General features: G+C 38.7%; 51 protein-coding genes and 6 pseudogenes (2 of these 57 cut by a window edge). 15 read left to right on the top strand and 42 right to left on the bottom strand.

Features of this window, described 5'->3' with window-relative positions:
* From RDY04_RS01540 to RDY04_RS01515, 6 genes are all read right to left on the bottom strand, one after another.
* A protein-coding gene (locus tag RDY04_RS01540; protein ID WP_003093565.1) for an ABC transporter ATP-binding protein crosses the window boundary here: on the bottom strand, window positions 1–629 show its 5' end (the start). Its footprint begins 910 nt before the window's first position; 629 of the gene's 1,539 nt are visible here — the first part of the coding sequence; the start codon lies at window positions 627–629; its stop codon lies beyond the left edge, outside the window.
* A gap of 113 nt (window positions 630–742) precedes the next feature.
* Complete coding sequence (locus RDY04_RS01535) at window positions 743–1,807, bottom strand: BMP family protein (RefSeq protein WP_303953230.1); 1,065 nt, start codon at window positions 1,805–1,807, stop codon at window positions 743–745.
* Between the two features lie 67 nt (window positions 1,808–1,874).
* Window positions 1,875–2,273: a cytidine deaminase gene (locus tag RDY04_RS01530; RefSeq protein ID WP_303953142.1), complete on the bottom strand. Its 399-nt coding sequence runs from the start codon at window positions 2,271–2,273 to the stop codon at window positions 1,875–1,877.
* Complete coding sequence (gene deoC, locus RDY04_RS01525) at window positions 2,260–2,922, bottom strand: deoxyribose-phosphate aldolase (protein WP_154864771.1); 663 nt, start codon at window positions 2,920–2,922, stop codon at window positions 2,260–2,262. The genes RDY04_RS01530 and deoC overlap by 14 nt, the downstream gene beginning before the upstream one ends.
* Window positions 2,923–2,955: 33 nt before the next feature.
* A complete protein-coding gene (locus RDY04_RS01520; protein ID WP_303953139.1) occupies window positions 2,956–4,233 on the bottom strand; it encodes a pyrimidine-nucleoside phosphorylase in 1,278 nt (425 codons plus the stop codon).
* The gene (locus RDY04_RS01515; protein WP_303953136.1) at window positions 4,230–4,820 is read right to left on the bottom strand and encodes a class I SAM-dependent methyltransferase; all 591 of its coding nucleotides are present in this window, start codon (window positions 4,818–4,820) and stop codon (window positions 4,230–4,232) included. Before RDY04_RS01515 ends, RDY04_RS01520 begins: the two co-directional genes overlap by 4 nt.
* 110 nt (window positions 4,821–4,930) lie before the next feature.
* Between RDY04_RS01515 and coaA the strand changes: the two genes are divergently transcribed.
* Both coaA and rpsT read left to right on the top strand, forming a co-directional pair.
* Complete coding sequence (coaA, locus tag RDY04_RS01510) at window positions 4,931–5,851, top strand: type I pantothenate kinase (protein ID WP_295494009.1); 921 nt, start codon at window positions 4,931–4,933, stop codon at window positions 5,849–5,851.
* Between the two features lie 68 nt (window positions 5,852–5,919).
* The gene (gene rpsT, locus RDY04_RS01505) at window positions 5,920–6,156 is read left to right on the top strand and encodes a 30S ribosomal protein S20 (RefSeq protein ID WP_303953132.1); all 237 of its coding nucleotides are present in this window, start codon (window positions 5,920–5,922) and stop codon (window positions 6,154–6,156) included.
* Window positions 6,157–6,242: 86 nt separating this feature from the next.
* Here the strand turns inward: rpsT and RDY04_RS01500 are convergent, their stop codons facing one another.
* From RDY04_RS01500 to RDY04_RS01490, 3 genes are all read right to left on the bottom strand, one after another.
* Window positions 6,243–7,658, bottom strand: coding sequence for a cell wall metabolism sensor histidine kinase WalK (locus tag RDY04_RS01500; RefSeq protein WP_303953129.1), 1,416 nt, complete (start codon window positions 7,656–7,658; stop codon window positions 6,243–6,245).
* Window positions 7,648–8,322, bottom strand: a complete 675-nt coding sequence (locus tag RDY04_RS01495; RefSeq protein ID WP_303953126.1) for a response regulator transcription factor — start codon at window positions 8,320–8,322, stop codon at window positions 7,648–7,650. Before RDY04_RS01495 ends, RDY04_RS01500 begins: the two co-directional genes overlap by 11 nt.
* A gap of 194 nt (window positions 8,323–8,516) precedes the next feature.
* On the bottom strand, window positions 8,517–10,187 hold the full coding sequence (locus RDY04_RS01490; protein ID WP_303953122.1) for a formate--tetrahydrofolate ligase: 1,671 nt from the start codon (window positions 10,185–10,187) through the stop codon (window positions 8,517–8,519).
* A 194-nt stretch (window positions 10,188–10,381) separates the two neighbouring features.
* Between RDY04_RS01490 and RDY04_RS01485 the strand changes: the two genes are divergently transcribed.
* The 4 genes from RDY04_RS01485 to RDY04_RS01470 all read left to right on the top strand — a co-directional run bounded on the left by RDY04_RS01485 (window position 10,382) and on the right by RDY04_RS01470 (window position 13,985).
* The gene (locus tag RDY04_RS01485; RefSeq protein ID WP_295494016.1) at window positions 10,382–11,065 is read left to right on the top strand and encodes a phosphopantothenate--cysteine ligase; all 684 of its coding nucleotides are present in this window, start codon (window positions 10,382–10,384) and stop codon (window positions 11,063–11,065) included.
* Window positions 11,058–11,621 carry a phosphopantothenoylcysteine decarboxylase gene (gene coaC, locus RDY04_RS01480; RefSeq protein ID WP_303953117.1) on the top strand — a complete coding sequence of 188 codons (564 nt, stop codon included), beginning with the start codon at window positions 11,058–11,060 and terminating at the stop codon, window positions 11,619–11,621. The genes RDY04_RS01485 and coaC overlap by 8 nt, the downstream gene beginning before the upstream one ends.
* Complete coding sequence (locus RDY04_RS01475) at window positions 11,614–12,186, top strand: ECF transporter S component (protein WP_126429352.1); 573 nt, start codon at window positions 11,614–11,616, stop codon at window positions 12,184–12,186. Before coaC ends, RDY04_RS01475 begins: the two co-directional genes overlap by 8 nt.
* An 80-nt stretch (window positions 12,187–12,266) precedes the next feature.
* Complete coding sequence (locus tag RDY04_RS01470) at window positions 12,267–13,985, top strand: phospho-sugar mutase (RefSeq protein WP_303953114.1); 1,719 nt, start codon at window positions 12,267–12,269, stop codon at window positions 13,983–13,985.
* 138 nt (window positions 13,986–14,123) lie between these two features.
* Here RDY04_RS01470 and metF read toward each other — a convergent pair whose 3' ends face one another.
* The 3 genes from metF to RDY04_RS01455 all read right to left on the bottom strand — a co-directional run bounded on the left by metF (window position 14,124) and on the right by RDY04_RS01455 (window position 18,051).
* Window positions 14,124–14,999: a methylenetetrahydrofolate reductase [NAD(P)H] gene (gene metF, locus RDY04_RS01465; protein WP_295494025.1), complete on the bottom strand. Its 876-nt coding sequence runs from the start codon at window positions 14,997–14,999 to the stop codon at window positions 14,124–14,126.
* 183 nt (window positions 15,000–15,182) lie between these two features.
* Window positions 15,183–17,432, bottom strand: a complete 2,250-nt coding sequence (gene metE / locus RDY04_RS01460; RefSeq protein ID WP_303953110.1) for a 5-methyltetrahydropteroyltriglutamate--homocysteine S-methyltransferase — start codon at window positions 17,430–17,432, stop codon at window positions 15,183–15,185.
* A gap of 319 nt (window positions 17,433–17,751) precedes the next feature.
* Complete coding sequence (locus tag RDY04_RS01455; protein WP_308000817.1) at window positions 17,752–18,051, bottom strand: hypothetical protein; 300 nt, start codon at window positions 18,049–18,051, stop codon at window positions 17,752–17,754.
* A gap of 202 nt (window positions 18,052–18,253) precedes the next feature.
* Between RDY04_RS01455 and pabB the strand changes: the two genes are divergently transcribed.
* The 4 genes and pseudogenes from pabB to RDY04_RS09525 form a co-directional block, all read left to right on the top strand.
* The gene (pabB, locus tag RDY04_RS01450) at window positions 18,254–19,972 is read left to right on the top strand and encodes an aminodeoxychorismate synthase component I (protein ID WP_303953104.1); all 1,719 of its coding nucleotides are present in this window, start codon (window positions 18,254–18,256) and stop codon (window positions 19,970–19,972) included.
* A gap of 173 nt (window positions 19,973–20,145) precedes the next feature.
* Window positions 20,146–22,782, top strand: coding sequence for a calcium-translocating P-type ATPase, PMCA-type (locus RDY04_RS01445; protein WP_303953101.1), 2,637 nt, complete (start codon window positions 20,146–20,148; stop codon window positions 22,780–22,782).
* Between the two features lie 152 nt (window positions 22,783–22,934).
* Window positions 22,935–23,069, top strand: a pseudogene (locus RDY04_RS09530) (IS3 family transposase); the annotation flags it as partial.
* Window positions 23,046–23,144: pseudogene (locus RDY04_RS09525) on the top strand (IS3 family transposase); the annotation flags it as partial. The pseudogenes RDY04_RS09530 and RDY04_RS09525, both read left to right, overlap by 24 nt.
* Window positions 23,145–23,196: 52 nt before the next feature.
* On the opposite strand, the gene dltD reads toward RDY04_RS09525, so the two are convergent.
* The 16 genes from dltD to add all read right to left on the bottom strand — a co-directional run bounded on the left by dltD (window position 23,197) and on the right by add (window position 39,090).
* A complete protein-coding gene (gene dltD, locus RDY04_RS01435) occupies window positions 23,197–24,465 on the bottom strand; it encodes a D-alanyl-lipoteichoic acid biosynthesis protein DltD (RefSeq protein ID WP_303953098.1) in 1,269 nt (422 codons plus the stop codon).
* Entirely contained in the window at window positions 24,458–24,697 is a 240-nt protein-coding gene (dltC, locus tag RDY04_RS01430; RefSeq protein ID WP_002891149.1) for a D-alanine--poly(phosphoribitol) ligase subunit DltC, read from the bottom strand. Before dltC ends, dltD begins: the two co-directional genes overlap by 8 nt.
* A 17-nt stretch (window positions 24,698–24,714) precedes the next feature.
* A complete protein-coding gene (gene dltB / locus RDY04_RS01425; protein WP_303953094.1) occupies window positions 24,715–25,962 on the bottom strand; it encodes a D-alanyl-lipoteichoic acid biosynthesis protein DltB in 1,248 nt (415 codons plus the stop codon).
* Entirely contained in the window at window positions 25,959–27,509 is a 1,551-nt protein-coding gene (dltA, locus tag RDY04_RS01420) for a D-alanine--poly(phosphoribitol) ligase subunit DltA (RefSeq protein ID WP_303953092.1), read from the bottom strand. The genes dltB and dltA overlap by 4 nt, the downstream gene beginning before the upstream one ends.
* An 8-nt stretch (window positions 27,510–27,517) precedes the next feature.
* Entirely contained in the window at window positions 27,518–27,649 is a 132-nt protein-coding gene (locus RDY04_RS01415) for a teichoic acid D-Ala incorporation-associated protein DltX (protein ID WP_002885174.1), read from the bottom strand.
* Between the two features lie 176 nt (window positions 27,650–27,825).
* Window positions 27,826–29,574, bottom strand: coding sequence for an ABC transporter ATP-binding protein (locus RDY04_RS01410; protein WP_303953072.1), 1,749 nt, complete (start codon window positions 29,572–29,574; stop codon window positions 27,826–27,828).
* Window positions 29,564–31,303 (bottom strand): ABC transporter ATP-binding protein, encoded by a 1,740-nt coding sequence (locus tag RDY04_RS01405; protein WP_303953071.1) that lies wholly within the window; start codon window positions 31,301–31,303, stop codon window positions 29,564–29,566. The genes RDY04_RS01410 and RDY04_RS01405 overlap by 11 nt, the downstream gene beginning before the upstream one ends.
* A 31-nt stretch (window positions 31,304–31,334) precedes the next feature.
* The gene (locus tag RDY04_RS01400; RefSeq protein WP_303953069.1) at window positions 31,335–31,946 is read right to left on the bottom strand and encodes a lysozyme family protein; all 612 of its coding nucleotides are present in this window, start codon (window positions 31,944–31,946) and stop codon (window positions 31,335–31,337) included.
* 1 nt (window position 31,947) lies between these two features.
* Window positions 31,948–32,925, bottom strand: coding sequence for a nucleoid-associated protein (locus tag RDY04_RS01395; protein ID WP_303953067.1), 978 nt, complete (start codon window positions 32,923–32,925; stop codon window positions 31,948–31,950).
* Between the two features lie 6 nt (window positions 32,926–32,931).
* A complete protein-coding gene (gene glyA, locus RDY04_RS01390; protein WP_295495280.1) occupies window positions 32,932–34,182 on the bottom strand; it encodes a serine hydroxymethyltransferase in 1,251 nt (416 codons plus the stop codon).
* Between the two features lie 133 nt (window positions 34,183–34,315).
* Window positions 34,316–34,753, bottom strand: a complete 438-nt coding sequence (locus RDY04_RS01385) for a GNAT family N-acetyltransferase (protein WP_303953063.1) — start codon at window positions 34,751–34,753, stop codon at window positions 34,316–34,318.
* Between the two features lies 1 nt (window position 34,754).
* Window positions 34,755–35,366 carry an L-threonylcarbamoyladenylate synthase gene (locus tag RDY04_RS01380; RefSeq protein ID WP_303953060.1) on the bottom strand — a complete coding sequence of 204 codons (612 nt, stop codon included), beginning with the start codon at window positions 35,364–35,366 and terminating at the stop codon, window positions 34,755–34,757.
* Window positions 35,353–36,186 (bottom strand): peptide chain release factor N(5)-glutamine methyltransferase, encoded by an 834-nt coding sequence (prmC, locus tag RDY04_RS01375; protein ID WP_303953057.1) that lies wholly within the window; start codon window positions 36,184–36,186, stop codon window positions 35,353–35,355. The genes RDY04_RS01380 and prmC overlap by 14 nt, the downstream gene beginning before the upstream one ends.
* The gene (prfA, locus tag RDY04_RS01370) at window positions 36,183–37,262 is read right to left on the bottom strand and encodes a peptide chain release factor 1 (RefSeq protein ID WP_004182370.1); all 1,080 of its coding nucleotides are present in this window, start codon (window positions 37,260–37,262) and stop codon (window positions 36,183–36,185) included. Before prfA ends, prmC begins: the two co-directional genes overlap by 4 nt.
* A gap of 37 nt (window positions 37,263–37,299) precedes the next feature.
* On the bottom strand, window positions 37,300–37,896 hold the full coding sequence (locus RDY04_RS01365; RefSeq protein WP_303953052.1) for a thymidine kinase: 597 nt from the start codon (window positions 37,894–37,896) through the stop codon (window positions 37,300–37,302).
* Between the two features lie 183 nt (window positions 37,897–38,079).
* Window positions 38,080–39,090 carry an adenosine deaminase gene (add, locus tag RDY04_RS01360; RefSeq protein ID WP_303953050.1) on the bottom strand — a complete coding sequence of 337 codons (1,011 nt, stop codon included), beginning with the start codon at window positions 39,088–39,090 and terminating at the stop codon, window positions 38,080–38,082.
* 174 nt (window positions 39,091–39,264) lie between these two features.
* Here add and yghU point away from each other — a divergent pair, with 174 nt between their 5' ends.
* The 4 genes from yghU (at window position 39,265) to RDY04_RS01340 (ending at window position 42,344) form a co-directional block, all read left to right on the top strand.
* On the top strand, window positions 39,265–40,053 hold the full coding sequence (yghU, locus tag RDY04_RS01355) for a glutathione-dependent disulfide-bond oxidoreductase (protein ID WP_303953048.1): 789 nt from the start codon (window positions 39,265–39,267) through the stop codon (window positions 40,051–40,053).
* A gap of 79 nt (window positions 40,054–40,132) precedes the next feature.
* Window positions 40,133–41,077 carry a bifunctional oligoribonuclease/PAP phosphatase NrnA gene (locus RDY04_RS01350; RefSeq protein WP_303953047.1) on the top strand — a complete coding sequence of 315 codons (945 nt, stop codon included), beginning with the start codon at window positions 40,133–40,135 and terminating at the stop codon, window positions 41,075–41,077.
* Window positions 41,064–41,996 carry an FAD:protein FMN transferase gene (locus RDY04_RS01345; protein ID WP_303953046.1) on the top strand — a complete coding sequence of 311 codons (933 nt, stop codon included), beginning with the start codon at window positions 41,064–41,066 and terminating at the stop codon, window positions 41,994–41,996. The genes RDY04_RS01350 and RDY04_RS01345 overlap by 14 nt, the downstream gene beginning before the upstream one ends.
* 105 nt (window positions 41,997–42,101) lie before the next feature.
* Complete coding sequence (locus RDY04_RS01340) at window positions 42,102–42,344, top strand: type B 50S ribosomal protein L31 (protein ID WP_003093591.1); 243 nt, start codon at window positions 42,102–42,104, stop codon at window positions 42,342–42,344.
* 126 nt (window positions 42,345–42,470) lie between these two features.
* Here the strand turns inward: RDY04_RS01340 and RDY04_RS01335 are convergent, their stop codons facing one another.
* On the bottom strand, window positions 42,471–43,733 hold the full coding sequence (locus tag RDY04_RS01335) for an NRAMP family divalent metal transporter (protein WP_278919101.1): 1,263 nt from the start codon (window positions 43,731–43,733) through the stop codon (window positions 42,471–42,473).
* A 230-nt stretch (window positions 43,734–43,963) separates the two neighbouring features.
* On the opposite strand from RDY04_RS01335, the pseudogene RDY04_RS01330 reads away from it, so the two are divergent.
* Window positions 43,964–44,817 (top strand): annotated as a pseudogene (locus RDY04_RS01330) (ISL3 family transposase); the annotation flags it as partial.
* A 115-nt stretch (window positions 44,818–44,932) separates the two neighbouring features.
* Here the strand turns inward: RDY04_RS01330 and ileS are convergent.
* The 13 genes and pseudogenes from ileS to murD all read right to left on the bottom strand — a co-directional run.
* Entirely contained in the window at window positions 44,933–47,731 is a 2,799-nt protein-coding gene (gene ileS, locus RDY04_RS01325) for an isoleucine--tRNA ligase (RefSeq protein WP_303953030.1), read from the bottom strand.
* Between the two features lie 247 nt (window positions 47,732–47,978).
* Window positions 47,979–48,854, bottom strand: coding sequence for a DivIVA domain-containing protein (locus RDY04_RS01320; RefSeq protein ID WP_303953028.1), 876 nt, complete (start codon window positions 48,852–48,854; stop codon window positions 47,979–47,981).
* A gap of 12 nt (window positions 48,855–48,866) precedes the next feature.
* A pseudogene (locus tag RDY04_RS01315) lies at window positions 48,867–48,998 on the bottom strand (DivIVA domain-containing protein); the annotation flags it as partial.
* A 100-nt stretch (window positions 48,999–49,098) separates the two neighbouring features.
* On the bottom strand, window positions 49,099–49,899 hold the full coding sequence (locus RDY04_RS01310; RefSeq protein ID WP_303953223.1) for an RNA-binding protein: 801 nt from the start codon (window positions 49,897–49,899) through the stop codon (window positions 49,099–49,101).
* Window positions 49,899–50,156, bottom strand: coding sequence for a YggT family protein (locus RDY04_RS01305; protein ID WP_303953025.1), 258 nt, complete (start codon window positions 50,154–50,156; stop codon window positions 49,899–49,901). Before RDY04_RS01305 ends, RDY04_RS01310 begins: the two co-directional genes overlap by 1 nt.
* A 3-nt stretch (window positions 50,157–50,159) precedes the next feature.
* Window positions 50,160–50,741: a cell division protein SepF gene (locus tag RDY04_RS01300; protein WP_303953023.1), complete on the bottom strand. Its 582-nt coding sequence runs from the start codon at window positions 50,739–50,741 to the stop codon at window positions 50,160–50,162.
* 4 nt (window positions 50,742–50,745) lie between these two features.
* Complete coding sequence (locus RDY04_RS01295; protein ID WP_303953220.1) at window positions 50,746–51,429, bottom strand: YggS family pyridoxal phosphate-dependent enzyme; 684 nt, start codon at window positions 51,427–51,429, stop codon at window positions 50,746–50,748.
* A 2-nt stretch (window positions 51,430–51,431) separates the two neighbouring features.
* A pseudogene (locus RDY04_RS09520) lies at window positions 51,432–51,587 on the bottom strand (cell division protein FtsZ); the annotation flags it as partial.
* Between the two features lie 161 nt (window positions 51,588–51,748).
* A pseudogene (gene ftsZ, locus RDY04_RS01290) lies at window positions 51,749–52,754 on the bottom strand (cell division protein FtsZ); the annotation flags it as partial.
* A gap of 28 nt (window positions 52,755–52,782) precedes the next feature.
* On the bottom strand, window positions 52,783–54,159 hold the full coding sequence (gene ftsA / locus RDY04_RS01285; protein ID WP_303953019.1) for a cell division protein FtsA: 1,377 nt from the start codon (window positions 54,157–54,159) through the stop codon (window positions 52,783–52,785).
* Between the two features lie 125 nt (window positions 54,160–54,284).
* Entirely contained in the window at window positions 54,285–55,409 is a 1,125-nt protein-coding gene (locus tag RDY04_RS01280) for a cell division protein FtsQ/DivIB (protein WP_303953016.1), read from the bottom strand.
* A 9-nt stretch (window positions 55,410–55,418) separates the two neighbouring features.
* The gene (locus RDY04_RS01275) at window positions 55,419–56,489 is read right to left on the bottom strand and encodes a UDP-N-acetylglucosamine--N-acetylmuramyl-(pentapeptide) pyrophosphoryl-undecaprenol N-acetylglucosamine transferase (RefSeq protein WP_303953014.1); all 1,071 of its coding nucleotides are present in this window, start codon (window positions 56,487–56,489) and stop codon (window positions 55,419–55,421) included.
* 3 nt (window positions 56,490–56,492) lie between these two features.
* Window positions 56,493–57,671, bottom strand: partial view of a UDP-N-acetylmuramoyl-L-alanine--D-glutamate ligase gene (gene murD / locus RDY04_RS01270; protein WP_303953012.1) — the 3' portion only. It continues 174 nt past the right edge of the window; only the last 1,179 of its 1,353 coding nucleotides appear in the window; its start codon lies off the right edge, out of view; the stop codon is at window positions 56,493–56,495.

The raw sequence follows: 57,671 nt of genomic DNA, 5'->3' as shown, positions 1-57,671 counted from the left end.
GAAACCGTACGAATTTCATCCAACTTATGGGTGATAAGGATAATAGACTTACCTTCCTTAACCAAAGTTCTCATGATGTTTAAAAGTTCCGTAATTTCAGAAGGTGTCAAAACGGCTGTGGGCTCATCGAAAATCAAAATATCAGCACCACGGTACAAGGTTTTAAGGATTTCAACACGTTGTTGGGCACCGACAGAGATGTCTGCAATCTTAGCTGATGGATCAACCGCCAGGCCGTATCGTTGAGACAATTCTGTAATTTCCTTTACAGCCTTCTTCATATCAAGAACACCACCAGATTTGGTCACTTCACTACCTAAAATGATGTTTTCAGCAACTGTAAAAGCTTCAACCAACATAAAGTGCTGGTGGACCATCCCAATACCCAATTTTGTTGCTTTAGACGGTGAATCAATCGTCACAGCTTGCCCATTTACCTTAATTGTTCCACTTGTAGGCTGTAAAAGACCTGCAAGCATATTCATCAAGGTTGACTTACCTGCACCATTTTCACCGAGGAGGGCATGGATTTCTCCTGGTCTCACATCGAGATTGATGTGATCGTTTGCAACAAATTCACCAAATTTTTTGGTAATGTCGTGCATTTCAATGACATTTGGCTTCGTCATACAATCTCCTATAAAAAATAATTATTATATCAGCAAAGGAAATCATAAACTGCTTCCCTTTGCTGAGACAAAAATTGTCCCAGTTTAAAGTCTAAGTGTGTGTACTTAACCCATTATTTGCTAAGACCATCAGTTGGTTTCAATTCACCATTCTTGATTTGATCTTTAGCTTTTACGACTGCATCCTTAATATCTGAAGGGAGACTAGATGTTACGATGTCAACACCGCCATCTTTGATACCGTAAGTCTTAGTTTTACCACCTTCAAATTTTTTGCCTTTAACTTGATCGTTAGCAATGTCTTTAACGACTGTACCAACTTGTTTGATTGTTGAAGTCAATACAAAGTTAGATTTTTTATTATCTGAAGATGTATAGTTTCCTTCTGCTGATTGGTCACGGTCAACACCGATTACCCAAACCTTTTTATCGCTATCAGCGCTAAGTTTTTCATTAACCTCTTTAGCGGCTGTGAAGACACCTGTACCAGTTCCACCAGCTGCTTGATAGATAATATCTGCGCCTGAAGCATACATTGTTGAAGCAATCGTTGAACCTTTGGCAGCATCAGAGAATGACTCAGCATATTGAACTTGAACATCAATATCAGGTTTTACAGATTTAGCACCTGCAGTGAAACCAGCTTCGAAACGTGTAATTGTGTCTGATTTTTGACCACCGATGAAACCAACTTTGTTTGTTTTTGATTGCATTGCTGCGGCAATACCTGCAAGGTAAGCTCCTTCATTATCAGCAAACAATACGCTTTCAACGTTCTTTTGGTTTTTAACTACGTCATCAATGATAACGTAATTAATTTTCTCGTTATCTTTAGCTGATTCTGAAACAGCATCGTGAAGTGCAAAACCAACACCAAAGATAAGATTATAATTTTGGTCTACAGCTGATGACATGTTTGTTGCAAAATCAGATTCTGAGTTTGATTGGAAATATGTGAAACCTGAATCTTTTTCAAGTTTGTTAGCTTTACCCCAAGCTTGAAGGCCTTCCCATGCTGATTGGTTAAATGATTTATCATCAACACCACCAGTATCTGTAACAATTGCAGCTTTAACTTTCGAATCAGCTGCTGAACCACCTCGTCCACCACGAGCACAGGCCGCAAGACCAAGTGCTGCTACAGCAACAAGGCCAATTCCAATAATTTTCTTGTTCAATTTCATCTTGAACACTCCTCCTATAACTTGCAAGAAAACTTGCTTAATAAAGAATAAAACAACTAGACTATTGTAAGTCTGTAAAAGAGTATGGTAACAACTCTCCGACTGTCATCTCGACTGTCGATTTATCTTTAGCGATAAGAATCACTTTAGAATCGGATTTGAAAAATTCAACCATCACTTGGCGACATGCACCACATGGTGATATAGGCTCTTTGGTATCACCGTAAACAGCGAGACACTCAAAATCACAGTGTCCTTCAGATACCGCTTTAAAAATAGCCGTTCTTTCTGCACAATTGGTCAATCCAAAAGAGGCATTTTCTATATTGCAGCCTTGAAAGATCTCTCCATCTTTTGTAATCAAAGCCGCACCTACTCTAAACTTAGAGTAGGGAACATAGGCATTTTCTGCTGCCAATCGAGCTGCTTCTATCACTTTATCTTTGTTAGTAACTGTCATGGCTTTCTTGACCTTTCATAATGGCAACTCCAGACGAAGTACCAATACGGGTTGCCCCAGCTTTGATAAAGGCTTGAGCAGCCTCAAGTGTACGAGCACCACCTGATGCTTTCACTCCCATAGTTGGGCCAACGGTCTCACGCATGAGTTCAATATCCTCAATGGTAGCCCCACCAGTAGAGAATCCTGTAGATGTCTTCACAAAATCTGCACCTGCTAGTTTTGCTAATTGGCAAGCTTGGACTTTTTCTTCATCAGTTAAGAGACAAGTTTCAATGATTACCTTTACAAGCCTTCTTCCACTAGCTTCAACAACAGCTTTAATGTCGTCTTCAACTAATCTAAGATTCCTAGATTTAAGAGCACCAATATTGATAACCATATCAATTTCATCAGCTCCATTAGCAATAGCATCCTTAGCTTCAAAAGCCTTGACAGCTGATGTAGAAGCCCCTAAAGGAAAGCCAATTACTGTACAGACATTAACAGAACTGTCTTTCAAAAGTTCTGCCGCAGTCTTTACCCAAGTTGGATTAACACAAACACTCGCAAATTGATATTTCTTAGCCTCGTCAATTAAGGCATAAATCTGCTCTTCATTAGCGTCAGCTTTTAATAAAGTATGATCAATATAGCTATTAACAGACATAAAAAAACTCCTTAATTAGATTGAGATTAAGTCCTAAGAAATAATTTTCAATATTTCATTTGGCTTTTTACACACTCTACCAATAATAACATTTTTTTTGAATTCAGTCAGCATTTTTTCAGATAAAATTTCTTGGCTATAGACCTTAGCGATAAGGTCTCCTTGAGCTACAGAGTCGCCAACTTTCTTTTCAAAAACAATTCCGGTTTCATAATTAAGACTGTCAGTCTTTGTAGCACGACCTCCTCCTAATTGCATGGCAAACTTTCCAAAAGCCATAGCTGGAAGCTCCTCTATGTAACCAGCTACATCTGCATGAATTTCTGTCATAATAGGCGCATTACTACGACGATAAAGATCCTCTATATCACCACCCTGAGCTAGAATGAGCTCTTCAAACTTGGCAAGTGCTTTTCCACCAACTAGATGCTGACGAATTTCTTCTGGGCTAACCTCAACCTGTGCTAAATCCAATAAAATTTCGGCTAGCTCGCAGATAAAGTCAGTGATATCCTCACGACCCTTACCCTGCATAATTTCAATTGCCTCAGTGATTTCTAGACGGTTACCAATAGCTTTACCTAGTGGTTGACTCATATCTGTAATTACAGCGATTGTTTGACGATTTACTTCGCGGCCTAGTGCAACCATAGTCTCAGACAACTTCTCAGCATCTGTCATGTTTTTCATGAAAGCCCCTTGACCAACGGTAACATCCAGCAAAATCTTATCAGCACCTGCTGCAATTTTTTTAGACATGACAGAGCTTGCAATTAGAGGAATAGAATCTACTGTTGCAGTCACATCACGTAGAGCATACAAGAGTTTGTCAGCCTTAACCAAATGTTCCGACTGACCAATAAGCGAAATCCCAATTTCTTTAACCTGGTCAATAAACTCTTCCTTGCTACGTTCAACCTGATAGCCTTTAATAGACTCAAGTTTATCAATAGTTCCACCTGTATGACCAAGACCACGTCCACTCATTTTAGCTACTGGCACTCCAAAACTAGCTACAAGTGGCATGAGAATAATGGTTACTTTATCACCAACACCTCCGGTCGAATGTTTATCCACCTTAACACCTGGGATTTCTGACAGGTCATATTGTTCGCCCGAAGCAACCATTTCTGTCGTTAAATCATGGATTTCACGAATAGACATACCTTGATAGTAAATAGCCATTGCCAAAGCAGCTATCTGATAATCAGGTATTGCTCCAGAAACGTAGCCATTAATGAGATAAGTAATTTCTTCTGTGGTTAATTCTCCACCATCTCTTTTCTTTTCAATTAAATCAACTGTTCTCATACCTTTTCACTTCTTAGGATATAATATCCCTTGTCCTTCTTTACAACTTCAGCATTTCCAAACACTTCCTCCATCTTAGCCTTAGCTGACGGAGCTCCTTGTTTTTTCTGAATCACTATAGTTAAAGTGCCACCTAGATTGAGATGGTCGTAGGCTTCCTCAATAACTTGATGAACCACTTTCTTACCAGCACGAATGGGGGGATTAGAAATCACATAATCAAAGCTTCCTGTGACATTCTCATAGATGTTGGATTGAAAAATAGTAGCCTCGACCTTATTGCGTTCGGCATTCTGTTTAGCCAAATCTATAGCCCTACTATTGATATCAATCATAGTGACTTTGACTCCTTGAACCTTGGCTAAACTGATACCAAGAGGGCCATAACCACAACCTACATCAAGAACTGTCTTTCCAGCCTCTAAATCTAAAGCGTTCAGAAGTGCTTGACTTCCAAAATCAATCATTTTCTTAGAGAATACTCCAGCATCCGTATAAAACTGGAAACTTTCTCCTAATAGATTTACTTTTAAATCATGAATATCGTGAGCCGCATCTGGCGTCTCAGCATAGTACATTTTTGACATAATTTTCCTTCTAAATAGTCCTTTTCTTTTATTCTAACAGAAATATAAAACTAAGGCTAGTGAAATGATAAGGCTTACATTTCGAGTCCTTTTTTGCTATAATGGAACTTATGTTAAATGAATTTATCAATTTTGAAACTATATCTCGGAGCGATTGGCAAAAATTCTGTCAAGAAGATCAAGTATCATTAACCTCAGAAGAACTAGAATCCATTAGGAGTTTAAATGACAAGATTGACGTTCAGGAAGTGAGGGACATCTATCTTCCTTTAATCAATTTGATTCGTATCTATCAGCGAGCTGCAGAGGACCTCACCTTTTCAAAAGGGATTTTTTTACAAAAAGCACAGGCTAGCAGACCTTTTGTTATTGGTATCTCAGGTTCTGTTGCAGTCGGAAAATCAACAACCAGTCGCCTTCTGCAACTGCTTCTTCAAAGAACCTTCCCTAAGACGAAGGTTGATATGGTGACAACAGATGGTTTTTTATTCCCAAACCAGGTCCTCATAGATAAGGGAATACTTAATCGTAAAGGCTTCCCCGAATCCTACGACATGCCACTACTTCTCAATTTTCTAGATACCATAAAAAATAGTGGGGACGTCAACATTCCTGTTTACTCACATGAAATTTATGATATTGTACCAGGACTTACTCAGGAAATTAGTCAACCAAATTTCCTAATTGTTGAAGGTATTAATGTTTTTCAGAATCCCATTAACCAACGTCTCTATATGAGTGACTATTTTGATTTTTCTATCTATATTGATGCTGACGTAAAAAATATCAAAACTTGGTATCTTGAACGTTTTCAAACTCTTCTTGAACTTGCCAGGAAAGATGAAAACAACTATTACCATCGTTTTACCAAATTTACAAAAGAAGAAGCACTTTCCTTAGCGCAAAAAACTTGGAAAGAAATCAACTTGGTAAATCTAGAAAATTATATCGAGCCTACACGAAATCGTGCAGAGCTTATTCTTCATAAAGGTGATAATCATAAAATCGACCTCATTCATTTAAAAAAATAGAAAAAGCTTGCCAAGGGACCTAAAATAACGTATAATGACATAGTTAGATAAATTTGGAGGTGAAAACATTGGCAAATATTAAATCAGCTATCAAACGCGCTGAACTTAACGTTAAACAAAACGAAAAAAACTCAGCTCAAAAATCAGCTTTGCGTACTGCTATTAAGGTATTCAACGCTAACCCAACTGAAGAAGCTTTCCGAGCTGCATCAGCAAGCATCGATAAAGCCGCTTCAAAAGGTTTGATTCATAAAAACAAAGCAAGCCGCGATAAATCACGTCTTGCAGCTAAATTGGCTAACTAATTGAAAACTCCAATAGGAGTTTTTTTCTTGTCATAATATCATAAAAATCCTGCTAACAATAGGCTAGCAGGATTTTTATTTATTCATTAGACTCCGGTAATTTTAACTTCAAAAATAGTCCCCTTCGGCTGATTGTCCTTGACAATTATTGTTCCTTTAAGAGCAAGAACAATCTGTTGTGCCAAAGATAAGCCCAACCCAAAACCACCTTTTTGTCTAGTTCTAGCTTTGTCTACTCGGTAGAAACGATCAAAGATTTTTTTCTTATCTTCATCTGCAATACCAGGGCCATTGTCTGCCACTGTAATATAAAGATGGCGATCATTAGTACGTACGGTGAAAGTCACCTGGCCATCATCTTCTGTATATTTGATAGCATTATCGAATAAAATTGTCATAAGCTGCTTTAATAGAGTCTTATCAGTTTGGATTGAGCGTCCAACCTGATTTTGAGCAGTAAACCCCTTTTCACTTTCTTCAGCAATCATAGCATAATTGGTAAAGACTTTATCAAAGAAAGAAGAATCTAAGGTTTCAATTTCTGGTTTAATACCATCATCACGACGAGCCAAATTCAAGAGATTGGTCGTCAAAAGACGCATATTTCGGACTTCATCTAGACTATAAGCAATGCTCTCTGAATTATCTAAAATGGTACTCTCAGGCTTGCGGAAAAGAACTTCTAACCTGTTTTGAATCACAGCAAGCGGCGTCCGTAACTCGTGACTGGCATTTTCAACAAAAGCCTTCTGCTTCTCCAAGCTTTCCTGGATAGGACGTCTTGACCACTTGGCCAAATACATACTAGCTGCAACTGATAAGAGCCAGAAGAAACTCATCATAATGACAATTAGCTTAACATAACGTTCAGTGGCTTCTTCCAATTGAGTTGTATTAATCGCAATAACAAGATACTTAGCATCAGGATAGAAACTATTGTTCACTTTCTCAGTAATCAGGCGATACTTTTCCGTTTGATCGAAATAATTCTGAGCACTTCCTTTACTGATAACATCAATGTTATTTTTATCTATTGGTAGATTGGATAAGCTTGAAAATTTGTCAACGACATTGAGGACTTTCCCATTCTTATCAAGCACTAAGACACTGGTATTTGCCGCAACTGATAAATCGTGAGGGGCATCTTCCATCTTTGATTTCTTCTTAGTTTCTTTCTTAGAGTCACTTGAGTCAGGTGTTTCATCTGTCGACCCTTTAGTATCATAGGCTTGGTAAATGGTTGTTGTATTATTTTGATCCACCTCAGAAGTCAGAAAAAGTTCCCGTTTTAGCATTTCCATTTCTAAATAAGAATTGGTCTTAGTTGCTGCCATTTTCAGACTAGAGTCCACATTGGAATAAACACCGTAACTGAGAATCTGCAAAATCATGACAGTCATGATAAGGAAAATACCAGAAAAAGTGGCAAAGAAATGAATGAACGACTTAAATCCGTCTGACTTGATTCTCCTAAAGAGATAATTGAAAAACTTAGTCAGCATTCTTCAAAATATACCCCACACTTCTCAAGGTTTGGAGGTTGGCAGCAAAGTCTGTTCCTTTAAGTTTCTTACGAATTTTAGAAACATAAACCTCAACAACTGATACTGTGGTATCACTATCAAATCCCCAAAGACGATCAAAAATTTGCGGCTTGGGCAAAATAACATTTTGATTTTGTAGGAAGTAGACCAATAAATCAAATTCTTTACCAAGAAGTTCTACTTCTTTATCGCCCACATAGGTTGAATTTGTAGAAAGGTTGACACAAACATCTCCAAAAGAAAAAGTATTTTGATCAAATTTACCAGAACGTTTCAACAGTGCTTGAATACGCATCTTCAATTCTTCTAAATAGAAAGGCTTGGTTAGATAATCATCAGCTCCGAGTTCGAAGCCATGCCCCTTATCGTCTAGACTTTCCTTAGCCGTCATGATAAGAACAGGAGTCGTTATTCCTTGCTCTCGCAATTCTTTAAGAACTGTAAAACCATCTTTTTCAGGTAACATTAAGTCCAAAAGAATCAAATCATAAACACCACTTTCAGCTTCGTAAAGACCTTCATCTCCATCAAATACTTGCATCACATCCGCAAAGTCATCTAAAAAATCAAAAACTGAGTTCGACAAACTCAAATCATCTTCTACTAGTAAAATTTTAATCATAGTTATCCCTCTTGCTAGGTGTAAAACCTAGTCATATATCTCTCTAAGTCATCTTATTATATCGAAAATACACTTAATCTTCTAGTGCATTAATTTCTTTCATTTAGGCTCAGTTTACCTTATTTTCCTTAAGGTTTTCATAAATGGAGCAAAAAACAGCACCTACAGGCACTGCTTTAAAAAAATATTCGTTATTAGAACAAACCAACTGCTGTTCCATCTTCAGCAACATCCATCTTGAGGGCTGCTGGGGCTTTTGGAAGACCTGGCATAGTCATAACATCACCTGTGAGAGCCACGATGAATCCAGCACCTGTTTTAGGAACAAACTCACGAATAGTGATATCAAAACCTTCTGGTGCTCCAAGTAAGAATTGGTTATCTGAGAAACTATATTGTGTTTTAGCCATACATACTGGCAATTTATCCCAACCAAATTCTGCAAACTGTTTGAGCTGGTTCTTAGCTTTTTTCTCGAAGACAACCGATTTACCACCATAGATTTCAGTAACAATTTTAGTGATTTTTGCTTCCAAGCTATCATCATCAGAATAAAGACGTTTATAATCGGCATTACCATTTTCAACAGCATCAACTACTGCGTTGGCAAGGTCAATACCACCATCAGCACCATTAGCCCAAACGCTAGCCAATTCAACAGGAACATCGATTTCTGCACAAAGTTCTTTAAGGGCTGCAATTTCAGCTTCTGTATCAGCAACAAACTCGTTAATAGCAACGACTGCTGGAAGACCGAATTTACGAACATTTTCCACATGACGTTTCAAGTTTGCAAAACCATCACGAACGGCCTGAACATTTTCTTCAGAGAGGTCAGTTTTGGCTACCCCACCATGCATTTTAAGGGCACGAAGTGTCGCAACAATAACAACAGCATCTGGAGTTGTTGGGAGGTTTGGAGTCTTGATATCAAGGAATTTTTCAGCACCAAGGTCAGCACCGAAACCTGCTTCAGTAATCGTATAATCAGCCAAACGAAGAGCTGTAGCTGTAGCTAGAACTGAGTTACATCCGTGAGCGATGTTGGCAAATGGACCACCGTGTACCAAGGCTGGTGTCCCATAAATTGTCTGTACCAAGTTAGGTTTGATGGCATCTTTAAGAATAAGGGTAAGTGCGCCTTCAATTTCGAGATCACGTACATAAACAGGTGTACGGTCATAACGGTAAGCAACGACAATGTTAGCCAAGCGTTCTTTAAGGTCATTGATATCAGTAGCCAAGCAAAGAATTGCCATGATTTCAGAGGCTACGGTAATATCAAAACCATCTTCACGTGGAATACCATTGAGTGGACCACCAAGACCAACTGTCACATGACGAAGCGCACGGTCATTAAGGTCAACGACACGTTTCCAAATAATACGACGTTGATCAATACCTAGGGCGTTTCCTTGATGAATATGGTTGTCAAGAAGGGCTGACAAGGCATTATTCGCTGTAGTAATAGCATGCATATCACCTGTGAAGTGGAGGTTGATATCTTCCATTGGAAGCACTTGAGCGTAACCACCACCTGCAGCACCACCTTTAATCCCCATAACTGGACCAAGAGATGGTTCACGAAGAGCAATCATTGTTTTCTTACCAATTTTGTTAAGAGCGTCTGCAAGACCAATTGACATGGTTGATTTACCTTCACCTGCTGGTGTTGGGTTGATCGCTGTTACCAAAATCAATTTTCCTGGTTTATTGTCTTTGACTGCATTGATTTTATCAAATGATAATTTTGCCTTATATTTTCCGTAGAGTTCCAAATCGTCAAAGCCGATTCCAACTTTTTCAACTACTTCTGTGATTGGTTTTAATTCTACACTTTGAGCAATTTCGATATCTGTTTTCATGAGACACTCCTCTATATCTTTCTATGTACTATTATAACAAATATTAATAAAAAACGCACTATTTTTAACAAATTACTTTTCAATGTTCGGTTTTTGTTTAGCTATGGAAAGTTATAACTTTATTTTATAAGGGGCACGTCTCAAAAAAACTTACTATTATTTACTAAAATCTCAATTTTTAGTACAATACTACTATGAAAATTTTGATTACATCAGGTGGTACCACTGAAAAGATTGATGCTGTTCGTGGAATCACAAATCATTCAACAGGTTATCTAGGTAAGGAAATCGCTGAACTTTTCTTGGCCAAGGGTCACCAAGTTACCTTAGTAACTGTAAAGACTGCCGTTAAACCTGAACCAAAAGAAAATCTAAAGATTACAGAAATTACCAACGTAGACAGTCTCCTAAAAAGTATGGAGCCACTTGTCAAGGAGCACGATGTCCTCATCCATAGTATGGCTATCTCTGACTATACTCCAATTTATATGACTGATTTCGCTGAGTTGGAAGATACGGAAAACCTCAGCCAACTTTTACATAAGTCTAACACTGAGAGCAAGATATCTTCGGCTTCGGATTTTCAGGTTCTTTTCCTTAAAAAGACACCAAAGATTATTAGCCTGGTTAAACAATGGAATCCCAATATTCAGTTGGTTGGCTTCAAACTTCTCGTAAATGTCAGCAAAGAGGATCTTTTCGAGGCTGCTCGTACCAGTCTTAAACGCAATCAAGCAAACATTATTGTGGCAAATGATTTGGGTGAGATTACTCCAAATCAACATATTGCTTATCTAGTTGACGAAAAGGGTGAAGAGAGGGTTACAACTAAGTCTGCAATTGCTCAAGCTTTATATGAAAGGATATGCCATGACTAAACGTATCATCCTTGCTGTTTCCGGCTCAATTTCCGCCTATAAGTCAGCAGACCTGACAAGTAAACTAAATAAAAAGGGGTATGACATCCACGTCATTATGACTGAGGCTGCTCAAGCCTTTATTCCACCTCTAACTCTTCAAGTTCTTTCTAAGAATCCAGTTCACACCGATGTTATGGAAGAAAAATTGGCTGAACGTATTAACCATATTGACTTAGCTAAGGAAACCGATCTCTTTATTGTTGCCCCAGCTTCAGCAAATACGATTGCCAAATTAGCACACGGCATGGCTGATAACATGCTAACTGCTACGGCTTTAGCTTTACCTAGCACCACTCCAAAATTAATTGCACCAGCTATGAATACGAAAATGTATGAAAATCCATTGACTAAGAAGAACTTAAAGACCTTACAAGAGGTTGGCTACCAAGAAATTCGTCCAAAATCTGGCTTACTTGCATGCGGAGATACAGGTCGAGGCGCTCTAGCTGATATTGATGCCATTATTGAGGCAATCGATAGTGCTTTAACAAGAAAAGGAGTTTATGATGAATAAAAAAAATAAAGCAAACCAAACGGCACAATTGGCTCTATTAATAGCCACAATGGTCGTCATTGAAGTACTCAGTCAAACTATCTTTGCTGCTTTTGTACTTCCAATCAAACCAACCCTAACTCATATCCCAGTCATTATTGCTAGTATCGTCTATGGTCCTAAAATTGGAGCATATTTAGGCGGTTTTATGGGAATTATGAGTATTATTCGTAACACTATCATCTATTCAGTAAGCAGTTATCTTTTTAGTCCTTTTGTCGAAGGGGGAACCTGGGTATCTGCTGTCATTGCAATTGTTCCTCGTATTTTAATCGGTATTTTCCCTTACTTTGTCTACAAGTTAGTTCAAAATCGTATAGGGTTGACGCTATCTGGTATTTTAGGGGCTTTTACAAATACATTTTTTGTACTTCTTGGTATCTACTTTCTAATCCCTAATTTCTACTCAGCAGGTGGAAAAACTCTAATGGCAACTATTTTCACTACAAACTCTGTTGCCGAAATGGTTATTGCTGGCCTATTAACGCTTAGTATTACACCTGTGCTACTTCGATTGAAAAAATAAAGAAAAACATGGTAATTACCATGTTTTTTTCCTTTAATTGTGATATAATGTAAGCGTTTATAAATATAAAGGAGATTGATATGTCTTACACTGAAAATTATCAAAAATGGCTCGATTTCGCTAAATTGCCTGCTTATCTTCGTGATGAGTTGGTTTCTATGGATGAAAAAACTAAAGAAGATGCCTTCTATACTAACCTTGAATTCGGTACAGCTGGTATGCGTGGTTTAATCGGCGCTGGTACCAACCGTATTAACATTTATGTTGTTCGTCAAGCAACTGAAGGTTTGGCGCAATTGATCGACTCAAAAGGTGAGGAAGCTAAAAAACGTGGTGTTGCTATCGCTTATGACAGCCGTCATTTCTCTCCTGAGTTTGCTTTTGAATCTGCTCAAGTTTTAGCAGCTCATGGTATTAAATCTTATGTGTTTGAGAGCCTTCGTCCAACTCCTGAATTATCATTCGCAGTACGTCATCTCCACACATTTGCTGGTATCATGGTAACTGCTAGCCACAACCCAGCTCCATTTAACGGATACAAAGTTTATGGTGAAGATGGTGGACAAATGCCACCTGCAGATGCCGATGCATTGACAGATTACATCCGTGCGATTGATAATCCTTTCACTGTCAAATTAGCTGACCTCGAAGACAGCAAGGCTAGCGGTCTCATCGAAGTCATCGGTGAAAATGTTGATGCTGAATACCTAAAAGAAGTTAAAGACGTTAACATCAACCAAGACTTGATTAATGAGTACGGTCGTGACATGAAGATTGTATATACTCCACTTCATGGTACTGGTGAAATGTTGGCTCGCCGTGCCCTTGCTCAAGCTGGGTTTGATGCTGTTCAAGTCGTTGAAGCTCAAGCGGTTCCTGATGCTGACTTCTCAACTGTTAAATCTCCTAACCCAGAAAACCAAGCTGCCTTTGCTCTTGCTGAAGAACTCGGTCGTAAAGTAGATGCCGACGTATTGGTTGCAACTGACCCTGACGCAGACCGTCTTGGCGTTGAAATTCGCCAACCAGATGGTTCATACCTCAACCTTTCTGGTAACCAAATTGGTGCTATCATCGCCAAATATATCCTTGAAGCTCACAAAACAGCTGGTACTCTCCCTGCTAATGCTGCTCTTTGTAAATCAATCGTATCAACTGAATTGGTTACTAAGATTGCAGAAAGCTACGGCGCAACAATGTTTAACGTCTTGACTGGCTTCAAATTTATCGGTGAAAAGATTCATGAATTTGAAACACAACACAATTACACTTACATGCTTGGTTTCGAAGAAAGCTTCGGTTACCTCATCAAACCATTCGTACGTGACAAAGACGCTATCCAAGCTGTTCTTATCGTTGCTGAAATCGCAGCTTACTACCGCTCACGTGGTATGACTTTGGCAGATGGTATCGAAGAAATCTACAAACAATATGGTTACTTCGCAGAAAAGACAATTTCAGTTACGCTTTCAGGTGTTGATGGCGCTGCAGAAATCAAGAAAATCATGGATAAATTCCGTGGCAATGCTCCTAAACAATTCAACAACACTGATATTGCTAAAACAGAAGACTTCTTGGAACAAACAGCTACTACTGCTGACTGCGTAGAAAAATTGACAACTCCTCCAAGTAACGTTTTGAAATACGTCTTGGCTGATGATTCATGGTTTGCAGTTCGTCCTTCAGGTACAGAACCCAAAATCAAATTCTACATCGCTACAGTTGGTGAATCTGAAGCAGATTCTAAAGAAAAAATTTCGAATATCGAAGCAGAAATCAATGCCTTCGTAGGTGAATAATATTTAAGACTTAGAGTCAAGCTCTAAGTCTTTTTTATACCGACAAAACTTGGATTACGGAGGCAAGCTATCTTTTTTACTACTAGAACCAAGAAACCACCTATAGATTAAACTATGGGTGGTAGTTTTATGATTCAATTATAGAGCGCTAACTTGTGAATGATGCTTAAACAAGGAATGAGTAGCTTCGTGAATATGACGAGCAGTTTCTGCATTATTCATGGTGTAGAGGTGAACGCCTGCAACATCTTGCGTAACAAGATCGACAATTTGGTCAATCGCATAAGCAAGACCGGCTGCTCTTAATGACTCAGGATCATGCTCATACTTATCCAAAATGGCACGAAACTTACGTGGCAAATGGATATTTTCACAAGTTTTAAGCAAACGTAGAGCTTGGTTACGATTCAGAATAGGCATAATACCCGCATGAATTGGTACGTCAATTCCAGCCAAGGTACATTTATCTTGAAAATCATAGAAACGTTCATTGTCAAAGAAGAGTTGGGTTACAAGACTTGAACAACCTGCATCAACCTTTTTCTTAAGGTTTTGGATATCAGAGATTTGATTTGGCGAATCTGGATGCCCTTCAGGATAGCAAGCACCGATGATATCAAATTGAGGAGCTTCTTCCTTAATAAACTCAATCAAATCAGTGGCATATCTAAAGTCTTTAAGAGGTTCCACACCAGGAATGATATCGCCACGTAGGGCTAAGATACGGTGTACACCAACAGCATCCAAGTCACGTAAGGTATCAGCAACCTTTTCTTTACTCAAATAAATAGCTGGAAGGTGGGCAATCGTTGGGATGTCTAGATCATTTTGAATATGATCTGCCAAAGGAACCGTCGTCTCTTTGATATTATATTTGTTATTACTAGCTGTCACACTGATAAAGTGTGGAGCCAATCCTTGCATATCCTCAAGGGCACGTAGGATCTTTTCGTTACCTATGGCTGGATTAGGTGGAAAGACTTCAAAAGAGAGTGATGGTGTTTGGCTTGTCATATTTTATACCTTCTTCTTTTTAGATTTTTGTTAAGACAAAAGCTGTTTTAAGTGCCTACTGACTTCATAAGTAGAGTACACTTGTTAATCATAGCCTGCTTGCAAAAATCTTTAGAAAATTATTCGCTATTGAAAACCTTCTACACATAGGAAAGAAGGTTTTCAAGGTATTATAACTTCTACTTACAAGTTTTCGCGAGCCGCTTTTGCTGCTTCTACAAGCTTGATCAAGCTTTCTTTAGTTTCTTTGATTCCGCGAGTCTTCAAACCACAGTCAGGGTTGATCCATACTTTACCGCTTGGTACTTTAGCCAAGATTGCTTCGATAGTGTGGTCAATTTCACCGTCTTGTGGGACACGTGGTGAGTGGATATCGTAAACCCCAGGTCCAACTTCTGTTTGGAAGTTTTGAGCTTTAAGTTCATCCAAAATTTCAAGATTTGAACGACTAGCTTCAAATGAGATGACGTCTGCGTCCAAGTTATCGATAGCTGGGATGATATCTGTAAATTCTGAGTAACACATATGAGTGTGGATTTGTGTGTCTGGTGCTACAGTTGAGTGTACCAAACGGAAGGCTGGAATTGCCCAGTCGAGGTAATCTTCATACCAGTCACTACGACGGAGTGGCAATTTTTCACGAAGAGCAGCTTCGTCAATTTGGATAATTTTAACACCTGCAGCTTCAAGATCAAGCACTTCATCTTTGATTGCAAGAGCAATTTGAAGAGTTGAATCCTTGATAGAGATGTCTTCACGTGGGAATGACCAGTTAAGGATAGTAACAGGTCCGGTCAACATACCCTTAACAGGCTTGTCTGTACGGCTTTGTGCGTAGCTAGACCATTTCACAGTGATTGGGTTAAGACGAGTCACATCACCCCAAATGATTGGTGGTTTAACCCCACGCATACCGTATGATTGAACCCAACCATTTTTAGAGAAGAGGTAACCTGACAAGTTTTGACCGAAGTATTCAACCATATCGTTACGTTCGAATTCACCGTGTACAAGCACGTCAAATCCAACTTCTTCTTGCCATTTAATCCATTCATCAGTGATTTCAGCAAGGAAAGCATCGTATTCTTCTTGTGACAATTCATTCTTACGGAAAGCCAAACGTTTAGCACGAACTTCCTTAGTTTGAGGGAATGAACCGATAGTTGTTGTTGGAAGCAATGGAAGTTTGAAAGCATCTTTTTGAATCGCTTCACGTTCTGCAAATGCCGGCAAACGAGTGTAATCAGATTCAGTCAAGCCTGCAATACGGGCACGAAGTTCAGCATTTTCGCCAACACGCTCAGTCGCGAAGAGTTCTTTGTTAGCAGCAAGGGCTTCTTCACCTTGACCATTGCGGATAGCATCCAAATCACGCAATTCGTCCAATTTTTCAACCGCAAAAGCAAAATGGTTCAAGATAGCTGGTTCAAATTCTTCATTAGCGGTTGTAAATGGTACATGAAGAAGTGAGCAAGATGTTGTCAAAACAACATTTTCAGCTGGAACTTGTTCAAGAATTGCAAGACTCTTCTCGTAGTTGTTACGCCAGATATTTTTACCATTGACGATACCGGCATAGAGAGTCTTATCAGCTGGGAAACTACCTTTAACCAATTCAAGTGTTTTCTTACCTTCAACAAAGTCAAGACCAATACCATCAACTGGCAAGTTCACAAGGTCATTGTAGACATCACGAACGTCACCAAAGTAAGTTTGGATCAAGACTTCAAGACCTTTTTTATCAGACAAGAGTTTGTTGTAGAGGTTCAAGAAGAGAGCTTTTTCTTCAGCTGTCAAATCTTTAACAAGAGCTGGCTCATCGAGTTGAATACGAGTAGCTCCAAGCTCTGCCAATTTTGCAAAGACTTCTTGGTAAGCTGCCACAAAGCTGTCTACAAAGTCTTCTGCTTTCACACCATCTTCAAAGTCAGATAATTGAAGGAAAGTAAATGGTCCAACGACAACTGGACGTGTGTTAAGACCCAATTCTTTAGCTTCTTGGAACTCATCAAAAATCTTGTGACCAGCAAGTTTAACTTCTGTTGTTTTTTCAAATTTAGGAACGATGTAATGGTAGTTAGTGTTAAACCATTTTTTCATAGGAAGGGCACGTACATCCCCTTTTTCACCTTGGTAACCACGCGCCAAAGCAAAGTAACGTTCAAGATCTGTCAAATCCAAGTTTTGAACTGAAGCAGGCACGACGTTGAAAAGGAAGGCCGCATCAAGGAAGTTATCGTAATGAGAAAAGTCATTTGAAGGAATTTCAGTAATACCTTTTTCTTTAACAATATTCCAGTGTTTTGCACGCAAATCTTTAGCAGCTGCTAAAAGTTCGTCTGCAGTAATTTCATTTCTAAAATATTTTTCTGTAGTAAATTTTAATTCTCGGAATTCACCCAAACGTGGGAAACCAATGATAGTAGTTGACATCTTGTGTCCTCCTCTTTGTTGTTGAATTAATCTTACCAAAGAAATAAATGTCTGTATAATTGTTATTAGTTTCCTATTTATATAGTTTTAAACTATACCCTATAAAATAAAGGCTTTCTGGTCTTGTTGTCTTATTTTAATTAGATATTGGTATAGCTAATAACTATATAAAAAGATTATAAGGTCATTTTTATCAAAAAAATCCCTAGACTTTTGTCTAGAGATATATCTTACTTTTTCTTCTTTAATATTTAGTGATCAACTCATCTATGTTCACTATTGCGCAGTAAAGTCATAAAATAAGGCGTTTTAATCAAAACTAAATCTTAACAATGCTAATTACTCGTTTTTGAATCCAAGAAGACGTATAGGACATGCTCTCACTGTTGTAGCTATTCCAAATAAAATAGCTAAAAATCATCAAGACAACCAAGGAACATATTCCCAACACTGCTAACCAAATGATTTGCTTCTTTAAACTATTATACTCACTCATATAACCATTATGAAGTTTTATAAGCTCGTCTCTCTTTTTATTGCTTGACTCTTTTGCAATGCCAATCTCAAGCTCGTACATTTGATGTTTCCAAGAATTCCGCTTGGAAGTCACTTTTTTCAATTTTTTATTTTAAAGACTACTGTTACCTTTCTCAAATTTACTTTTTTTTAGTCATGTTTCCCTCTAAAATCTTCTTTTAGTTCATATCATTATAATATATGTAAAACTATCTGAAAAGTTCATTTTTTGGTTAAAATTTTAAGAAAGAGAATTAAATCGTGAAAAAGAACCAGAGGCTATCTTCTTATGTTATACTCTATGTATGCATAAGAAAACTGTTATTGATTTTAAGGAACTTGGTGTCAGACAAATCTTTACAGACACCATTAAAGAACTAAAAACAAAGGACATTAAGGAAGTTAAGCATCTCTTAGCTGAAGTCGAAGCCTATCAAAATCAAGGCTATTATGCAGTAGGTTATGTTTCCTATGAAGCTGCCCCTGCCTTCGAGACAAAATTTGAGGTTATTGATGGTCCATTAATGTCTGAGTATCTCCTCTACTTCACTATTCATGAAACTGTTCAAACAGAGCCTATTCCACTTACTTATAAGCCAATTGACTTACCAAAATCTTGGCAAGAGCTAACTTCTGCAGAGGAATACAAGGCTGCTATTGAGCAAATACACCACTACATTCGACAAGGTGATACCTATCAGGTCAATTATACTGTTCAACTTCAACAGAATCTGACAGCTGATCCCTTTGACATCTACAATCGATTGGTTGTTGAGCAAAATGCTCATTACAATGCCTTTATTCAGCACGATGATGTTTCTATCATTTCCATAAGCCCAGAACTCTTCTTTAAAAAAGATGGTGATAGATTGACCACACGTCCTATGAAAGGGACAACAAATCGTGGCTTGACAACTGAAACTGACCTCAAACAAGCCCAATGGCTAGCTCAGGATCAGAAAAATCGCTCTGAAAATATGATGATTGTCGATCTTCTTAGAAATGACATGAATCGTATTTCAAAAATAGGAAGTGAAGATGTCAAGAGCCTTTGCCAAGTTGAACAATACTCTACGGTTTGGCAAATGACTTCAACTATTGAGACGCAACTCCTACCAAATAGTAGTTTAAGTGATGTCTTCCAAGCTCTTTTTCCATGCGGATCGATTACAGGTGCCCCAAAAATAGCAACCATGGAGATTATTAAGAAGGTGGAAAAACAGTCTCGAGGTGTCTATTGTGGAGCTATTGGTATATTGGTGCCACAGGGACCTAGTATTTTCAACGTGGCTATTCGGACACTACAAATGGAAGAAACCAAGGCTATCTATGGTGTAGGAGGGGGGATTACCTGGGACAGTAACTGGAAATCCGAATACGAAGAAACTAAGCAAAAAGCTGCTGTTCTATACCGTCAGAATCCCAAATTCGATCTCATTTCTACTGGTCGTATTCATCAAGGAAAACTGCTCTTTCTGGAGGAGCATATAAAACGCCTGCAAGAGAGCAGTCGCTACTTTGACTATCCTTTCAATAAAGAAGAAGTTAAAAAACAAGTCGAAGATTTGTGCCAGTCACTTGATTTTGACACAGACTATCGTCTTAAAATGTCCCTTGCCAAAGATGGTGAACTTACATTTGAACATAACCAATTAACAGGTTTAGCTGATAATTTTTGTCAAGCAAGATTAGTTGAGCAAATATATCCTTTGGATAGCCCCTATACCTACTTTAAAACAAGTTATCGACCACACATTAGTCTAGGACCTCATGAGCAAATCTACTATAATCAGAAGAAAGAACTTTTAGAAACTTCTATTGGTAACCTCGTTCTTAAAATCGAGGACCAACTCTACACTCCACCTGTTCGCCTCGGACTCTTAAATGGTATTTACAGACAAAACCTCATTGCTAATAATCAAGTCACAGAGAGAGTTTTGACTCTAGATAATCTAAAACAGGCTCAAGCCATCTATGGCTGTAATGCTGTGAGAGGATTGTATGAGTTGAAGGTAGATATCTAAATATGGACTTAAAAATAAAAATTTCATTTTCTAGAAATCAATCACTGCTTCCCTTGGTAAAAAATCAACAATTTAATAGTAAAATAAAGTATAATACTTACTGACAGTTATTAACATTATTGCTTCTATTAGATTTTAAATTCTTAACAATCTAGAAAGGAAAAATACGTTTAATGAAAAAATTTCAAGGCTTGACTTCTGCAGAAGTTCAAGCAAGTAAAAACGCTCATGGCGATAATAGGCTATCTAGTAAAGAGGCTAACTCGCTCCTCTCAATCTTTATCGAAGCCTTCCAGGATCAATGGATTCTCATCCTCTTGGCTGCCTTAGGATTAAAAATCATCTTCAACTTTGTTGGAATGATTTTCCCTGCTATTGGTGAAGCCAACTGGTATGAGGCTATCTCACTAATTTTCGCCATTTTGATGTCTACAGGATTCTCAGCAGTCTCACAATACCGAAATGAGCAAAAATTCAACACTCTTCAAGAAGAGGCGTCAAAAACTAACGCTAAGGTTTATCGTGATGGTAAACTTAAAGAAGTTCTTGTTGATGATATTGTAAAAGGTGATCAAATTCTCCTTCAATCAGGGGACAAGATTCCAGTTGACGGTATCATCTTGGAAGGGGAGTTAAAAGTAAATCAAGCTGTCCTTAATGGTGAAAGTGAAGATGCTAAAAAACTTCCTCTTGGTGATCAAGTAGAGCCAGATTCTTCAGACCTCTTTACAGAGCTCAAAGTTTTCCGAGGTACAGTTGTTACTTCAGGTGAAGCCGTTATGGAAGCTACACAAATTGGTGACAACACCGTTCTAGGAAGCATCAACACTTCTCTCCAAGAAGATAGTAAAGATTCACCATCTAAAGAAAAACTCAATAAGCTTGCTGGAAACATCGGTGTCCTTGGTTATAGTGCGGGTGCTGGATATTCAGTAATCAACCTTGTATTAGGCTTTATCGCCCTTAATAAGGCTAATAACCTCAATGGTGGTTCAATCTTTCTTCTTATCATTGAAACAATTCTCTTTGCGGTTACCATCATCATCATGGCCGTTCCAGAAGGTCTTCCAATGATGTTGGCACTCGTTTCTTCAATGAACTCAGGTCGACTTTTAGCACAAAATATCTTGGTTCGCCATCCTGATACTATTGAAACAGCTGGATACATGAATATTCTCTTCAGTGATAAGACTGGTACCATCACAGAAGGTAAACTATCTGTAGTTGACTTCTTCCTTGCTGATGGAACACTTTATGCGGCTACTGGTGAAACCGATGCTCCAGATTTCGATACAATGTCAGATAGCCTTAAAGCTGAAATGATTAATGGTATCGGTCTTAATAACGATGCCATGGTAGCTGATGGCAATGCTGTTGGTAGTAATGCCACTGACCGTGCACTTCTTGATTTCCTTATTGGTCGTTCTCAACTTGACTTCGATACGAATACAATTACTGAGAAGCAACAATTCAACTCAGCAACAAAATTCGCAAGTGTAACGACTAAGGACGGAAAAACTTACATCAAAGGTGCTCCAGAATTCATCCTAAATGACTGTTACTACTATCTTGATAAAGATGGTAATAAACAAAACTTTACAGATGAAATTAAAGCTCGTTTCCAAGAATTATCATTGGAACAAGCTAACCGTTCAATGCGTTTGCTTGCTATCCTAAATATAGATGGTAATGATAAAGTCTTGATTGGTATTGTATGTATCCGTGATAACGTTCGTTCTTCAATCAAACAAACTGTTGAAACAATGAACCGTGCGGGTGTTCAAGTAGTTATGGTAACCGGTGACCGTAAAGAAACCGCTGTTGCTATCGCTAAAGAAGCTGGTATCGTTACTGGAGAAAATGACCTTGTCCTTACTCACGATGAACTCTCTGCCCTCTCAGATCAAGAACTTAAACAACAATTACCTCACTTAAAAGTGGTCAGTCGTGCCCTTCCAATGGATAAAAAGAGACTTATTGAGGCAGCTCAAGACCTCGATATGGTCGCTGGTATGACAGGTGATGGGGTCAATGACTCACCAGCCCTCAAATCAGCAGATGTCGGATTCTCAATGGGTGATGGTACTGAAGTCGCACGTGAAGCCTCAGACATCGTTATCTTGAATAACTCATTGACTTCGATTGAAAAAGCCGTCCTCTATGGACGTACTATGAGTAAATCAGTAAGTAAATTCATTATCTTCCAGTTAACTGTAAACGTGACGACTATTGCCATGTCACTTCTCTCACCACTTTTAGGACTCAAAGAACCATTTACAATTATCCAAATTCTCTGGATTAACCTTATCATGGACACACTTGCTGCCCTTGCCTTTGGTGAAGAGCCTACGCTAGATCGTTACATGAATGAAAAACCAGTTCCTAAGAAGGCAAATATTCTTACTGGCTATATGAAATCTGCTATCGGTGTAGCTAGTGTCTTCATTACTTTCGTATGTTTGGCCATTCTCAAAAATGTTGTAGGTATCCAAGACTTTATCACAAATGGAACTGGTAACTTTGAAATGGTAACAACCTTTACATTTACCGTATTTATCTATGCTGTTATTTTCAACTCACTTAATACACGTAGTAATAGCTTCAATATTTTTGAACATATCAGTGAAAACAAGAAATTCTCAATCGTTATGATTTCTATTGCTGTTGTTCAAACCCTTATTATTCAATTTGGTGGAAAAGTATTTAGTACTGTTCCAATGAACATTCAACACTATATCATTGCTCTTCTTATTGCTGTATTGATTATACCAGCAGATTTCATTCGAAAAGCTCTAACTAAAAACAAATAAGATCTGTTTAAAATATTGCAAATCTTCAAAGTAATAAAAAGGATTGGATTTTACTCCCAGTCCTTTTTATAAATTTCTAAAGGTAACCTATGAAGAAATTACAAGAGCAATATTATTCTCTTATTGCTCTATAACAAAAAGGCTTTAAATGACTTTCAAATCAATTTGGGGTGAACATCTCTGGTCTAAAGTACATGGTGAAATTAATTGACCGTTATGGAATAAACATCGTCAAAAAGGGAAAGAATCGTTATTATTCTCCTAAATTAAAACGAGAAATGATTGATTACTACAACAAACGAATTGAGGCAAAACTAAAAGGACTTAGTCCTGTACAATACAGAACTAAATCCTTTGCTTAAATTATTTGTCTAACTTTTTGGGATCCTTACATTTAAAGCCTTTTTATTTATGTTACTTAAACTGACTAGGGGTTCCTGTATATCCTGACCAGTCCTTACTATAAAAGCGATCATTCAATTTATAGCTAGGCGCAGGTGTTGGGTTACTAACGAAAGGATCAACAGCCTTGTCAAAGGCTACCCAACCTTTCCAGCCCATATGTATGGTATCTTGCATAAAGTAAGGTTGATCGCCATCTTTTGAGAAATCTGCAATATTGGTAAATCCTTGACTTTCCAATTGATAACGGATTTTAGAAACCGTAGCATCATACATTTCCTGATTAAGTCCAGTATAAGCCATCCACTTGCTATTAACAGGTGGAATAACAAAAATGACATTTGTATTTGACTTGGCAAATTGATTAAGAACCAACTGCAAATCACCATATTCTTGAGAAACTTCATAGGAAAGATTTTTCTGGAAACCTTTAAGTTTACCAATCTTCTTAGATAAGCGTTTCTTATAAAAACGGTCATCAATACCAAAGTCATTTGATTTGGTATGTGCTTCTGCATCTCTTACAGCAACCTGATCAAGGGCATCGTAAGAGAATTGGTCTGGTAACTCTTTAAGATAAGGAAGAACCTTTTTGTCATAATTAGCGTTATTTGACGCTGCTAAAGGAGTAAATAAGCTATCTTCTCGCTTATTTAGCTCTTTCATGAATTGAATGTAGGTTTTATCGACAGTATTGAGATCTTGTCCTTTGGCCACTTTAGAAAGTTGAGATTTCATCGATATCTCAGGTTTTATCTCTAAGATACGTTCAGCAGCATACTGTGAATTTGCATCCGTCTGATTTTGACTTAAGAAACTACTAAGTTGGTCGTTATTGAAGAACTGCTGAAAAGCTGCAGAATTATAACCCTTTTTAGTGAACCATTGCGGAGACAAGACGTACACAGCTGTACCGTTTTGTAATTCTGGAAGCATTTGTTGCATCCCCAAATATTGATTTAGAGAGGCTGCCCCACGTTGTCCAATAAAGTATGGGCGATAGTTGCGGTCGTATTTTTCTGCTAAAACAGCTGGATGAAGGGCATCAAAACGTAACCACTCACTAGACCCAAAGTAAGGGACGAAACGATGATTCTGGTCTGAAAGAGCGGTAGTTTTATTCATCCGACTCTTAAAGTTCTCATTCGTCAGCGTTACTGCACTACGTTTTTCAGCCTCATAACTATATTTTCTGCCTTGTGGGTAGGCATATATAACTACTACTACCAAAACTAGGGCACAAATTACTGGACCAAAAATCTGCCATAAACGCTTAAGCATTGCGAAGCTCCGTTACCCCTTCAACAATCTTATTAGCTGTGTTCCAATCATCACGACCAAATTCTGAAACTGGAACACGGATATCAAAACGTGACTCCAATTCAACGATAAGTTCAACTGTTCCCATTGAATCAAGAACACCAGCATCAAAAAGGTCTTCATCCATCATGTCTGATACATCTTCCATGAAGAGCTCATCAATAATTTCAATAACTTCTGATTTTACATCCATTTTTAAAATTCCTTTACTTATTTTTTAGTGAACCAGAGATCATTCAAGAATCCAGAGAAAATCAAGAATGATAACATAACTGTATTAAATGTGATAAAGATTCCCAAAGCCTTGGTCCATTTATTTTCTGGAAGAGGCTTAAGTCCTGCTTTTTTACGCTCTTTATTAATGGTCTTCTTCTTACGCAACCAGGCATCATTAATTCCTAGCCCAACTCCATGGAAAATACCGTAGGCAATATAGTACCAAGTAACCCCATGCCAGAATCCCATTATCATCATATTAATGATATAAGCAACATTCGAAGTGGTGTTACGATTTTTGAAAACCTTATTCCTCATTAAAACCATAACCATACGCATAAAGACAAAGTCACGGAACCAAAATGACAAACTCATATGCCAGCGATTCCAAAATTCCTTCATGTCACGGGAAATAAAAGGTTTGTCAAAGTTGATTGGGCTCTTGATCCCCATTATATTTGAAGCTGCAAGGGCAAACATTGAGTAACCCGCAAAGTCAAAGAAGAGATCAAACCCATAAACGTACATGACACCTAGTGTGGGTAGATTAAAGATACCGCCTTGGCTCAATGCTTGTGCTTTTAATGGTGGTAAAAGCATACTTCCGAAAATCTGAGCTAAAACAAACTTATAAAGAAAACCAAGCATAATATATTTTACAGCTTGCTCTAACATGTTCAGCAGCTCGTCACGATCAGGAATTGACTGATAATCTTCATTAAAACGTTTGAAGCGATCAATGGGACCACTTGTGAAGGTCGGCATAAAGAGCATGAAGCGGAGGAATTCCCCTAGTGTGAACTCTTTAAGCACTCCATCACGCATCTCGATAATCATTCCTACTGCACGGAAAGTGAGGTAAGAAATACCAAGGAAGTTAAAAAGCGACTGGTTACCATTAATAGCTGGCTCTACTTTAACAAAAATCAAAGGTAAAACCACAAGAAATGAGTGAAGATAAAAGACCCATTTGTTATCTTTTTGGCTTCGGTAACGTTTATAGGAATAAACCCAAATGATTTGCCAAACAATATAGAAAAGTAGAGCTAGAAGTTGACTAGCATGGGTTCCTGTCAGAGCAAGAACAATAAAAGCAAGACTTACCAGACATTCATAAATCGCAAAACGCTTTTTAAAGAAGAGCCCCACAAAGATTGGTAATAATGCTAATCCAAGGTAGATGAAATAGAAAGGATTACCGTAGGCTTCTAAATGAGGTAGCTGTTTCAAGAAGTCGATCATCGGTTGTTAACCTCACTGATAAGCCCTTTGATATCAATCTTCCCATTTGGTGTCAAAGGCAAGCTCTCACGATAGAGGAACTTAGTTGGCATCATATAAGACATCATGATATCTTCCAAGTCGGCCTTAATTGCCTTAGTAATATCGATATCACGTTCAAACTGCTCACGAACACCATCCTTAAGAATCACATAAGCCAAGAGGTTCTGAACCTTATGGTCTTTATTGTAACGTGGCACAGCTACTGCTGAATCAATATACTTAGACTTATTAAGGTTTTGTGAAACATCCTCTAACTCAATACGGAAACCATTAAATTTAATCTGGAAGTCCATGCGTCCACCGTAAAGAAGTAGACCTTCATCAGTCATCGTTCCCACATCACCAGTATGGTAAGCAGGAAGACCATTAAACTCGAAGAAGGCTTCCGCAGTCTTTTCAGGATTATTCATATAGCCTTTTGAAACTGCTGGTCCTGATACGATGATTTCACCTTGTTGACCATTTGGAAGGATATTGCCATCCTCATCGATAATATAAGTCGGTGAATCTTCTTTGGTATAACCAATCGGCAAACGCTTAAGGTTAGCCAGCATCTCATCAGTTACTGCTACTGCTGATAAGGCTACAGTTGCTTCAGTTGGTCCGTAAGCATTGATAATACGTGCCTCTGGGAAACGTTGGCGAAGCTTTTGAGCAGTCTTGACAGTCAACTCTTCTCCGTCAAAATAGAAATGCGTAATTTCTGGCATCTTCTCTGCATTGAAGTCTTCAGACAACATTGCCATATCTGCAAATGATGGCGTCGATGTCCAAATAGCAATTGGAAGTGAAAAGATAGTTTCAAAGAGTTGCTTGAAGTCCTGAGTAATAGCTGAAGGAAGTGCATAGAGTGTTCCTCCAAGTGCCAAAGTTGGCGCCCAGTACATTACCGATAAGTCAAATGAATAAGGCGGTTGAGCCAGCATTTGTGGACGTTTTGGAGTCGCAAATTCCTTGTCTGTAATCATCCAGTTAGTGAAACTAAGGAGATTATTGTGTGAAATTTGTACTCCTTTAGGCTTACCTGTAGTTCCTGATGTAAAGATGATGTAATAAGTATCATCCCCCTTAACAGGATGAGTCACTTCGTAGCTAGTCTTGCTTTCAAAAGCTGCCGTCAACTGATCCAATGTTAAGATTGGCGCTTGGACATCTTCAAGTGGGAAGTCATTAATAGCAATAATCAGACTAGGCTCTGCTACTTCAACGATAGCCGTCACGCGCTCAAGAGCTGAGTGACTATCAATTGGAATATAAGCGTGACCAGATTTAGTCAAAGCTACAAAAGTTGCCAACATTTCATACTCTTGACCGCCATAAACCACAACAGGTGATTTTTCTGGAATGTCAAGACTATCGATCTTGGCAGCTAGGCTATCCGAATCAGCTTTTAAGTCACCGTAAGTATGAACTTCCCCTAAAATATTGTAAACAGGAAAGTTCGGTTGTGATTGAGCAAACTGCTCAATCGTTTCAATCATATCTTTAATTTTTGTATTCGTCATTATTCTTCCTAAAATTCGTTATAGATAAAATTACCTTGACCTTGTCCTAGGTAATTGTAGAGATAAATTAGGGCCATAAAAATGGCGAAATAAAGCAAGGTTTGTCCTAAAAATACTAGGACGTTTTTGTGTTTTAACATTCTAATTTTCGATACCTTTTTTTATATAATATCCTCTCTAGTTTACCATCTTATCGCCATTTTTTCCAATAAAAAAGAAAAAATAACTAAATTTCATTTCTTTTTCATCGATAGGTTTTAGTGATAAATGGTTAGCTAAAATGATAAAAAAACAGAGCCTAAAAGCTCTGTTGGATTTAACTATTTTGTGTCTTTTGGGCTGTCTGCATTCGGTAGTACATTCCCTTAGCTTGCATCAATTGTTTATGGGTTCCATGTTCAACAATATCCCCATTATTCATGACCAAAATAAGGTCTGCATTCTCGATGGTAGATAATCGGTGGGCAATGATAAAACTTGTTCGACCTTTCATTAATTTAGCGAAGGCCTCTTGAATGAGAAGCTCTGTACGGGTATCAATACTAGAAGTGGCTTCATCCAAGATTAAGATTTTAGGCACATTGACAAATACGCGAGCAATGGTCAAAAGTTGACGTTGCCCCTGAGAAAGGGATTGACCCGAATCATTCAAGTAGGTGTCATAACCTTGAGGCAACTGCTGAATAAAGAAATCTGCGTTGGCAGCCTTGGCCGCTGCTATGACTTCTTCACGACTAGCTTCTGGATTTCCATAGGCAATATTATCATGAATAGTGCCGACCTCAAGCCAAGTTTCCTGCAAGACCATCCCAATCTGTTTACGAAGACTCTCACGGGTATAATCTGTAATAGGTCTACCGTCCAGTAGAATGTTTCCCTTGTCCAAATCATAGAAACGCATGAGCAGGTTAATCAAGGTAGATTTTCCCGCTCCTGTAGGACCAACAATGGCAACAGTACTTGCGGCAGGGATATCAATGCTCAAATCCTTGATAAGAGGTTTATTAGGTAAATAACCAAATTGGACATGGTCAAATTGAAAACGTCCCTGCACATCCGCTTCTTCCAAAACCACTTTACCTGTTTCTGTTATTTCCTCTTCATCCAATATCATATAAAGGCGATCAGCACAGGCCAAAGCACTCTGAAGTTCAGATAAAACAGACGAAATATCATTAAAAGGTTTCGTATATTGAGTGACATAATTTAGGAAGGTAGTCAATTGTCCAACTGTAAATGCGCCGCCCGACATGATTCGATAGGCACCAACACCTGCAATGAGAGCATAAATCAGACTATTGACAAAGCGTGTAGCTGGGTTAACTGCTGACGAATAAAAGATGGCTCCCTGTGAATAATCAGCATACTTACCATTGACATCTTTAAAACTCCTAACCATCTGGTCTTGAGCATTTAAACTCTGTACTAAAGCTTCTTGGGTCAAACTTTCCTCAATCAACTGAGTCTGCATGCCTCGCCATTTGGTTTGATTGCGATAAAGTTGATAGCTCTTCTTGGCGATAAAACGTGCCACAAGCATTGATAGAGGCGTCATCACTAGAACTAAGAGCATCATGAACCAGTCCAAACGAGCCATGGTGATGATTATGACGAAGATTGTCAAAAGCCCAACGAAAAATTGGTTAAAGACCATGAGAAGTCCGTTGTTCAATTGGTCACTGTCTGTAGTCACACGGCTAACCATATCTCCAGTTCCTTGACGATCAAGGTAACTAAGAGGCATAGCATGAATTTTCATCATGACTCGTTCACGTAAACTTTCGCTGTAAGAGTAAATCAAACGGTTATAAATCAAAGGGTTAAGCCATTGGATTGCACTATTAGCTAAGATAACTACAAGCATCTGCCAAATTAAACGTGACATCAATAGAACGGCGTTCATCTTAAGAACAGCGTCAACGGCATCACCAATTAAGATAGGTAAGTAAACCGTTAAGGCAACTTGAATAATGGTCCCAACAGTTGCTAAGGCAAAGAGGTGACGCTGACTTAAGATATCTCTACTTAAACGTTTAAGCGTTGATTTATTATTTCTAGCCTTCATCAGCGACCTCCTTTTGGTGTTGAGAATAATGAATGTCTTGATAGAGTTTATTTGTGGCAAGTAATTCTTCATGATTACCTAAGCCAACTTGATGGCCCTTATCAAGCACCAAAATTTGATCAACAGCTTTTAGGCTATTTGTTCTTTGCGAAATAATAATCAAACTAGTTGATTTAAGATTATCTCTGATAGCCGCTAATAGACGGCTTTCAGTCAAGTAATCTAAAGCTGAGGTCGAATCATCCAAAATTAAGAAAGGGGCTGGTCGCATCAAAGCACGCGCAATAGTCAGACGCTGACGCTGACCACCCGAAAAATTACGGCCAAATGACTCAACTGGCTCATCTAAACCAAGGTCCTTTTCTCTTACAAAATCAGTAGCCTGAGCCATGTCAAGAGCATGCCACAATTCTCGCTCACTTGGTTCGTAATCAAGTCCCAATGACAAGTTTGAACGAATGGTTCCCCTAAATAGCTCAGCTTTTTGCGGGACGTAGGCAACCCAAGAACGCCACTCTTTAAGGTTTTTTGGAGATTGTTGATCTTTGAAAATAGCTAATGAACCAATCTGAGGCTGATATAAGTTCATGATTAAGTTCACCAATGTCGATTTACCCGAACCTGTACCACCAATAATACCTAGTGACTGACCTTGAGTAAGACTTACATGAATCTCTTGGAGTGATGGCGAACTAGCTGTAGGATAAGTAAAGGTCATCTGATCAATAGCTAGCACTGTAGAAGCCTGACTAGAAGTTCGGACTTCTAAAGGTGCTTCAATATCCTCATCTTGGAGTTCAAAAATAGCTTGTACACGTTTCGCTGAAATAAAGCTTTGATTCAGATTGGTCAACATCATGGCCAATTTAAGAAGCTCCGTCAAAATTTGCAAGAGATAATTGACCAGAGCAATCAGCATACCTTGAGTCAGGAGTCCCCCTTGAATTTGCAAATTTCCTTGCCAAAGGATAGCAATCAAGGTCATATTAACAACCAAGAAAGTCAAAGGACTAATAAGACTTGCTATCACTCCTGTTTTGAGCTGCCACTTCTTCAAGTCTTTATTGACAGCATTAAAGTTATCTAATTCACGCTCACTCTGATCAAATGCCCTAATAACCCTCATACCTTCAAGTTGTTGACGCGTATTGGTAACAATTGACTCATTAATCACTCGAATCTTAGCATATAAAGGATTGACGATGCGACTAGCTAGTACAATAATAAGGGTCAATATCAAGACCATACCCAGAAACCAGAGGGTCAAGCGTGGACTGATTCGGAATGCCATAATAATGGCTCCCGTCACAATAATTGGTGCCCTCAAAAAGAGCCTCAAAAATTGATTGATACCCGTTTGAATTTGAAAGGTATCACCAGTCAAACGTGTCACCAAACTTGACGTTCCAATCTCATCCCTCTTTTCCTTTGATAAACGCATGATTTTCGCATACAAATCATTGGTTAAAGCACGGGCATAGCCAACTGCTGCTCTGGATGAAAAATACTGTGCTGAAATAGCAACAACAACCCCAATAACGGCAAGTCCGAACAAGAGAAAAATCATCAAAAAGAGATGATTTTGGTCTTTATTTGGAATAGTTGTGTCGACAATCCCAGCAATCACTAGAGGGACAAAGAGTTCGAAACTGGCTTCGATTAATTTAAAAACAGGTCCCAGGATACTGTCTTTGATGTATCCTCTAAAATAAACTAATAATGCTTTCATTTGTCTTTCCTAAGTTTAAAGTCCTTACTTCTTAGAGGCGTGAGAACATACGCATCAGAAAGAGATTAAACTGCACTTCTTTGGCGTAATAAATATTTCCGCCATTTGTATAAAGCTTACCCCCACCATAATACATGGCAACAGGTTGATAATAAGTATAGGTTTTCCCACTAGTGTTTCCTAGACTTGGAGCAACGACATCTTTAGAATAGGCATTTGCTAGTTCAACGGTGTTAACACCACCGTTATCAGCAACATAATCAATATAGGCCTTACCAAAATTATAGGCTTGTACTGCAGTCCAAGGATCCACCTTATGGTGGACAGCTTCTTCCAGATTTTCCGACAGAACCGTCACCCCTTGACGAATACTTTCTTTTCGATCTGTTATGGAGTTGGTCACCCCTGTAGAACTTTCACTGGACTGCATCACGTCATCTGTCTTCCCCTTGGTTTCTGTGTAGATCATAGCCAGAACCAAATCGACATTGGTTGTATTTTCAATGTCGTCCTCAGCCAATACCTCCTTAACCATAGATTCATAGGTTAGGACATGTTGAATATTGGCATGGATTCGATAGCATTGGATACCTATGATGAGGACTACGACAAAAACCACCAGACGTCTTATCCATTTAAACATATTATTTATTGATGATATCCTCGATATTTTTGATGAGAATAGAGTAGGTGCCATCAGGATTTTGAATAAACTCAACACTATCAGCATCCTGATAAACATTATTAGGCACGATTAACTCAATTCCGTTCGATAACGATAATTTTTGATTCTCCAATTTCTTAATTTGACGTGAATGGTCAATATCTGATACCGAAATAGGTTCAGGAATGGCCTCTTTGAGCTCATCAACGAAAGTCAAACGAGCGGTCAAATTATTATCAAAGAGCTGGTCTGCCAATTTTTCAGGTGATAACTCTTGGTCTTCTTCCAAATTATTGAAAATAGCAGATTTCATTTTTCCTTGGAAGTTAAAGTCATCCTGATTAAAATTCTCAGCAATCTTCTGAGCAGTATCTTCAACCATCTTAATCGATTTTTTGACAGATTGCTCAGGCTGGACCTGCAATAGATTTTCAGAGAAATAATTGGCAAAGCTTCCATTATGCTTGATTCGCTTTTCAATCAAATAATACTGCTTACTACTACGATTGATTACCAAAGCTTCATCAGGCGTCTGGGCAGCAGAAGGCAAATTATTTTGTGACAATTGAATAGGATGTTGGCTATCTCCCAAAGAATGAATCAAACTATCCTTGAGAGCAATGCGCAAGAAAGCAAAATATTCTTGCCCTTCTTTGTCAAACTGAATAAAGACCAAATCATTGGTCTTTTGATCTTCAGAAATGACAAATTCTTCCTTCCAAAGTTGGGCAATCTTGACTGAGCTTTCCATCAAATCATCTCCTAAATGACTGATGAAAACATTCTCTGCATCGAAATAGCCACGTTTAGCCTCATCAGAGAAAACTTTAGAGAGTTTCTTTCTAAAATACTCATCTAAGCGTGGCGTTATTTCAAGAGGCTCTTCTGCTAAAACCAGCTCCGTATCATTTGGCGAAAACTGATGAATGATAATGCGTTTAATATATAGATCTAACATAATTTATTAATAGAGTGGGAAATCATCTGTAAGAACTTTAACGTCTCCACGAATGCGTTCCAAAACTTCAGGTTTATCGTGATTTTCCAAAGCTTCAACCATTAATTCAGCAATTTTACGGCTCTCAGCTTCACCCATACCACGACTTGTAATGGCTGGACTACCAACACGGATACCAGATGTCTTGAATGGAGACAATTGCTCGTAAGGAATACCATTCTTGTTCAAAGTAATATTAACTTCTTCAAGAACGTTTTGTGCAACCTTACCATTTTCAACAACTTTAGTCACATCAACCAAGAAGAGGTGATTGTTAGTGCCACCTGAGATAACACGGAAATCTGGATGTTGATTGAAAACGTCCGCCATGGCAGCAGCATTCTTGATAACATTTTCACCGTACTCCTTAAAGGCAGGGTCAAGTGCTTCTTTAAGAGCGACAGCCTTGGCAGCAATAACGTGTTCCAGTGGGCCACCTTGCAAACCAGGGAAGACCGCAGAATTCAATTTCTTAGCGATATCTTCATCATCAGTCAAAATCAAACCACCACGAGGTCCACGAAGTGTCTTGTGGGTTGTTGTAGTTGTCACATGTGCGTAAGGAACCGGACTTGGATGATGACCAGAGGCTACAAGACCTGCAATGTGAGCCATATCTACCATGAGGTAAGCACCTACAGCATCAGCGATTTCACGGAATTTAGCAAAATCAATGATACGTGAGTATGCTGAAGCCCCTGCCACGATAAGTTTTGGTTTCACTTCTTTTGCTTGAGCAAGGATAGCATCATAATCAAGAAGTTCACTTTCCTTATCAACATTGTAAGGCACAAAGTTATAGGTCTTACCAGAGAAACTAACTGGTGCACCGTGTGTCAAGTGACCACCCGCTGACAAATCCATCCCCATAACTGTATCACCAGGTTGAATTAAAGACATGTAAACAGCAGCATTGGCTTGGCTACCTGAGTGAGGTTGCACGTTAGCAAATTTTGCCCCAAAAAGTTTCTTAGCACGTTCAATGGCAAGAGTCTCAACCACATCAATAACGTCTGTACCACCATAGTAACGTTTACCTGGATAGCCTTCTGCGTATTTGTTAGTCAAGAGCGTTCCTTGAGCAGCCATAACGGCTTTAGAAACCACGTTTTCAGAGGCAATCAACTCAATATTGTTTTGTTGACGTTCAGACTCAGCATCAATGGCATTCCAAAGTTCAGGGTCAAATGCTTTGTAATCTTCTTTATCAAAAATCATAGAGGTCTCCTTTGAGGTCTAATGGGCTTTCAAACAACTCACCCACAAACAGTCGAAAGTTATCTCACTCTTTCTTAAGTCTCTGTTAGTCATTTTATTCTATGGTCAACTCTGGTAGAGCTGCCAATAGGTCTTATCCTTTTTTCAATTTAATAAACCGTTTCTGCATCTTATCACAAGTATAACCTACTTTTTCATAAAATGCATGCGCACCCAGACGATGGTCTGCAGAATTTAAGCGAATAAACTCATAACCGCGTCTTTTTGTTTCTTGATCCAACCCTTCAAGTAAAATTTTACCGATCCCCATCCCTTGTCTTTGAGGTAAAACTGCTAAGGCCAAGATATTAAATCCTGCATTGGAATAGAGACATTCATAAACCTCTGCATGAACGTAGCCAAGGAGTTCATGACTAGCATCATCCTCATAACCTAGTAGAAAATGATGTGGGTCTTTGGATAATCTAGCTAGTTGACTAGCCGTTTCCTCTGAACTAAAAGCATAACCTAAAGCCTCTTTGTTAATCTCACAAATTGCTTCAACATCTGTCGCTATCAAATCACGTAGCATGTTATACCTCCTCGAAAGGGATTTTAGGTAGCTTGGCAAGAATGTCTTCTTGAGTGATAGAACCTTGCCGTAAAATTTTCACCTTGTTGCCAGACAAATCCAAAATTGTCGAATCTACACCTAACAAGGCATCATCATCTTGATAGCCAGTCACCTGAAAATCAAATTGGGCCCTAATATCGTCGAAATGACGACCACTTTCCTTCCCAGACTTATTGGCTGATGGACCAATCAAAGGCCCCTCAGCTTGAATCAACTCTCTAGTTACGGGATGATTTGGTAACCGAAATCCAACCGTTGCCAATCCTGAATTAATCCACTTGGGTACTTGGTCATTAGCCTTTAAAATTATAGTCAAAGGTCCAGGCAAAAAAGCATCGTACAATTGTTTCAAATACTTGGGTTGCTCCTTTGAATAGGAAAGGATATCTTCATACGAGGCTACATTCAAATTCATGGCTTTTTCTCTAGGCCGATTTTTGAGCTCATAGACATGGTTTACAGCACTCTCATCCAAAGCCTTGGCAAACAGACCATAGACAGTCTCTGTAGGGAGAACAACGGCATCACCATTATTCAAACTTTCTCTTAACTGTTTCTTACTTTTCATCATCCATCACGACCATTCTATCTTGTCCAAATTGGTCCTTAAGGACACGCACTCGCTTATCTGGAAAATAGAGAGACAAGAGTTTCTTCAAATCCTGACCCTGCTTATAGCCAATTTCAAAGTAGAGTTTTCCTTTTGGAGTTAAATACTTAGCTGCGTCCTCAATAATCTGTCTATAAATGGCAAGTCCCTCTTCATCAGCAAACAAGGCCATCTTGGGCTCGCTAGTCAAGACATTTAAACCAACTTCGTTCTTATCATTTTCAGAAATATAGGGAGGATTTGATACAATGATATCAAAACTACCAGAAATATTTTCGAAAACATCTGATTGAACAAAGCTGATGGCTACCTGATTTAGCTTAGCATTCTCCTTAGCAAGTACCAAAGCATCAGCTGATAAGTCACTAGCCGTTACTTGCCACATAGGGCGACTCTTTTTCAGGGATACCGAAATAGCACCACTCCCAGTTCCTATATCAAGAACCTTAAGAACTGTGCTTGGGTTTTCCGATAAAATCAAGTCCACTAGTTCCTCAGTTTCAGGACGTGGAATCAAGACACGCTCATCAACCTGAAAACGCAAGCCATGAAAGTCTTCATAACCCAAGATATACTGGGCAGGCTTGTGATTCTTTAGTTGGCTAAATACATGAGCTAATAGCTCCGCATCTTCCTCTGAAGCTTCCTGACGCAATTGAAGTACAAAATGAGTCAAGTCCCACTGCTTCAAACCACGATAAACAAAGGAAAGGGCCTCTGGCTCTTCTCCAACAGCCTCAAGTTGCTTCTCATAGTCAGCCAGGACATCCGCTAAAATCATTTGTTAAGTTCTTCCAATTTTTGTGTTTGATCGTAAAGAACTAGAGCATCGATCACTTCATCCATTTTCCCAGCCAAAATCGTATCTAATTTTTGAAGGGTCAAACCAATACGGTGATCCGTTACACGGTTTTGTGGGAAGTTGTAAGTACGGATACGCTCTGAACGGTCCCCTGTACCAACAGTAGACTTACGTTCAGCATCTTGTTCATCCTGAGCAATTTGTGCAAAGTGGTCCGCAACACGCGCACGGATAATCTTCATAGCTTTATCACGGTTTTTCTGTTGTGTACGTTCTTCTTGCATCTCTACTTTAATTCCAGTAGGAATGTGAACCATACGAACCGCAGTCGCAACTTTATTGACATTCTGACCACCGGCACCAGATGCGTGATAGATATCGACACGAAGGTCCTTAGGATCGATTTCGTACTCCACTTCTTCAACTTCTGGCATTACCAAAACAGTTGCTGTAGAAGTATGAACACGACCTTGGCTCTCAGTCACAGGCACACGTTGTACACGGTGTGCTCCAGATTCATATTTGAGTTTAGAGTAAACTGATTGTCCTGAAACCATGGCAACCACTTCTTTGATACCACCAACACCATTGTAAGACGCTTCCATGACCTCGAAGCGCCAACCTTGTGTTTCTGCGTATTTTTGGTACATAGCTAAAAGGTCACCTGCAAACAAGGCAGCTTCATCACCACCTGCAGCCCCACGGATTTCAAGGATAATATTCTTGTCATCATTAGGATCTTTTGGCAAGAGAAGAATTTTCAAGCGTTCTTCGTACTCTTCCTTAGCTGCTTTGGATTCTTTGAGTTCTTCCTTAGCCATTTCTTCCAAGTCAGGATCACCGCTTGCTTCCTTAATCATCTCTTCAGCATCTGAGATACTTTGGATAACCTGCTTGTACTCACGGTAAGCTGTCACCGTTTCACGAGTATTTGCTTCTTCACGCGACAACTCCATGAAACGTTTAGTGTCTGAAACGACTTCAGGGTCACTAAGCAATTCACCCAATTCCTCATAACGGTCTTCAACCGCTTGTAACTGATCATAAATATTCATTTGTTATCTTTTCTCCTTATATAACTAATAGTCTTTTTTAGGCCTTATTCAAGGGGATTATGTTTTCTTGAGGTGGATTAAACCAGTGCTTTCGGCAAACGGAGATGTAACTCTCGTGTCCTCCAATTTGAACTTGTGCTCCCTCATAAACTGGCTTACCATCTTCCATACGAAGAACCATGGTTGCCTTTCTCGAGCAATAATGACAAATGGTCTTAATCTCATCAATCTTATCAGACAAAAGCAAAAGATATTTAGAACCTTCAAAGAGATTGTTCTGAAAATCATTTTTGAGACCAAAAGCCATCACTGGGATATCTAACTCATCAACAATTCGTGCCAAATCATAGACATTCGTACGGGTTATAAACTGAGCCTCATCAACTAAAACACAATAAGGTCGTGGATCCATATTAGCAATGTAACCAAAAATATCCGTATCATCACCAATAGGATAGGCCTTCCGTTTCATGCCAATACGACTAGAGATATAGCCGACCCCATCTCGATTATCTAAACAACTGGTCAACAATACTACTGGTTTCCCTTGTTCTTCGTAATTATAGGCAACCTTAAGAATCTCAATGGATTTCCCAGAATTCATGGTGCCGTAGCGAAAATAAAGTTGTGCCAAACCAGTCTCCTCTAAAATATGTATTGTATTTATTTTATCATAATTCCAAGCGTAAAAGGGAGGGAGACTAAACAATTTTGAAAAAAGTTCGCCTCACTCCCTTATTTTTATGATAGGTTTGACTGGTGTTCCAAATGGCTCAATCTTATCACCTTTATAAAGTTTTACCAGTCTAACAGCTTCTTATGAATAGGCTTTAGCTAACCGTTCAAGGAGTTCTTCTTTCTCTTCATTACTAGCAAAGGAAGCTTCAATCGCCGTCTTATTATGTGCATAGAAATCTTGAACTGTGCTATCAAAATACTTGTGATAGAGTTCGTATTCTTTAGTTAAATTTGTATCAGAAACCGTACGATTGTCTGTATTAATCGTAATGTTAGCACCTGCTGCTTTCATTTTTAGATAAGGAAAATCAGCGACTGTAACGGCAGCCTTAGTCTGAAGATTACTTGTTAAACATAACTCTCCTGTGACACTATTTTTGACAAACTCCTCCAAAAGCTCAGGCTCTTGAGCCAAAATTGTTGCATGGCCATTACGCTTAATTCCCATGGCAATCGACTCAGCCAAAAAGGCTGGGCAACCACATTCACCAGCATGAAAAGTCATCGGACGGTTGTAACTTTGGACTTGTTCAATCAGAGGTTCAATCGCTTTAGGTCCATAATGATGCTCATCTCCAGCAAAATCAAAACCAACAAAGTCACTATCTCCGATTTGATTAGCTTCATCAAGAATACGAGCTGTTAAAGCTTGATCTGATTGGCGCATACCACAAACCAGTGCCTTAGCTACAATACCAAATTCTTCTTGAGCTTGACGTAAGCCTTGACAAACAGCATCAATGGTCTCAGCGACAGTCAATCCCTTATCCATTGACAATTCTGGAGCAAAACGCACTTCAATATAGATAACATTTTCAAGAGCAGCCTGTTTTGCGACATCATAAGCCGCAATGGTCAAAGCTTCCTTCGTTTGAAGCAAAGGACGAATATAATCAAAAGCCTCAAGATAATCTAGGAGACTCTCACAGGTAGCCGGGGCTGTCACATGGTGTTTGAGCTCCGCATCGTCCTCAGGCAACTCAATCTGTGCCAAGTCAGCTAGGTGACGAATAGTTTCCAATGATAGAGAACCATCCAAATGGCAATGTAGTTCTGTTTTAGCTAACTTATGAAAATCAATAGCAGTCATTCTTTTCTTCCTCTCTAAACAATATGTTTTTTTATCAGATAAAAATTAATTTTTACTATCTTATCATTCTTATAGAAAAAGTCAAGGTGTCGAGCTAACAGGACGTAGTAGATTCTTGAAATGCCATTAGCATTTTGTTAGGATGTAACTATCAAGAATACAAGGAGAAACTTTATGTCTGACTATATTTTACCAGAAGTTTGGGAAAATCCAACCTCTATGGGGGGTGCCTGGGGTGGCCTCAATCAGCCTACAGCTGGTGCACGTTTTGAACAAACTTTACCTAAAGGTGACCAACCTTTCCAACTCTATACTCTTCCGACACCAAATGGTATCAAGGCAACTATCATGCTGGAAGAATTGAAAGAACTTGGTGTGACTCAAGCGGGATATGATGTTTATCGTATTAAGATTGGTGACGGTGACCAATTTGGCTCAGACTTTGTTGCAATTAATCCAAATTCAAAGATTCCAGCCATGATGGATTATTCTGAAGACCAACCAGTTCGTGTCTTCGAATCAGCTAACATCCTCCTTTACTTGGCTGAAAAATTTGGAAAACTCATTCCAACAGACCATGCTAAACGTACAGAAGTTCTCAACTGGCTCTTCTGGCAAACAGGTGCGGCACCTTTTCTAGGTGGCGGATTTGGTCACTTCTTCCACTATGCACCTGACAAAATTGAATACGCCATCAACCGTTTCGCGATGGAAGCCAAACGCCAACTTGACTTGCTGAATAAAGAATTAGCAACCAAACCTTATATTGCTGGGGATGAATACACCATCGCTGATATCGCTATCTGGTCCTGGTATGGTCGTCTGGCCCAAGATAAGATTTGGGATAAGGCTGGTATTTTCCTTGATGTAAAAGAATACAAGCACCTTCAAGCTTGGACTGAAAAAATTGCCAACCGTCCAGCAGTTCAACGAGGACTTGAAGTCGAATATAAAGATATCTAATTTTATAACGGTTTGCCTAAGCTAACCGTTTTTCTATTGTTTCATGATATAATAGAAGCAAAATTGCAAGGAGACATTCATGACTGTATTTCAAGCTATTTTAGAAAAAATTAAAGCTTACGACACTATTATTATTCATCGCCACCAAAGACCTGACCCTGATGCCATTGGTAGTCAGGTTGGACTGAAGGAAATTTTAAAAACAAACTTTCCAGATAAAAAGATTCTTGCGACAGGTGTCAATGAACCTACCTTATCTTGGATTGCTGAGATGGACGAGGTAGCTGACCAAGACTATAAAGGGGCACTTGTTATTGTTACCGATACAGCCAACACCCCTCGTATCGATGACGACCGTTTTGATACAGGTGACTTCCTTATCAAAATTGACCACCATCCTAACGATGATGCCTACGGTGACCTCCTCTTAGTTGATACGACTGCTTCGAGTGCTAGCGAAATTATCACAGACTGGGCCCTCAGCCTTGACCTTTCCTTGTCAGATGCTGCTGCTCGTGTTCTCTACAATGGTATTGTTGGCGATACAGGCCGCTTCCTCTTTCCGTCTACTACTCCTAAAACACTTCAAATCGCGGCTAAACTTCGTGAATACGACTTTGATTTTGCAGCAATGGCTCGTCGTATGGACAGTTTTCCTTTCAAAATTGCTAAACTACAAGGTTATGTTTTCGATAATCTAGAAGTCGATGAAAATGGTGCAGCTCGAGTTGTCTTGACACGAAAGATTTTGGATGAATTCAATGTCACTGATGCTGAAAGTTCTGCCATCGTTGGTACTCCAGGCCGTATTGATTGCGTCGAATCTTGGGCTATTTTTGTAGAGCAACCTGAGGGACATTACCGTGTCCGTCTACGTAGTAAAAGCATTGTCATCAACGAGATTGCCAAACGCCATGATGGGGGCGGCCACCCACTAGCTAGTGGGGCAAATTCCTACAGCTTAGAAGAAAACGAACAAATCTATCAAGAAATCAAGGATACAGTTGCCCATGCAACTCACTAATCGTCGTGTACGTCTCATGGGAACTGTGATTGACGTCTCCATCTATCATGAAGAACCAGAACCCCTGCTAGACCAAGTTGAAGCACTTCTACATACCTACAATAAGCGCTTCTCAGCCAATGACGACAGTTCCGAACTCATGAAAATTAACAAGGCAGCCGGCCTACATCCAGTGACAGTTCACCCAGAGCTTTTTGAACTTATTTCTCTTGGAAAATGGCATAGCTGCCAACCTGGAAGTCACCTTAATATTGCTATTGGGCCTCTCATTCAGACTTGGCGCATTGGTTTTTCTGATGCTAAGCTGCCTCTTCCTGAAGAAATTCGTTCACTCCTGGACATCATCAATCCCAATGCCATTCTTCTATCCGAGGAAACTCAAAGCGTTTTTCTCAAAGTAAAAGGGATGAAAATTGATCTTGGTGCCCTAGCAAAAGGATATATTGCAGATCGTATTGCAGATTTTCTTAAAGCTGAAAAAGTAACCAGCGCCCTAATCAATCTCGGAGGCAATGTCCTAACCTTTGGACCAGCCCTCCATAATCCAGACCACAAATGGCGAATTGGTATTCAAAATCCTAAGGAGACTAGAAACACAAATCTTATGGTGCTTGCTATAAGAGATAAGTCTGTTGTCACTTCGGGAATCTATGAACGAACTTTTGAGATTGATGGCAAAACCTACCATCATATTTTTGATAGCCAGACTGGTTCTCCAGTCTCCAGTGACCTAGCCAGCCTTACCATTATTTCATCCCTCTCAGTGGATGGTGAAATTTGGACAACCCGCTTATTTGGCTCTAGTCTCGAACACATATTCCAAGAAGTTAGTTCACAAGCTGATCTTGAAGCAATCATCGTTGATAAAGACAATCACTGCTTTCAGACAGGTGGCATTTACAAAATGCGAATTTCCTAAAAAATAGTAAAAAAGACTTGTCAAGAAGACCACCTTTTGATAAACTAAAATAGTTAAAAAAACTATGGTGCGGAAAGTACCATGGCAGAAAGGAAATATTTTAACATGAAAAAAGATATCCATCCAGATTACCGTCAAGTAGTATTCATGGACACAACTACTGGTTACCAATTCCTTAGCGGTTCAACTAAACACTCAAACGAAACAGTTGAATTTGAAGGTGAAACTTACCCACTTATCCGTGTAGAAATTTCATCAGATTCACACCCATTCTACACTGGCCGTCAAAAATTCACTCAAGCAGACGGACGCGTGGATCGTTTCAACAAAAAATACGGTCTCAAATAAGCAACATCTTGTTGTTAAGCCATTCCGATTGGAATGGTTTTTTTGTATTCTCTTGAGTATAATTTTTCCTACTCTCCTCTTTCAATAATAAAAAAACAGCTTCCATATGGAAACCGTTTAATCCTATTAGCCTGCTTTACCGATAGCCAAAGCCCAGATAAAGAAGAGAGCAAAGCCAAACAAGAAAATCAAACCTGCAATAGCAAGTCCTTTCAACCAAATTGGAAGGTCTTTCTTCTCTTTAGTAACAAGTACGTAATTCAAAAGCGCAAAGAAAGGTGTTGTAAGGAATGAACCAATCATAGCGAAACGAAGCATGGTTGCTACTTGACCTTGGAAGAAGAAAATAATGATGAGACCAAGGATAGCTGTCAAGGTCATCCAAACATTCAATGGTGTTTGATTTTTTTCTTTTTGGTTAAACAAAAGACGAAGAGAAATTTCGTTAACACGTGAGTAACCATCGATAACAGTAATTACAGTACCAAAGATACACAAGAAAGCGATAAAGGTAATCAAATAGCGTGACCACTCACCAAGTACTGATGCGTACATACCAACAAACTGTGCAATATACTTAGCTGATGCTGCTTCTACTGGTTTACCAGTTGGGTACTGAATAAGCGCACCTAGAGCTACAAAGAATACCGCAAGAATAGCTGTTCCGATGTAACCAACGTTAAAGTCAAAGAGGGCATCATCAGTGTTGAAATCAACAGTTTTCTTTTTCTCAGCTGACCAAAGTGAGTTAATAGCTGAAATTTCAATTGGAGCTGGCATCCATCCAAGAAGTGAAACGATAAATGGAAGGGCTGCTAGCTGCCAAGGTGTTTTTTCAACGAAGTCAGCACTGTACTCTGGGTGTTTGATTGCTGCAATGATAACTGCTGCTACTGTTGCAATAGTCAAAGCTGACATGATCCATTTAGCCATACCATCAAGAAGTTTGTAACCACCAAAGAGTAACATACCCCAAATGATTGCAACCAAAATGATTGACCATGTGGTAATACTCAAACCAAGCATTGGAAAGGCACTAGCAATGATGGCCGAACAAAGAATAGAAACTCCCGCAGTATTAACCAAGGCTGAGAAGACATTCAAAATGAAGAATACCCAAAGATAGAATTTACCTTTCTCAGCATAACCTTCAACGAGGGTTTTACCTGTATCTGCGGTATACTCAGCACCAAAACGGAAGAATGGGTATTTGAAGAGGTTAGCTAGAATAACCAAACCTAGCAAGGCCCATCCATAAGAACCACCCGCTTGGGTTGATGAAACGATGTGAGAACCACCTACGGCTGCCGAAGCCATTAGGATTCCAGGTCCCATTGCTTTTATTTTACTACGCCAGGTAGACTTACTAGTTACACTTGTTTGTGACATAAGAGAATCTCCTAAAACAAATTTTCAGAATAATCTGAATTGATAGCTACTATTTTACACAATTGTTGGAATAATTTCAATAGCATTTCACATATTTTCTGAAAAAATCAGCTCTATAATTTCTGTAGTGGGTAAAACCACTATAGAGCTGATAGAGCTTTTTGAGTGTACACAAAAAGTCCCATAAAAACTATAATGAAAAGCGACCAAACCATCATTAGGAAGAACTTATGAGACTTATTAAGAATACCACAGAGTTAAAGAACCTAACATCATTACTTCTCTTGTTTTAAAAAAAGATATCTACATCGAGGTTCAAGCAAAACTGGAATACCAACACTACTGCATCTTAAAAAGCTTCGTTTCCAGTGTAAAAATTGTAGACGAGTCACGGTGACTGAGACATCAATTGTTGAAAAAACTGCCAAATCTCCAATCTAGTCCGACAAAAGGTTGCACAACTCCTTACTGAAAAGTGATTACTAACAGATATTGCCAAATGACTTCATGTCTCAACGTCCACTGTCTATCGTAAGCTTGAGCAGTTTACTTTCAAGGAACATTATGACAAACTCCCTGCTGTTATGTCCTGGGATGAGTTTGGGTTCAAGAAAGGGGAATTGGCTTTTGTGGCGCAAAACTATGAGACCAACAAACTCATAACCATCCTTGATAATCGCCGTCAAACCACTATTCGAAACCACTTTTTGAAGTATCCATTGAAAGTCCGACAACAGGTACAGTTTATCACGATGGATATGTCTGGAGCTTATATCCTACTAGCTCATAGACTCTTTCCAAACGCCGAAATCATTATTGATCGTTTCCACATCATCCAGCACCTCGGTAGAGCTTTTTAAAAGACAAGAATTGCTATTATGAACCAGTTTGATAAGAAGTCACTATCCTTACCCTATCGATCCTTAAAAATCACTGGCGACTCTTCCAAAAGGACAGCCGTAAGTTATCTCTCAACTCTTTTTATTCAAAGACATTCGGCCAAACCTTAAGTCCACATGAAGTCCTTGAGAAGACACTGAATTTCTCAGAAGAACTCGCTAATTATTCTAACCTCTATCAACTTTAGGAAGCATGTTTTCATCACTCTGAACATTCAAAAAGAGAAGACCGATATGGTCCTCCCCAGATGTTAGCTTTTCGTCACCCACTAAAGTTGACAAAGAGCGACTCTTTTTAACTTATTTTGCTTTAACTTCGAAACCTTCTGCCACACCTTCAGCAAAGTTTTCTTCAACAATGCTAGCACAGTGATCACAGATAGTCGCATTGTAGCTACGTTCTGTGGTAGTTGGATCGATACGACGGCAACGATCACAGACGTCACCTTCAGCACGTTCTACTGTGAATGCTACACCTTCAAAGCTTACAGCAGATTCAGGAGCATCTCCTTCAGCAATAGTCAATGCTGAAACAATCAAAAGTTGAGCAAGGTTAGTGTTCAAACCTTCAAGAAGTTCTTTGACTTCAGCATCAGGATAGATTGTCAAATGAGCTTCAAGCGATTTACCGATAACTTTTTCGTTACGTGCTTCTTCCAAAGCTTTTTGAGCTTGGCCACGGAAGTCCATGAAGGTATTCCATTTTTCAAGAAGTACATCTTGATTTGCAAAATCTTCTGCTTCTGGCAACTCTGACAATTGAACATAGTCTTCTGTTTCAAATTCAAGATATGACCAAATCTCTTCTGCAGTGTGAGGAAGAATTGGAGTCAAGAGTTTTGTAATCTTAACAAGAATATCGTAGAAGACTGTTTGCATTTGACGACGTTCAAGTGATTCTGCACTCTCAATATAAACCACATCTTTGGCAAAATCAAGATAGAAAGCAGACAACTCAACGTTAATAAAGTTAACCAAGGCTTTGTAGATAGTTAAGAATTCAAAGTTTGCATAGGCATCACGAATAGTCTTAACCAATTGGTTAAATCGAATAGTCATGTACTGATCTACTGAACGCAAGTCTTCAAAGACTACTGCATCAGTTGTTGGATTGAAGTCAGAGGTATTGGCAATCAAGAAACGAAGTGTGTTACGAATCTTACGATAAGATTCTGATACTTGGCTAAGGATATCCATTGAGATACGAACGTCATTAGTTGTATCAACACTTGTTACCCAAAGACGAAGAATTTCAGCACCAAATTGTTTCTCAACATCACTAGGCGCAATAGTATTACCAAGGGATTTAGACATCTTTTCACCCTTACCATCAAGCGCAAAACCTTGAGACAAGAGTTGTTTATATGGTGCAACACCATTATTGGCAACAGATGTGATAAGTGATGAGTTAAACCATCCACGGTATTGGTCTGAACCTTCGAGATAAAGGTCAGCTGGATAAGTTAACTCAGGACGGTTAACTACTACACCATTCCATGATGAACCTGAGTCAAACCATACGTCCATAATGTCAGTTTCTTTGGTGAACTCTCCGTTTGGTGAACCTGGATGTGTAAAGCCTTCTGGAAGAAGATCTTTGGCATCACGTTCCCACCAGATAACTGAACCGTGCTCTTCGAAAAGTTTAGCCACATGTTCAATTGTTTCTTCAGTCATGATTGGTGTTTTATCTTCAGCATAGAAGATTGGGAGTGGCACACCCCAAGCACGCTGACGAGAGATTACCCAGTCACCACGGTCACGAATCATGTTGTAAAGACGAACTTTACCCCACTCAGAATGGAATTTAACTTTTTCAATCTCATCCAAAATCTCTTGACGGAATTTAGAAACAGAGGCAAACCATTGTGGCACGGCACGCCAGATGATTGGTTTCTTCGTACGCCAGTCAAATGGGTATGAGTGTGAGATTTCTTCCTTAGCAAGGAGCAAATCACCGAGTTTTTCCATAACAATTGGAGCCACTTTATCGTAGAACTGACCTTCAAAATCAGGACCAGCATTTTCCATCATGATACCACGCTCATTAACAGTTACCGCAACTTCAAGGCCATTAGCGATACCTACATTATAGTCATCCTCACCAAAACCAGGAGCCGTATGGACGATACCTGTACCAGAATCTGTAGTAACGTGGTCACCAAGGATAACAAGCTCATCAACTTCTGTATCCCATGGGTGTTCAGTGACGATTTGATTCAGTTCTTCACCACGGTATGACTGAAGTACTTCCACATCTGTCCAACCGAATTTCTCAGAAAGACTATTAAGTAATTCAGAAGCAACGACAAATTTGCGGTCTTCTCCAGCAGGTTTTACGAGAACGTATTCAATATCAGCGCCAACAGTCAAACCACGTGAAGCTGTCACAGTAAATGGTGTTGTTGTCCAAACTACGATGTATGTATCTGTATCTAGTACTCCTTTACCATCCTTAACCTTATTGGCATAGTAAAGTGAAGTTGAAACTAAATCATGGTACTCGATTTCGGCTTCAGCAAGTGCTGATTCTGATGACCATGACCAATAAACTGGTTTTGCACCTTGATAGATGTAACCTTTTTTAGCCATCTCTCCAAATACACGGATTTGTGCAGCCTCATAGTCTGGTGTCAAAGTAACATATGGGTTATCCCAATCAGCCGAAACACCAAGACGTTTGAAATCTTCACGTTGTTTGTCAACTTGTGAAAGTGCATAATCGCGACACATTTTAAGGTATTCAGCACGATCAAGTTCTTTACGTTTCACACCTTGTTTTGCCAACACTTGTTCAATTGGAAGACCGTGCGTATCCCAACCAGGAACGTAAGGCGCATAGAAACCAGACATTGATTTTGAACGAACAATGATATCCTTAGAAATTTTATTCATCGCATGTCCAACGTGAATATTACCATTGGCATATGGAGGACCATCATGAAGAGTGAAGTGAGGTTTACCTTGGTTCAACTCTTGACGACGTTGATACATCTTAGCATCTTCCCACTCTTTTTGCCAGATTGGTTCTTTATTAGGAAGTCCAGCACGCATTGGAAAAGCTGTCTTACCTAGGTTTAAAGTTTCTTTAAGTTTCATTATATCTCCTCTTTAATTTAATTCTACTAAATAAAAAGAGCCTTCATCAAAAAAGGACGAAAGCTCGTGGTACCACCTTAGTTTAGAGCACGTAAAATTGCTCCCTCAAATGTCCGTAAGGAGGACCACCCTTCTAGCTTACTTATTTCAGTTAGAATGCTTGAAAATGATAACTATCCAAATAGGGAATGTGGGACTCACACCATCTCCCACTCGCTGTTAATATACTTGGTAAGTTGTATTTTTCTTATTCGCTAATATTCAATTTAAACGTTTGTGTTTCATTAAGGTTGATTTCACTAGTTACATCCGGTTGCAAATCAAAGTCCTCATCTACAGGTGCAGAAGTTGGAAAATTGGCTGCTTCGCTTTCAAATGAATCTGAAATACCAAAGTATACTGGAGTTGAAGTAATATCATTTGTTTCGTCAACATCTGGATTAGAGAAATCTTCAACTTGTTTATTGCTTTCAGCAACGCGACGTTGAAGTTCAGCCATTTCGTCAGGAGTGAATTGACGAGTTGCATCGAATGAAGCAGCATCATTTGAATCTGGAACATGTTCATCCAGCACTTTTTCAACAACTTCTTTAAAGGCAACATCTGAGTTTTGAAGATAAATAGCTGTTGGTTGCAACAATTCCCCCCACTCTGGAGCACTTGCCAAGTTTAGTTGAGCTTCAACTGCGGCCAAAAGACGTTGGTGGAAAACACGGCTTTGACGTTTAAGTTCTTCAGTTTCAATGGCAACACGTTTTGCTTCATCTGTAGCATCACGAAGAATTTCAGATGCCTTAGATTTAGCTTCTTCAACCAAGTGTGTCGCATTAAAGTTGGCCTTGTTAATCAAGTTAGCTGATTCATCTGCTGCTGAAGCTTTAACTTTTTCAGCTGTTTCTTGAGCCAAGATAACTGACTGGCTCAATGATTCTTTCATTTCGTCAAAATAAGCCAATTTTTCTTCAAGCTCTTTTACACGAGTAGAAAGTTCACGATTGTCACGAACTAAATCTTCATAATCATCTACGATAATATCAAGAAATTCATCTACTTCTTGTTCATTGTATCCACGAAATTTAGTGGTAAACTGTTTATCTTTAATATCAAGTGCTGTGATTGCCATTACAGGCCTCCTTTATTTTTTTACCATTTCTTCAAACTCTTTTACATGAGCAACAAGTTCACGATTTCCATGAACTAAATCTTCATAACCATCTACGATAATATCAGGAAAATCATCTACTTCTTGTTCATTATATCCACAAAATTTAGTTGTAAACTATTTTTTGATAATATCAAGAACTATAATTGTCATTACAGATCTCCTCAAGTTTCATTAGCATCTCTGATGCTTTTAAATTAAATACCTATTTTTGTCGTCTTAGAAGACTGTCGATGACGACCTTAGCTTTTCCTGATTTAGAAATTCCTTCTTGTTGAGCTAGACGAAATCGTCCAAAACCTCTAACTGAAATCATATCACCAATAGATATTGTCTGATCAGCTTTCTCAATTTGCCTATAATTAAGTTTGACTTTTCCTGAAACAATTAGCTTTACAGCATTTGAACGTGATATTTTTAATACTGTAGCTAACACATTATCAAGACGCATACTAGAAAGCAAGGCAAAAGATTGAGAATATTTTTCTTGATTTGAAATCCAATCATCTTTACTTGCTTCTCTAAGCGTAACTGAAACCTTACCGATTTTAGTAATAGTCATTATTGCATAGCTGGCTAGATGAGAAGCAATGTTAAATTGAATTCGGCCTTCTTCATCAAGAATGACATCTCCAAATACTTGATGTTCAAGACCAAGTTGATTGATCAGTGCGCCCAAAATTTTGGGGTGTATCAATTTATTAAATTGTCTAGCATAAGAAATCTCTAATCGTTTAATTTCAAAGTCATCTTCATCAAGCTCATAATAATCCGGTGCAAGAATCACTCTTCCATACTCTTCGTTATCAAAAGTTGAACTTACAAAGAATTTTAAATTATAGTAATTTGCTAAATCTTTGACAATCTGGATTTCACGAGGATTTAAGAAATCAGTCAAATAGGGGCTATACCGATCTTCAACTAATTGACAAAATCCCCTAACCTTTTCTAAAAAAAGACGTTCTTCTAACGAGTAATGCTGTTCAATATTTTTTGGTTCAAACATCAAAATAGGACAACCTTAAGAATACTAAGAGAGAAATTTAACAAAAGTATAATTGCGATAATTGAAAAATCAATACCAGCAAAAACCAAATTCAGCCTACGAAATGGTGCAAGAATTGGCTGAACAATTTGTCTAATAGTCTTCCCAAGAACTGTATCATAAGCTCCTGGAAACCAAGATAACAAAGCATAGATTACAAGGAGTATCTCTACTAAGTTAACAATACGTGCCCAAATAACATATAGTAGTACAGACATGGCTTAACGTCTCTTCATGTCGAAGTCGAAAGTAGCTTCTTGATTTCCATGAGTCAAACCAATCTCTTCGATGTCAACAACAACGTTGATTGGTGTGAGCAAGTACATGGAAGAACCAACTTTTTGTAAGTTTCCTGTAAGTACCTTGCTAGCACCATCAATAAAGTCTAAACAACGACGAGCTTGTGCTTCTAACATATATTGAAAATCAATTAAAACACATTCATTTTCAATCAAAAGTTCTACAATTTCTTGAGCATCTTCATATTTTTTAGGATATTTAATTGCAATTGTAGTTTTAGTTATATTCATTTGTTGGGATCCCTGATTAGCTTGTGATCGACTCAAAGGTAAACTACGAAGGACTTGAGTTTCCTGTACGTCTGAATTGATATGTTGGCGACGAGGAGGGACTGTTGCCTGAGGACGCTCAGGTTTACGTTGCTGTCGAGGGGATGTATGCCCAGTTTTCTGTACTTTAACTGGACGTTCTTTAGCCTCTTCTTTAGCAACATCTTCATAATCTGTTACTTCGTCGGTATCAAAATATGAAACAATTTTATCAATTGCATCTTTTATTGCCATAAGGTTATTCTCCGTTCTCTTTAAAGAATGCACTGCCTATTCTAACAAAGGTTGATCCATTCTGAATAGCCATGTCATAGTCTCGACTCATCCCCATGCTTAGTTGATCACAAGGAACATTCTTTATTTTTTTATCTTGAATTGATTGTCTAAGTTCATTTGTCTCAGCAAAAATCTTATCAAGTTCTTGAGTATTCGCATCAATTGGAGCCATAGTCATTAGCCCTACTATACAAATTTTATCAAGATTTTCAATGTGATTTAGAACAGTATCAAGTTCTTCAGGTGAAAAACCATGTTTCGACTCCTCACCTGAGACATTAACTTGTAGGAAGCAATTAATGGTATGATTCGCACGCTTTTGAATTTCCTCTGCCAATTTAACAGAATCCAAAGCATGAAAATAATCAACTAAATTAATAATATCCTTTACTTTTCGACGTTGTAAGCTACCAATGAGGTGCCATGTCAAATCATATTTTTTTAATGCCTGATACTTATCTAAAAATTTATCAACACGGTTTTCAGCAATGTGTTTAATTCCCGTTTCAACCAATTCTTCAGCGATTTCACTTGAAACATACTTAGTTACGGCAATTATATTCACTTCTTCGCTAGAGCGATTAGCTTTTTTACATGCTCTTTTTACCGCTTGATAAATAGCATTTTTATTATCTTCTATAGTCATCATTAACGGTTTTTAAAAAATGGTGGTGTCTCCAATTCATCGTCATCTTCAACATCACTTGAGAATGTAGACATCGTTAATTGACTATCAAGTTCACCTGTTTCAGGACGAGAAATATTATCACGTTTCAAATCCCAATGTCCAAAAGCTGACTGCTCTTGTTGAGATACTGCCACAGCAGGACGAACTCCTGATTGTGACATTGAAGGTGTTTCATTGTAGTCTAAGTTCTGTTGACGTTCAAATGAAGCTTGAAAACCTGGACGTTGTTGTTCTTGAGCCACTTGCTGAGTAGGAACTGACGGTTGTGAAGGAGCTGTAGTCACTTTACGTGGTTGAGCTTTCATACCAGATACCTTTTCAGCACGATCTTGACGAACCCCTGTTGCAACAACCGTTACACGAATTTCATCTTTCAAAGTATCATCGATTGATGTACCAAGCCAAATATTAACACCGTTACCAGCAGCTTGGCCAACGATTTCAGATGCTTCTTCTGCCTCTGTAAGAGTCATATCAAGGCCACCAGTTACGTTAACAATAACATCTTCTGCACCATCGATAGTTGTTTCAAGAAGCGGTGAATAGATTGCTTTGCGTGCAGCTTCAACAATACGTTCTTCACCAGAACCAATACCAATCCCCATAAGCGCATTGCCTTTATTTGCCATAACTGTTTTCACATCAGCAAAGTCGAGGTTGATTAAACCTGGGTTGGTAATAAGGTCTGTAATCCCTTGTACCCCTTGGCGTAGGACATTATCTGCTTCACTAAGGGCTTCAAGAAGTGGAGTTTTCTTATCAACGATTTCAAGAAGGTTGTTGTTAGAGATAATAAGAAGAGTATCAACTTGCTCACGCAATTCTTGAATACCTTCAATAGCGAAGGAACCACGCTTATTACCTTCAAATCCAAATGGACGTGTAACCACTGCTACTGTCAATGCACCTAAGCTTTTAGCAATACGTGCAATAACTGGTGCTGCCCCTGTACCAGAACCACCACCCATACCAGCAGTGATAAATACCATATCAGCTCCTGTAAGTGCCTCTGTAAGTGTTTCTTCACTTTCTTCAGCTGCTTTACGACCAACTTCAGGTTGACCTCCAGCACCAAGACCACGAGTCAATTTAGGACCTAATTGGATAACTGTTTCTGCTTTAGAAGAGCTGAGCGCTTGAATATCCGTGTTAGCTGCAATAAATTCAACACCAGCAAGACCTTCTTCAATCATTCGGTTGATGGCATTTCCTCCACCTCCACCGACACCGATAACTTTAATTACCGCACCCTGAACTGATGCACTATCAAATGAAAAACTCATTTTATTTCCTCGCTTTTACTAGATTCAATTAATCAAACATACTTCCGAAGATTCCACGAACACGATCTCCGAGTTTTTGTTTTTGTTCATGATTTTCTTCATCAACCGGTAGAGGTACCTCAACGGTATTCTCAACTGGAATACGATTTGGTTGTGGAGTCACTCGAGGTGCTGGAGTAGGAGTTCTATCAAAACTCAGGGTAGACACCTCATTGTCGATAGGTTTACGACGAAGATACTCTTCACCACACACAGCTTGCTGAGCAATAATATCAACTTCTGTAAGGAGACCAACATACTCAACAAGACTAATTACATTTGCAAACATTGGATTACGGATACCAACTTGGTTAGGTATATAAAGTTTCACATTTGTCTCAAAAATTTCCTGAGCAACTTCAACCACACCTGGCATGATGGCTGTTCCACCTACAAGGACAATACCACCAGGCAAATCAAGTAGGCGACCTCGTGTCAAGTCTTGTTTAACTCTATCCAAGATATGCTTCACACGAGCTGAGATAATCTCAGCAAGATATTTCTCAGTGATTTCAACAGGTGAATTTTCACCTACAACCTCTACCTGAACAGTTTCAGTTTCACTCGCTTCTCCAATGTCAGCATTACCAAAATTAAACTTAAGCGCTTCTGCAATTTGCATAGATGTTTTCAAGACTTTTGAAATATCCTTGGTGATATATTCGCCACCCTCAGAGTAAATATTGGTAAACTGAAGTTCTTGAGCACGCATGCTTGCAACAGTCGTTTGGCCACCACCCATATCAATAACAGTAGCACCAAATTCACGCTCACCTTCATTCAAGACAGCACGAGTCATTGCAAGAGGAGAGATGATGATATTCTCAACCTGAATACCTGCACGCTCAACTGTCTTACGAAGATTGTGAAGAATTGTTGTTGGTCCTGTGTAAATGAGGCCTCTCATTTCAAGACGAATCCCCATCATTCCACGAGGATCACGAATCCCTTGAAAACCATCAACGATAAATTCTTCAGGAACTAGTGAGATAACCTCACGCTCAGGTGTAATACTCTTAGTCAAGGCTGAGCGAACAACACTTTCAACGTCTTCATCTTTGATTTCTTTTGATTCACTTGTTACAGGAATCATACCTTGTGTAGGCTCAATTTGAAGAAGATTGGCTGGAAGCCCAACATTCACTTGCTCAATCACAATACCAGCTTTTTCTTCTGCTTGCTCAATAGCTGTTTTGATTGATTTTGCTGCAGCGTCAATATCAACAATGATGCCATCTTTCACACCAGAACTCTTAACATTACTTACTCCGATGACATTCATTGATCCATCAATAAACTCAGCAACAAGAACCTTAATCGAGCTAGTTCCTATATCTAATCCTGTAAAAAAGCCATCTCTAGCCATTCACTCGACCTCTCAATCTTTCCATTCAATATCTTTGTAAACTGTATAAATACAGAATTATTCGGATACTATTGTACCATAAAAAAACGTAAAATGTCAGCATTTTACGTTTTTATTATTCAATATTAGCCTTGAATAGGGGAAGTTTGAAGAGTTCTATCTTGATTAACACTCGGATTTCCTACTCCTTGAATATCCGAATTTTCAGCATTAGATTCTTCCTCAGTATTTTGTTCAGTTAGTGTCGTTGTTTCTTGGCCCTCGTCAGAAATTTCTTTATCTTCCTTCTTATCTGTCTTGTTTTTATCTTTCTTTTTATCCTTATCAGTTTTTGATGATTCTACTTCAGGAGTTGTTGTATAGAGGCCAACCTCCATATCTACAATACTTCCATTTGAAAGGTTACTCTTAATTTTCTCGTAATAAGGTAACTTACTCGTTAATTGAGAGAGGGGAACGCGAATAGAATTTCCATCATATAATTCAATTGTCAACAAATCTGTAGTTGCTTTTGTAGGCGTTAAATTAATAATTTGAATATTATTCTTGATTTTACTATCAAGTTTATTCAATTTTTTTACCAACCCTTCAATTTTCTTTTCATCATCCATCTTTAAAGTGATAAATTTATCTGGTATATTTCCTGTTGAAACAGTCCCTCCAGTCTTACCATTTCCAAGAATAGAAACATATCCATTTGATGTTTGACGATAAGCCACGATTGGATATTCTTTCACTGCAATATTAAATTGATTTGGGAAACTATAAGTTACAGTAGCCTTTTTGACCCAAACGTTAGTCTTTTCAACAGTTGATGCAACCTCTTCTTGGTTGAAAAAGACGTGAGTAATATAATCTGTATCAAGAATACCACTTGCAACTTTCACATCTTCTGGTAGAGCATTTTTTGTTCCTGATACTGTAAGAATCTTTTGCTTAGACCAAGGCGAGATAAAGAAGAGTGAAAATACGATTAAAATCGCAGCTATAAAAATAACAAGGCCTGCAAGATTTTGTTGTGCAATTGGAATATTGCTAGTCGTATTGACTTTTTTTCTTTTTTTCTTCTTGACCTTTTTTTTTACTGGTATTTTGTTCTCCTGAGATGTGGCTTTTTCTGGATAAACGCCTGTTTTGTCAGTCATCTTTTCTGAATCTTTGGTTTCTTTTTTTCTCAAAAATTCTAGATTTCGCTTCTGCCACTCCGTCAGAACTTTTTTTTCTTGTGATTTTTGATCCTTTTTTGCCATGAAATTCCTTTATTTATTTGAAATACTAGTCACTAATAGGTTGTAAAAATCATCAGGAGAAGTGATTTCCTCAGATTTAGCCATAGCTTCTTTGTAAGTCTCTGCATGTTCAACAAGTTGTTCAAGCTCGTGATTTAATGTCTCCCAACTTAATTCCGGTTCCTGCAATTGACGAGCGTAACCCTTGCTTTCAAAATAGTCAGCATTTTCAAGTTGGTCCCCACGGCTAGCTTCTTTTCCTAGAGGAACGATTAAATGAAGTTTTTTCATAGCCAACAATTCAAAAATAGTATTTGAACCACCACGAGTTACAACTAAATCCGCCATATCCATAAGAGGTTGGTACAAATCTGTCACATAATCAACTCTATAAAGATGACGCTCCAGGGTATTTAATGAAGAATCCCCAGATATATTGATGATATTATAGTGCTCAATCAGTTCTGGAGTTTTGCTAATAAAATCATTAAACACCTTTGCACCAGCTGATCCCCCAATAAAAAGGACTGTTTTTAGTTTCTCATCAAACTGTTCTTTAACCTTATCTAGTTGATCTGAATTATCAGACCTTGTCATACCCACTTTAGTAATAGCACCGACATGCTTTGTCTTCACCAAAGCTTTTGGTTGTTCAAAAGTCGTAAACATAGTAGTTGCAAACTTGTATGCGATTTTATTGGCTAAGCCCATAGATAAGTCAGACTCGTGAACATATACAGGGACTCTTAATAATTTAGATGCAATAACTGGCGGCACAGATACAAATCCACCTTTTGAAAAGAGTGCTTGGGGACGAATCTTAGCAATGATTGCAATTGACTGTAGAATCCCCCAACAAACTTTAAAGACATCCAACATGTTTTGCCATGAAAAATAACGACGTAGTTTACCTGTAGCAATACTATGGAAGGTTACATCTAAACCAGACTTATCAATTTGTTCGTGTTCGATACCATGTTTATCACCGATATAGTGCACTTCCCATCCATCTTTTAGAAACTTTGGAATTAAGATAAGATTTAAGGTCACATGTCCAACTGTTCCACCACCAGTAAAAACAATCTTTTTCGATTTTGCCATAGCCTATCCCTTCAATCGTTCAACGGTTGTGATAAATTCATCACCACGCACTTCGAAATTCTTGTACATATCCCAACTTGCGTTAGCGGGACTCAACAGGACAACATCTCCTGCACTAGCTTGTTCAAAGGCAATACGTGTCGCATCTGCCACATCTTTGGCATCAAGATAAGTCACGCCCGCTTTATCAGCAGCACGTTTGACACGAGGAGCTGATTCCCCTAAAATCACCATTTTCTTAAGACCAGTAATGTCAGGAATGAGTTCATCAAATTCATTACCACGGTCCAAACCACCAGCAATCAAAATGACTTTGCCATTATCAAAACCAGAAAGTGCTTTTTGTGTCGCTAAAATATTTGTTGACTTACTGTCATTATAGAATTTCACTTCATCGATAGTGTCAACGAATTGGAGGCGGTGCTTAACCCCACCAAAGCTTGCGAGGGTTTCCTTGATGGCTTGGTTTGAAATACCTGACAATTTTGCTACAGCTATCGTTGCCAAGGCATTTTCAACATTGTGACTACCAGGAACGCCAATCTCATCGGCTTGCATCACCAATTCACCTTTGAAGTAGAGACCACCATTTTCAAGATAGGCACCATCTACTTTTTCCACAGTTGAGAAGGGCACGACTTGTGCATTTGTTTGTGTAGCCAACTCTTTAGCCAAGTCTTGATTAAAGTTTAAAATAACAAAATCGTCTGTTGTCATTTTGTTTTGAATATTCCATTTGGCAGCCACATATTCTTCAAAACTACCATGATAGTCAATATGTGTCGGCATCAAGTTCGTAATCACAGCAATATGTGGATGGAAGCTGTCAATCCCCATCAATTGGAAAGAAGACAATTCCATAACTAAGGTATCTTGATCAGTTACTGACTGTGCAACTTCTGACGCAGGGAAACCGATATTTCCAGACAAGACACCCGATTTGCCACCATGGTTTAGGACATCAGCAATCATAGTTGTCGTTGTTGTCTTACCATTTGAACCTGTAATACCGATAATTGGTGCTTCAGAGATTAGGTAAGCCAACTCAACTTCAGTCCAAACTGGAATTTCTTTTTCAAGTGCACGAGCTACCATTGGATTGTCATAACGAATTCCAGGATTTTTCACCATTAATTCAAAATTTTCATCCAATAGTTCAAGAGGATGTCCGCCACAGACAAC

Origin of the sequence: uncultured Streptococcus sp., assembly GCF_902463925.1 — a bacterium.
GTDB lineage: Bacteria > Bacillota > Bacilli > Lactobacillales > Streptococcaceae > Streptococcus.
The sequence above is the reverse complement of the archived record's forward strand: the minus strand, read 5'-3'. Positions and strand labels throughout refer to the sequence as shown.

What these genes read in the sequence shown, in the direction of transcription:
- RDY04_RS01530 (WP_303953142.1), bottom strand. Translation starts at nt 2,273, where the DNA reads ATGACAGTTACTAACAAAGATAAAGTGATAGAAGCAGCTCGATTGGCA.
- deoC (WP_154864771.1), bottom strand. Translation starts at nt 2,922, where the DNA reads ATGTCTGTTAATAGCTATATTGATCATACTTTATTAAAAGCTGACGCT.
- RDY04_RS01520 (WP_303953139.1), bottom strand. Translation starts at nt 4,233, where the DNA reads ATGAGAACAGTTGATTTAATTGAAAAGAAAAGAGATGGTGGAGAATTA.
- RDY04_RS01515 (WP_303953136.1), bottom strand. Translation starts at nt 4,820, where the DNA reads ATGTCAAAAATGTACTATGCTGAGACGCCAGATGCGGCTCACGATATT.
- coaA (WP_295494009.1), top strand. Translation starts at nt 4,931, where the DNA reads ATGTTAAATGAATTTATCAATTTTGAAACTATATCTCGGAGCGATTGG.
- RDY04_RS01500 (WP_303953129.1), bottom strand. Translation starts at nt 7,658, where the DNA reads ATGCTGACTAAGTTTTTCAATTATCTCTTTAGGAGAATCAAGTCAGAC.
- RDY04_RS01495 (WP_303953126.1), bottom strand. Translation starts at nt 8,322, where the DNA reads ATGATTAAAATTTTACTAGTAGAAGATGATTTGAGTTTGTCGAACTCA.
- RDY04_RS01490 (WP_303953122.1), bottom strand. Translation starts at nt 10,187, where the DNA reads ATGAAAACAGATATCGAAATTGCTCAAAGTGTAGAATTAAAACCAATC.
- RDY04_RS01485 (WP_295494016.1), top strand. Translation starts at nt 10,382, where the DNA reads ATGAAAATTTTGATTACATCAGGTGGTACCACTGAAAAGATTGATGCT.
- coaC (WP_303953117.1), top strand. Translation starts at nt 11,058, where the DNA reads ATGACTAAACGTATCATCCTTGCTGTTTCCGGCTCAATTTCCGCCTAT.
- RDY04_RS01475 (WP_126429352.1), top strand. Translation starts at nt 11,614, where the DNA reads ATGAATAAAAAAAATAAAGCAAACCAAACGGCACAATTGGCTCTATTA.
- RDY04_RS01470 (WP_303953114.1), top strand. Translation starts at nt 12,267, where the DNA reads ATGTCTTACACTGAAAATTATCAAAAATGGCTCGATTTCGCTAAATTG.
- metF (WP_295494025.1), bottom strand. Translation starts at nt 14,999, where the DNA reads ATGACAAGCCAAACACCATCACTCTCTTTTGAAGTCTTTCCACCTAAT.
- metE (WP_303953110.1), bottom strand. Translation starts at nt 17,432, where the DNA reads ATGTCAACTACTATCATTGGTTTCCCACGTTTGGGTGAATTCCGAGAA.
- pabB (WP_303953104.1), top strand. Translation starts at nt 18,254, where the DNA reads ATGCATAAGAAAACTGTTATTGATTTTAAGGAACTTGGTGTCAGACAA.
- RDY04_RS01445 (WP_303953101.1), top strand. Translation starts at nt 20,146, where the DNA reads ATGAAAAAATTTCAAGGCTTGACTTCTGCAGAAGTTCAAGCAAGTAAA.
- dltD (WP_303953098.1), bottom strand. Translation starts at nt 24,465, where the DNA reads ATGCTTAAGCGTTTATGGCAGATTTTTGGTCCAGTAATTTGTGCCCTA.
- dltC (WP_002891149.1), bottom strand. Translation starts at nt 24,697, where the DNA reads ATGGATGTAAAATCAGAAGTTATTGAAATTATTGATGAGCTCTTCATG.
- dltB (WP_303953094.1), bottom strand. Translation starts at nt 25,962, where the DNA reads ATGATCGACTTCTTGAAACAGCTACCTCATTTAGAAGCCTACGGTAAT.
- dltA (WP_303953092.1), bottom strand. Translation starts at nt 27,509, where the DNA reads ATGACGAATACAAAAATTAAAGATATGATTGAAACGATTGAGCAGTTT.
- RDY04_RS01415 (WP_002885174.1), bottom strand. Translation starts at nt 27,649, where the DNA reads ATGTTAAAACACAAAAACGTCCTAGTATTTTTAGGACAAACCTTGCTT.
- RDY04_RS01410 (WP_303953072.1), bottom strand. Translation starts at nt 29,574, where the DNA reads ATGAAGGCTAGAAATAATAAATCAACGCTTAAACGTTTAAGTAGAGAT.
- RDY04_RS01405 (WP_303953071.1), bottom strand. Translation starts at nt 31,303, where the DNA reads ATGAAAGCATTATTAGTTTATTTTAGAGGATACATCAAAGACAGTATC.
- RDY04_RS01400 (WP_303953069.1), bottom strand. Translation starts at nt 31,946, where the DNA reads ATGTTTAAATGGATAAGACGTCTGGTGGTTTTTGTCGTAGTCCTCATC.
- RDY04_RS01395 (WP_303953067.1), bottom strand. Translation starts at nt 32,925, where the DNA reads ATGTTAGATCTATATATTAAACGCATTATCATTCATCAGTTTTCGCCA.
- glyA (WP_295495280.1), bottom strand. Translation starts at nt 34,182, where the DNA reads ATGATTTTTGATAAAGAAGATTACAAAGCATTTGACCCTGAACTTTGG.
- RDY04_RS01385 (WP_303953063.1), bottom strand. Translation starts at nt 34,753, where the DNA reads ATGCTACGTGATTTGATAGCGACAGATGTTGAAGCAATTTGTGAGATT.
- RDY04_RS01380 (WP_303953060.1), bottom strand. Translation starts at nt 35,366, where the DNA reads ATGATGAAAAGTAAGAAACAGTTAAGAGAAAGTTTGAATAATGGTGAT.
- prmC (WP_303953057.1), bottom strand. Translation starts at nt 36,186, where the DNA reads ATGATTTTAGCGGATGTCCTGGCTGACTATGAGAAGCAACTTGAGGCT.
- prfA (WP_004182370.1), bottom strand. Translation starts at nt 37,262, where the DNA reads ATGAATATTTATGATCAGTTACAAGCGGTTGAAGACCGTTATGAGGAA.
- add (WP_303953050.1), bottom strand. Translation starts at nt 39,090, where the DNA reads ATGACTGCTATTGATTTTCATAAGTTAGCTAAAACAGAACTACATTGC.
- yghU (WP_303953048.1), top strand. Translation starts at nt 39,265, where the DNA reads ATGTCTGACTATATTTTACCAGAAGTTTGGGAAAATCCAACCTCTATG.
- RDY04_RS01350 (WP_303953047.1), top strand. Translation starts at nt 40,133, where the DNA reads ATGACTGTATTTCAAGCTATTTTAGAAAAAATTAAAGCTTACGACACT.
- RDY04_RS01345 (WP_303953046.1), top strand. Translation starts at nt 41,064, where the DNA reads ATGCAACTCACTAATCGTCGTGTACGTCTCATGGGAACTGTGATTGAC.
- RDY04_RS01340 (WP_003093591.1), top strand. Translation starts at nt 42,102, where the DNA reads ATGAAAAAAGATATCCATCCAGATTACCGTCAAGTAGTATTCATGGAC.
- RDY04_RS01335 (WP_278919101.1), bottom strand. Translation starts at nt 43,733, where the DNA reads ATGTCACAAACAAGTGTAACTAGTAAGTCTACCTGGCGTAGTAAAATA.
- ileS (WP_303953030.1), bottom strand. Translation starts at nt 47,731, where the DNA reads ATGAAACTTAAAGAAACTTTAAACCTAGGTAAGACAGCTTTTCCAATG.
- RDY04_RS01320 (WP_303953028.1), bottom strand. Translation starts at nt 48,854, where the DNA reads ATGGCAATCACAGCACTTGATATTAAAGATAAACAGTTTACCACTAAA.
- RDY04_RS01310 (WP_303953223.1), bottom strand. Translation starts at nt 49,899, where the DNA reads ATGTTTGAACCAAAAAATATTGAACAGCATTACTCGTTAGAAGAACGT.
- RDY04_RS01305 (WP_303953025.1), bottom strand. Translation starts at nt 50,156, where the DNA reads ATGTCTGTACTACTATATGTTATTTGGGCACGTATTGTTAACTTAGTA.
- RDY04_RS01300 (WP_303953023.1), bottom strand. Translation starts at nt 50,741, where the DNA reads ATGGCAATAAAAGATGCAATTGATAAAATTGTTTCATATTTTGATACC.
- RDY04_RS01295 (WP_303953220.1), bottom strand. Translation starts at nt 51,429, where the DNA reads ATGACTATAGAAGATAATAAAAATGCTATTTATCAAGCGGTAAAAAGA.
- ftsA (WP_303953019.1), bottom strand. Translation starts at nt 54,159, where the DNA reads ATGGCTAGAGATGGCTTTTTTACAGGATTAGATATAGGAACTAGCTCG.
- RDY04_RS01280 (WP_303953016.1), bottom strand. Translation starts at nt 55,409, where the DNA reads ATGGCAAAAAAGGATCAAAAATCACAAGAAAAAAAAGTTCTGACGGAG.
- RDY04_RS01275 (WP_303953014.1), bottom strand. Translation starts at nt 56,489, where the DNA reads ATGGCAAAATCGAAAAAGATTGTTTTTACTGGTGGTGGAACAGTTGGA.